The sequence below is a fragment of the Clostridium sp. UBA5988 genome (assembly GCF_002435615.1).
Lineage (GTDB): Bacteria > Bacillota > Clostridia > Clostridiales > Clostridiaceae > Clostridium_J > Clostridium_J sulfidigenes.
The window spans coordinates 1-57,671 of record NZ_DJBA01000057.1 but is presented as its reverse complement, the minus strand read 5'-3'; the positions used below and the strand labels follow the sequence as shown (position 1 = coordinate 57,671).

The following is a 57,671-nucleotide window of genomic DNA, read 5'->3' as shown; positions in this document are numbered from 1 at the left end:
TGCCTGTTCCAGTAGATGTCATCTTATCATAGTCTGTTGAATTTTGAAGTTCATTGCAATACTTCTGAAGTATATTAGTAACAGGTGAAATTGGAAGCATAACTCCTTCATAAATACAGTTATTCTTTATTTCTGTTATCTTTTCAAGAATACTATTTTCTGCTGGTACTTTTAAGTTATTAATATAATCAATAAATAACCTAATGTGCCTTATTCTAAACCATAAAGGCTTCTCTTTATCATCTATCTTTATATCCTTTATAATATTAGGATTATAAGTTTTTATATTGTTCCACATATCTCTGTCATATACTTGATCACATAGTTCTGTAAATTCTTCTATTTTTGAGATTACTTCTTTGAAGTAAGCATAAATATTTTTATCTCTTTCTTCTAATATTTCTAGTTTAATACTATTTTTAATCTTTTCTGCTTCTTGAAGTTGTACCTTATAAAATGGAATTTGATTTTCTTCAAGAACTTTAAGATATGGCCCATTAATTACTTTCTTCATGCTTTCTATTTCTTTTTTACAGTCATCATCAAGCCATTTTTTAACTAATGAATACCTACCATTCAATTCATAAGATGATATTCTTCCAATAAACCCATCTTGAGTTCTTATTAATAAATTTAATGAAGTCATAAACAATATCCATTGTTCTATTATTTTCTTTGGTTTAACTTCCTTAACAAGACTAAAGAAGAACTTATCCTCGTACTCATTTACTGCTTTATTACTATTTGCATTAAACTTTAATATTCTGTTTACACAAGGTGGAATATCTATTGTAAATTTATTTTCATCTTCCTTTATAAATAAGCCCGTTTCCTTATATCCTTGACCTTCATTTATTCTTCCTATGGACACATTTCTTAGTGCCATCTTTAATTCTGTATATTCCCCATCTGAAAGTCTATAATCTTTCTTACTTCCAAGTTCCTCAAAATCAAGATCATGTATTAGCATTTTACTAAAAGCATTAGATAAAATTTTAATTTGATCATCTGTATGTTTTTTATAAATAATAGGTCTTAATACCCAGCCTTCACTATCTATTTTTTCAAACCATTCATTTGATCTATTTTTAAAATAATCTCTTACTTTTCTTACTCTTTCTCTTAATGTAGACGTTATAACATTCTTATTTTCTCTAATATCAAGAACATCCTTATCAAGAGATATTGCTTCTAAAACATCCTTTTGAAGTCTTGTTATATTAATAAAAATAAGACATTTTCCTATACCTTCATATTTTTCTCTCACAAATTTTTCTGTATATTCTTGACTTATAATTGAGTCAGAAATAACAATAACAGGATGAACTCCACCTTTCATTAATCTGCTATCAAGAAGCACATCTTTTAATTTACCTTCATCTTTTCCCCAAATTATATCTACTATTTTCTCTCCATGTACATCAAGATAAGGGCCATTTTCCACCTTTGTTCTTACGCAATCAACCCCATTAATAGCATAGAAACTTTCCTCTGGGTAACTTAATTCTAATGCTCTACAAGCACCTGAAAGAACTCTTTTAACTTCTTCTTTTTTATTTTTACTTCTTTCTGTTATTAACTTTTCAATTTCTTTATTTTTTTCTGTATCTGGTACATATCCAAAATTATCTTTTTCAACTCTGTACCTTTTATTAAGTCTACTTAAATAAGCAAAATTTGGCCCTATATATTCGGCATCCTTTACTTCATCCATTTCTAATTTTTCAATTATATATGAATAGATATATCTTGCTGCTTCCTCTACCTCTTCTTTTGGATATAACATTCTTATTTGGTCTAAGAAAGTTTCCTCTTCTTTACCTACTATAAATTCATTTTCATTTACACTTATAGAAAAAGTTTTAAGACTTCTAAGTAAAACTGCAAGATCAAAACTTCCTCCAAAACTATTTATAAAATTATCTCCTATATCATTCTTATAACCTTGCTTAGTTAAATAAACGCCTAAATCTTCTTTCTTTAATTTAACACGATAAAACTCCTTGAATAGTTTTCCGCCCTCTATGTCCTTTGCCTCAAGCATAGCCTTAATTTCGTCTTGAAAATAACTTGCTTTTTTATCAGGTATTTGTTTTAAAAGAGCATGTTTTATTTTTTGTCTGAATTTATCATCACACTGTATATAATCAAAGGCTGGTTTATCAATGAGGCTATCTTTAAATCTGTTACTTGAGTTCAATATATTTTCAAATATAAACCCTGTATCTTTCTTTACAGTTTCATCCTCTATTTTTTGATCAACATTATGCATAATAACATTGAACCAACCAAAGTTTCCTCCTGCAATGGTATATGCTGCTTCTATAATACCTTCTGGATATTCAGGTATCATTCTCTTTTTATTAAGATACTCTGTAAAATCCGATATATCTGCAAAAGAATTTTGAAGCATTTCATACATCTCAGTTCTTCTATCTAATGCTCCTATTCCTTGAATACTTCCTCCAATTACAGTAGAACATAAAAGTAAAAAGGCTGCTTCAGGATATTTCTTTCTTGGATCTTCATGCTTTATAGCATTAGTAATTACCTGAATGGCTTCCCCATCAATTTTACTTTGTAGTTCCTTATCTTTTTCTATTCCATACTTTGCAATTTCACCTGCTGTTTCAAGTTCATCGCAAACTACAAGTATATGTTCTATATTGAACTTTTTAATATAATCAATTCCACTACGAGTTAATTTATCTAATTTATCTCTATCTATAACTAAGTCATCAATATTAACGCTACCTATTTCTAATATGCTACTTAATTTTTCCCTATCAAATCCCATTGGTAGTAGTGCATCCTGAATACATTCCATTATCTTTCCTTGAATACTTCCATCTGACTCCTTGCTTAAATAAGATAATGCAGTATAAGTACCATAGGCAACCCAATGATCTCCTATTAAATCTTCATGGCACATTTGAGAATATCTTATATATAAAGGAAGTACCTTATCTTCAAAATTAGGCTTAAATATTCTAACTTCCTTTTGTTCTCCATCATCATTTATAATCCATCCCTTATCCATGCCTAGAGGTTCTGATATAACTTCAAATCCTATTCTTGATTTACCAATACCCCATTTAGATATAAGTGGAAATATTGTTGCCATTCCAGCAGTTTTCATAGTTCTAGTAAACGATCTAAAAATATTATAAAACTCCTTCTGTCCAACCATTGGTTGGTTTAAAGGAAAATCACTGGTTCCAAAAGGCGACCATATTGACATAATTTTTCCTCCTTGCATTCCTATTATGCACATAACAATTATTAATTGTTATGCCCCCTTAATTAACAACTTCTAACTTTATTAATTGATAGTCTTTTTTCCCAAACAATCCCCTACCATGTCTTGGTTGACCTTGTTCATTATCAATTATCCTTAATCGACCTTCATTAATACAACACATAAAGTAATGATCTATCCATTGTTCGTAACTTTTTTCATCTTCTCTATCTATCTTATCTTTTAACAAAGAACCTACTATTTCTAATGGAAAAAAACCTCTTGCATCTGAATTATTTGCTATAAGTTCTTTTAATAATTCCATATCATCTAATGAAGTATCTAATATTAAACTACTAAAAGTTTCTTCACTTATATCTTCCTTAATCTTATGTTTATCTAAAACATATTTTCCATCTACATCTTCTTTAATCCAATTTAGATATTCAAAAAGCATCATAGGTATCTTCAAGTACGTACTCATAGAACCTAATGATGGCTCTTCTTTATTCACACCTTGGATTTGAATTGTTTCTTCCTCTACTATATTCAACTCTTCTTTCCAGAAAGGGCCTAAAACCTTTGATGGATAAACATTTATTAAATTATTTATATTTATGTCTTCTGGTTTACTACTAAATATATAGTAATTTATATTTTCATAATTAATATAGGCCGATGTAAAATTCTCCATATAGCCTTTTTCAAAGTATAAGTAACCACCATTTAATAGTGCTAAGGCTAGTGTTCTAACTCTTAAAGAATATTTTAAAAGTTGTTCTCCTAAAGTCTTTTCCCAATCATCATTGTCCTTATATTTATTTAAAAGATTAACTGCTCCTTCTGTTAATTCATACCCCTCTGCATTTTCTTTTATAAAATTGCTCCCGACAATAGTTACACTAGTTTTTGATTTTTCTACTCCGAAAAGTCCATATACTTCATCTGCATTTATAATTCTTCCACCTTCATCAACCTTGTAGTACAAATAATCTTTTGCAATATCCTTTTTATTTTTACAAGGTATTTTTTCTGGTAAAGTGCTTAATATATCTGCCCATCTTTCTATATTAGATGCTCTTACCCAAAATCTATCTGTTCCTATTTTTATTATCATAGTGTATTCCTCAACTCTTCTATATAGTCTTTAAGAAGATATTTAAACTTCCTTGATCTATTTTTAATTATTATATCCTTAGAATATATTAAGTCATTAAACTCTTCATTTAATACATATTCACCATCTTTAAAATCAATTTTATGTTCTCCTAATAACTCAAAAACCACTTTGTGTGTTTCTGGTGCTTTATCTGGGAATAAGCATAAATCGTTTTTGCTACAGAATTCATATACAAAATTATTTAAATTTCCTACTTTTATTTCTTTACCCTTTGAATTAAATATATAAAGTTCAAGTTCTTGAATATTATAAGGATTAGTTATATCTGTTGGTCTTATTGATATACCCTCAAATCCTCCAACTTTATACTCTGAAATCACCATAGAAAATATTGTTATAACAGTTTTCCATGGGTAAGATAAAACTTCACCAACTTCCTTTTCTACTGGAAAATCTGAGTATTCATAAGGAATTAAAGTGAATTTATTTTTACCTTTTAAACCTTTTAAATAAACAGAAGATGTTATTCTTCTTCCTTGTACCAAATTTTCATTAGGATTTGCTCCCATAGGTACTATTTCTAAATCATTTACATCCTCTGTTAATTGTATTATTTTTAGTTTGCTTAGTATAGAAGGATATTGAGGATACCCATTAAATACAGATTGATACAATGCTTTTATTTCTTCATTTTCATTTATCGGTTCGCTTTGAACTTTTAATATTGTATCTGCAAATTTGGGTATACTATCAATAAATTCAAATAGTGATTTACTATCGCCACTCCTACCTATAACACATGCTTCTTTATATACTCTTAAAAGTAATGTATTAAATAATGTTGGATAGTAGCAGAGAAGAGAAGAAATAAAATCTTCTCCGCTAACTTTCCCACTGAACTTAATCCACTTTTTTGTAATAACTAATTTATCTTCAATAGATTTAAGAAAATTTAAATTTACTAGATATTTTAAACTTTCATTATTATCTACTTCTCCGTAATCATATAAAAAATTTAAATTTTTAACTAATTCAGTTACATTAAGCAAAAGGTTTCACCTACCTTTTATAAAATTAAAATATTTTAATTAATTTCTTTAATTTTTGACATATCGAAGTTGCCTTCAATTAAATCTTCCACATCTTGTTTTGCTTCTTGAACTAATTTTTTTGACTCTTTTAATGTCTGAATATATCTTTCTATTTTATTTCCTATGGTTGATTGTATGTTATCATTTAAAATAGGTACTAATATATTTCCTACTTCTTCTCTATTTAAGTTTAATTGTACTGCACCATTAGCCTGTCTGGATGATAGCATTCTTCCTAAATTACTATTTGCAACAAACATAAAATAATAATTATTAATATTTTTAAGTCTTAACCGTACTAATGCCTGATTAATATTTGCCTTTTCAATATATTCTGGAACTATAGAAACAACACCGATAGAACCTGCTATGGAATAAACTATATCTCCATCTTTAATTTCAGAACCTTTTAACTTTTGACTTTCTTCATTAGATATATAAACTAAATCATCATTAATAGTATAATCGCTTAAATTTGTTGCTCTTACAAAAGGTATTCCTTGTTTTAAATAGTTTGCTCCTTTAGGTGTCGATCCACTTACTATTATCTCAGCAGTAAAATCATTCACCGTTTTCATCATTACACCATTCTTTACAAAAAACTCATTTATAATTGTATATTTTTTTTGATTATATTCAGCATCCAATCTGCTATTATCAATATTTATTCCTTTTACCCAGTTATGTTTTTGCTCTTCACTTTGATTTAACAATATCATTAATCTTTCTTCATCAGTTTTTTGGGAAAATATCTCTTCAGCCTCTTTTTTTAATCTTTTTGCTTCTGCTCTTAGTTCTTCTGCTTTTCTAACCTTATCTCCTATATATTTTTGGATTTCAGGAGATATCACCGGTATTTCTAATGCTAATATTTCATCTTTAGTTAATCCATTTTGAACTGCTTTTCCTTCTCCTTGTCTAATGAATTGATATTGTCCATATTTACTATTTAGAAAAACTGCTAAAAAATAATTATCTATAACCACTTCTTTTACTCTAACATTACACAATGCTTGATTTAAGTTTGCCTCTTTCACATTAAAAGGTACTACTGCTACTACGCCTATCTGACCTGTTTTAGAAATTATAATATCTCCTGAATACGTCTTGCTATTTTTTAGTTCTTCATGCTTTTCTTTTGTTATAAATATCGGATCATTAAATTCCACTGTTAATTCTGATATATCTTTTGTTCTTAACACAGGTATTCCTTCGGCAACATAGTCATAAGAATGTAACTGAAACCCCATTGGCCCTCCATTATATTCACATATGACATCTCCAAAATTAACAAGTTTATTATTTCTTAATATATTTTCATATTGAATATATTCTGTGGAGTAATATTGACCTCCTATTTTTTCTTCAATTAGTTCAGAATTTATCCATACAATACTAGGTTTACTATTTTGTATAACTAACTTAGCCAATATCTCCACCCCTATTCTATATCTTCTGGTATACCTTTTTTATAAGCCTCAACTATCTTCAATAAATCATTACAATCATCACCTAGTTGTATCTCTACATTTTGTTTTACTGTAAATCCTACTTCATCTGCTACTGCCATAAATACTGGACCTTGTTTTTCACCTGGATGTTCTTTCTTCTTTAAGTATAATAATGAAGTTTTGGCTCCTGCTCCCGATAATGAAAAAGTTTCTTGTGGTAAACTTATAACCGCTTTAAGTATTGCTTTTCCACCTTCAAATTCTCCTGTTACAGCATTTTTCTTACCCATAATATATTCACGTACATATTTATCACCTGAGTTTGAAAGTATTCCATCTGGAATAACTATCATTAAAAGCCCACCTTTTTTAAGTAATTGAAGGTTTCTATCTATAAATAATACTGCTGGATCTATAGAATTTACTTGCTTCCATTTTCCTTTGCTATCTGGTTTTGAACCAAGTGATAATTTATCTGTGTTCATTTTATTTTGACCATCATCATCTATATCTTCGGAATACTTTTCAATTATTTCTACACCTTCTGGATTGTCTATTGTTGTATCCCCCTTCTTTATTTTTTTTGAAACCCCTGTTTTTGAGAAAGGAGGGTTTGTTATCATTGCATCAAAGGTTTCTGGTTCTAAATTCGTTGTCATTAAAGAGTTTCTTGTTTGAAATATTGGACACTTCACTGCTCCATTCATTGCCATATTAAGTCTCGCCTTCAGTATCATTCCTGGAGAATTATCTGCACCAATAAAGGAATGTTCTTTCATTAGTTGAAATACTTCTTCATAATGTTTTGTGTTACCACCTAATTTAGTGAGCATATGATTTTTTATTTCTTGCAGCATTTTTATCAAAAATCCTGCTGAACCACAACACAAGTCTCCTACCTTGAACGTTGGATAACCAGTCTTAGGATCAATCTCTATTAATTTTCCTGCTCCATTTTTTGTTAAGTCATATACAACCATTTCTGTAGCTGCTTCCGTTACCTGTCTAGGAGTAAGATATATCCCCATTCCACCTTTATTTTCATATTTCTTTCTTAAAAGCACATCAAATACTCGCCCTGCTACATCACCAGTTAAATCAAGAAGCGTACCTGGTCTTTCTACACCTTCAACTTTAATAGGACCTAAGTCTTGTAACGTATTTAATACTGCTGTGTAAATAGTAGGGTTTTCAAGTTTTATATATTCATCAGCACTAAATATTGCTGCTTTACTTCCATCATCTAATGTTGCAACATAATCTTCATGGTTTTTAACAATTTTAAAGGCTTCTCTAATATCTTGAACTGCCTTATTCTTATCCTCTGGTTTTTCTGACTTTTCTATATTATCATATCTGAAAATGTCATCAAAACGTCTACCTTCTAGTTCTCCACCCCTCAATATATAATCTGGATGATTTAGTCTAAATACTTCCATAAATATTAATTTACAGAATTCATCTATAGCATCATTTGAATTATTTACATGATCTTTCATTCCATAAATCATTTCATGAATACCATCAAATTTCTCTTGAAGTTCCTGATAATTATGTATTGACCATATGTCTCTTTCTGTTAATTGTCTTTTACCAAAGTTAAATTTCTCTTCACCCTCTATTACTGATGGAATTTCTGAAATTGCCTTTTCTTCTTCTACAAGTATATAAGAGTTATTTGTTCCATTAGTAATCCAAGCATAAGTTGACATTGGATCTGTTCCCATTGCATCATAGGTTATACTTGTTATTAAATCTGGTTTTAACTGTTCATCCTCTACTTTCTTTACATATACATAAACTTCTTTATGATTTGCTTTAAACGTTGTTTCATCAATTCCCTGTATTGTTTCATAGCCCAGTTTCTTAACTTTATCTTTTAATTCTTGCATCTTAGTTCCTCCTCTAATTACGCTTCTTTAATACTGCTCCATTTGGACTTGTATATCTACCACTCTCAAGTGCAATCTTTAGTATTTCTTCTGCACTTACAACGACATCTACTGATATATTTTCCATTACTTTTTTTATTGGTACCATTGGTTTACCACCAATGGTTTTTTCTATTATATCCAAAATAATATCTTTAGCATCAGTTCCACCAACACTATAAGTATTCCCATTTTCTATTATGTTTTTATCCATATTAAGAAATAATTCAACCTGTTCTTTATTCCATTTTAATCCTATTTCATTTAATCTTTGATGGAGTTCTTCTAGAGTTTTAGGGGTTTTTAGTTGGTCATAAATTTGATCTACCATGATTTCACCTCTAACTTATTATTTTTTAAAGAATAATGGTATTGAGATAACAGTCCATAATACACCTATCAAGGATAAGATCTTATAAATTGGCGACTCAAATACTTCATTAATTAATTGTTTGAATTTATTTGTATTAGTTTTTAATGTTCCATTTACTTGCCTATTTAAAATATTATATAATACATCAACTTTCTTTAATGTTGATAAATGTAACTTAATATATTCACATCTATCAAAGCACTCTGCCTCTTCTTTACCTGTTAAAAAATTCATATTTGAAATGTTGTTTATTTCCATTAACTTTTGAAGTCTTGGATGACTTGCATAATTAGTTCCATAATATTCAATAAGTAATTTATTTAAATCCAAAAGTCTATCTTCATCCAAATTTACAGGCATTCCTCCTAAAACTTTAAATCTATGTTTTAATGCTTCAAATCCATAATTTATATCCCTCATATTCCAATGAACATAATAACAATCCATATGCCCATTCAAAAATTCAAAATATTCATTAAGCATCTTTTTTTCTAATTCATCATATTCTTCACATAATTGTTCCATAGACTTTTTCTCAATTTCAGCAATTTTGCTTATTGAAAAAGAATATGTTTGATCACTTTCATAATTTCTTATGGCTATTGATGATATCCTTGGTGTTCTTTGACTATGTTTAATGAAACTTTCACAAGAATAATGTATTATAAATACTCTTTTCTTATTGTTTTCTATCAATCTAAGTTTTTCTTCTGCCTCTTTCTTAAATTTCCCCAAAATATCTACCCCTTTTATTTTCTATTCAAAAATCAATTTAATTTTATTTGAGATTAATGTTTCATTTTTTTTATTTAACCTTGGTATCTTTATATTTTCAAAATCTTGCCTTTGAACTAATTTATAAATTGTACCCTTTGAAATCATATTTATTTGATTTATTATAATTAATTGTTTAAATAAGAATAGCAAGTAATACTTATCTATATTTTTAGGTATTATGTTAAAGAAAGCATCGCTTGTTACCATTCCATCTAACTCTTTTGTTATTAATGCTGTAGCGTGTGATTTAGTTCCAGTTGCACTTCCACCTTTAGCAGTTACAATTTCCCCTTCTCTAACTACATATCTCATTCTGTTACTTAACTTTCCATACTCTTCTTCATGTGTTTCTTTAATAATCGAGAGTTTTTCATCTACATTAGCCAAGGAAAAATATTTCACTTTATCTTTATCATTAATTTCAGGCTTTGCTGATACCTTTACTTCTACTACTTCGCCAAGATTTTGCCACTTAATATCCTTAGTATCCTTATTAATAATTCTATAAAGTTCAGTGTAAAAATTAGTGTAATATTCAGGATCTAATCTATTACTATCAAGGTACTTCAATGTAAAAAAGCATTTTTTCTTCTCCTCTTCTCCTTGATAATCCAAGAATTTATAAAATATATTTTCTGCCTCTTTATATAATTTGGCTGCTTGTGTTTGTAGTTCTATATTATTATTACAATTTGTTTTATCAAGTTTATAATCTTCAGGTATTAATAATTTTTTTATATCTTCAACCAAAATTTTATTACTCAATCCAGTTTTTATGGTATTAAGCATCATTTGTCCAAGTTCACTCTTAAAAAAACTTACTATAAACTTCCCTTTCTCTTCATCAGATGCTCTTATTCTTATAATATCTGAAGTTATAGCACAGACTTCAAGTTCATCATTTACATAAATTATCTGCCCTGACCTTCCTGCTGCTGTTACCAGAATATCTCCTGAAGCAATTATATCCTTATCTCTTATTACTTCCTTCTTCACATACTTTAGTTCATTTAAATATATTGTGCCATTTCTTATGTCCCCTGGAGCAATAACTGGATATCCCGTCTCCGCATAATATTCTTTCTTTATTCTTAATCCGCTAGTTACGTCTTTTACTATACTACTTAGTTTAACAGTATTATAACCACTTAAAATTTCTTGTAGTTTTTTCTTTTGCGCTACATACTCATAAGAAATTTTGTAACCATCTAATTCATTTGGTTTTATATAAATACATTTCATTTATAGCCTCCATCACATAATTTCCCCCAAATAAAACTCTCTTTATATAATATATGATATTCCTATTTTTTTGAAAAAGCAAGAGTTTTGTATCCAATTTAATACTATTTATTTTTAATCTACTCTTTATCTTTCTTTCGAAGAAAAAAATGCAGATTATTTCCTTAGCATCTCTCTTCTTTGGAAAAATTTCCATTTACATATCTTTGTATATTCTTAAAATACTTAATTGTATCTATAACATGCGTAATATTTATACAAGGAAACCTCCCAATGATTTAACATCATCAGGAGGCTTTTTTTATACAGATTATTGTACTATATAAAATAATCAGTAAATAACATTTTATATTTAAATATTATCAATCCCCGCTTATTTAAAAATATTATTTTTCCTTCTATACACATTATTTTGTTATCCTATACTTCAACCCTTGTTATTTCAAATCCTTTTTCAGTGGCAACTTTAATAAATCTATCAATATTATCTTTTCCCCACTGATTACTTACTACAAATTTAACATTATCTGAAGTGATTAATATTTCATCAGGCTTCATATAAAATCTTCTTGGATCTTTATTTTCAGCATATTCTACAGTTTGCAAAACACCTGAACTTCCTTGAATGTTATCACTAAAGGTACTCTTTAATGCTTCAAATGTTACCTGTGTTGAATTTACATATTCTTTTAATACAGCCCAAACCACCCTACTCTTAGGATATTTATGTCCTTTAAATAAGCATTTACTATAATCCTTACTGGATTTGTTGTATATTGTATTAATCATGGTATCCATGTTTTCTCTTTCTTGTTCATCAATACTTTCATCATCCTTTAATACATTTAACATTGCTAAAAGCAAAGGCTTGTTTCCTTCCCAAAAATCAAGTAATAATTTTCTCTCTCGTTCATTAACTGCCATAATTAATCCTCCATTCTTAATACTATTTTCATCTATTGATGGGTAACTCAAGCACCTTAAATAATTATCAATCAATGAACTTGCTTCTGACGGTAATTGCTGCATTTTACATGGTTCTAATATATAATCAACTATATATTGATAATTAATTTGAATATATTCTTTACACTGACACTGTTGTTCTGTCAAATCATGCAACTCACTATTGGAGATTGGTGAAAGATATAAAAATATCAATTCAGAGTTTTCTTTAAAATTCTTAGTAGCCCATTCATAATATTGAACTGTCTGTTCTGAATGTTCTCTTGAATAAACTTTATTTTCTAATATTATTTTTATATCAGTAATTTCTGACTCTATACCATCAATCTGTAATGATAAATCAATGAATATATCAATTCTTTTATTATTATCAACTACCTTTTCCCTTTCTACTTTTACATCAACAATATCGTAATTACCAGTTATTATATAATCAATAAGATATTCTGGAAACAAATTTGATTGTCCTTTTTCATACTGACAATCAAATAATGAAATAACTATCATCTCTAGAAATTTTCTCATTGGATAATTACTTAACCCATGCTTCTGATCAGGGTTTAGTATCCATGCTAAAAAATTACTATGAACATTCTCATTTCTCATAATACCTAAAATATCGAATATACCTTTAAAATCATAATATAATTTTAACTCATGGTATTCTTTTGAATTAAAAAGTTGAACAATTGCTTTTCTAATATCTAAATTAGTGCTTTCTTGATTTTGCATTATTATTTCTGACATCTAGCCACCTCTTTTTTAGTATTGGTATGATTTTACTTAATCTCTTTCCCTTGCCAATCCCATTTCCCATCATTCTCTGGGTTATACAATCTATATTTCCCTTTATTAATTCTAAAGTACAAGTCTCTCTGACCACTAGGATAGTGCCTTCTTGAAGTATGATTAACACAATCTTGGATAACTTGACACCTTACTGTACTCTGATTAATCTCAGGATATTCCTTAATTAATTCGCTATATACATCTACTGAAGTAAATACTGCTTCCTTTCTTCCTCCTGTTATCTTATTCACAGCATTACTTATTACATCTTTTATTTTTATTGGTTCATTCCATCTAGTATTCAAATTATTATTTCTATTTGTTATAGTATTATTTTTTATTTCATCATAGCCAAGTATTTTTTCTGTACTTATAAAATACTCTCCCTGCTGTGTTTTAAGCACCTCATATTCCAAACAATATATATCCATCTTATATCTACTTCTTAAATGCGTAGCCACTTGCTTAACAATAGGCGATATTTCTTCCGCAACTATATATAGCTTTTGATTTATATTAAACTGCATATTAGTTTCTTCTTCACTATCTGGTAAAAATACATCATGATAAATCTGCAATAAACTCTTTCCACTTAAATCCTTATCTTTACTATAATAATTTTGAGAAATATCGTTTAAATCATCATAATTTAATGCTGCTCCCCATGAAGCATATTCAAGTATCTGAGCAACTACTTCCCTTGGTGTTTTACCTTTTTTCAATTCTACTATTACCAAATCTCCATTAGCATCTATTCCAATCAAATCAGGATACTTACCAACATCACCAACAGTTGCACTAACCTGCCTCCCTATCCATAAAACTGTACTCTCACTATCATCATCTAGCAATACAGCTGGGCTATTTTCTAACCAATTTTCAAAGTCTTTTTCATAATCTATAGAGTCAGTTTTAACCTTTTCTAATATACCTGTTTCTATATTTCCATCTATTTTCTTTAACTTATAAAGTCCCATTACCCCACCCCTAATTACTTTTTATAAAACGCTTTTATCATTTATATTGACCTACTATATTATGACCCTCTAACAATATCATTAATTTTTTCTAGCCCATCAAGTGACATCATATATAACGCTTTCCTAAACTCACTTTTGGGCAACTTATATGGTAATTTTAGTGTAAATTTTTAGACTTTTTATTTTATATTATTGAACACTATCTCTCTGAAACAATATTATATCTTTATTATCTATTCACCTCAGTAATAGCTCATATTATATTAATGTTATTGATTTTATTACAATATTCAACTAAATATGTATATATTATAACACCATCTTTACCTAATAACATAATTATACATAAATGTTTATTTATAATTACAAAAATTAAGTGACTACCTCCAATGGAGGTTAGCCACTTAATTTTTATATATATTTCTTTAGCTCTTCAAGAGATTCCATGTCAAATATTTCTGTACCAATATTCTCTATTGCAGCTTCAGATAAATTCCTAATTTTTTCTTTATATTCATCTGGTAATATTCCAAATTTCTTTATAAGCTGTTTAATTAATAGCTCAGACTTGCCTTTTTCTTTACCTTCATTATATATCATTTTTCCAACTTCAGTCATACCAACAACCTCCTTAAATCTTTTCTTAGACAATTCATCCCCAAATTTATCGAACAGGGCATATAAAAGTGTTAGACATTTGTTTTTATCTGTATATGATTTTATTTCATTAGCAATTTCTATACTCTCTAGAGTAATTTCACTTTTAGATTTTATACTGCTCATAAGAGGGATAAAACTAAGAGTTATTATATCCTGTTCTGTTAATTCTATATTATTCTCAACTTTATATTTTATCCGATGACTACCTGCTCTAATACTCCCATCTTCTTCAAAGTGGGAGTAAAGAGCAGCTACGTCCCTGGATAACGAGTTCTAAGCTTCAAAGAAGCTAAGAACTCTGTTTATATTATTTAATTTACTATCTCCATCTAAGTTTTTCATATAAAAGGCTTCTACATTATATTTTATGCTTCCACAATCTAGGTATGTAGGGGCTTCTTTTATATCTGATGAATATACTACTAGAGTTCTTATGTTTCTTTTACTTTTGTAATACAAAGAAGAATCGTAGTAAAGAAATCTAGATATATCTTCATTTTTCTTAGTGGTTTGAAATTCAAAGTGAAGATAATCTCCGCTTTCTGTGTAAAATAGATAGTCCATAGCGTTAGTTTTAATATCAATATTTTTAATCTCAGTTTCAGCTGGTCTACTAATATTAATATCCAAATTAAAAAACTTTGGGGCACCTTCTTTAAATACTTCCATAGCTTTTTTAAAGACTGCATCCTCAATCTTATTATAATCCATGTTGTTACTCCTTCCAAGTGTGTTATCTTAAATTAATAGCATTAATTTAAGGATTTTATTAAGGCCTTATCTCTGTATCTAAAGTATTGACACTTTCAAAGATAATATGCACATATGTTCGCTAAAATTTATATATCTTGCTCACACCATCTCTTTAATGAGATACATTTTTACGTAGATCCAGAGAACATTTTTCATGGTTAAGTGATAGAAAAACAGTTGGAAAAATAATTCAAATTGTTACTAATAAAAACTAGCCTATATATTAATTTAACTAGTAAATTAATATATAGGCTTCTGTATTTATGGAATATACTTATATCTCACTAATATCTAAAACTTCGTCTACATCTCTACTAAAACTCCTTTTTAAATTCAACACACATAAGATAATTAGTATAACTGAAATGCTTGCAAAGGAGTTACCTATACCAATTAAGTTGTATAGTGGAGTAGCAATTAAAAGTCCTAGGATAGCAACGAGAGTTAGTAGTATTTTGTAGAAGGAGAATACTCTTCCTGTGCTTTGTATCCGAAGACTTTATATTAACTCCTCAATTTTCTCATATAATTCATCTGCAGAATCTGCCAGAATCATTTCGTCATTAACAAGTGCATATGGATTAGTGGCACAGTCTCCACAATATCCTAAGCATGATTCTACGGTTACATCTACGTCAGGATAATTCTCTTGTAATTTCTTCATGGTATCTTCAGTTCCATATGTAAAATTATTTTCACAAAATTTTATTTCTGTCATATTTATTCTCTCCTTTATTTTTTACTTTGTATGTTATTCAATAATTCTGTTACTGAAATTTTAGATAAATCAATAGCTTCTAAGGATATTTCTTTTTCAATGGCTGATTTTAATATTGGTGATCGTTTCGTATCTCCAATTACAATAGCCCCTACTATTTTTCTATCTCTTACAAGCACCTTCATATATTGACCTTCATCATTATCCTCTACAAGAACATTAGTTGCATTGTTTTCATCTACACACCCCATAGAAAATAAGGATAATTTAAAAGCGTTTAAAGTAGTAACAGGAACAATATGCTTATAGGTACTATCTTTTCCTATCATATTATATCCTGCAACTTTACCCTGGCCTATTGATATATTCCACAGTCCTGGAACAAAGTTATCAAGTTCAGCAACGTCACCTGCTGCATATATATCTGCTATATTAGTTTCCATCTTTTCATTTATAACAATTCCTTTTTCACACTTAATAGGCGTATCTTCAAACATTTCTATGTTAGGCTTTATTCCAGCAGAATATATAACCTTGTTACAAGGCATAAATTCATCTGAACTTGTTACAACACCTTCAACCTCATTATTTCCTGCTATTTTATTAACTCTCGTATTTAAGTGTATATTAATACCAAACTTTTCTACTGAATCCTGAAGTATTTTAGATGCCTTTTCATCTAATTGATTTGGCATTAGTCTAGATTGAATCTCAACAATAGAAACATTGATTCCATGCTGATTCAAATTCCAAGCAGTTTCTAATCCCTGTATTCCTCCACCAATGTTTATAACACTTTCACCTTTTTTCATTTTACTTTTAATATCCCATGCATCCTGTAACGTTCTTAAGTTAAAGACACCTGGTTTTTCTATGCCTTCAACTGGAGGTTTATTATTTCTTGCTCCATTTGCTAATAAAAGTTTGTCATACTTAAGTATACTTTTATCACATAAAACTACTTCTTTATTTTCAATATTAATCTTTGTTACTTTTTTGCTTACGTAAATATTAACCTTATTTTCTTCATACCATGATTTCTTTAGAAGAAGAGTATTATCTTCAGAGAGTTCATCAAATAGATTCTTAGACAATTTTATTCTGTTATATGGGTAAAATTTCTCTTCTCCAAATATAAATACTTCTGACTCTTTATCTACTTCTCTTATGGCTTTCACCGCAGTAATTCCTGCTATTCCATTTCCTATTATAATAATCCTATTTATCATATTCTTTCACCACCCTTTTATATTCCTATTGAATATACTGCTGATGGATTTGGAGCTAATACTACAAATAATGACATATCATCATTGCCAGTATTTTTTATACTAAACACCTCTACTCCTTTACAATGAATTACATCTCCTTGTGTTATTTTATTTAAATTTCCATCTACAGTCATTTCACCATCTCCACAAAGTACATGAATAAGTAAATCACTTTGTTCATGATTATGTGGTGGCACTCCTTGCCCTGGTCTAAAATTTAAAACAAAATTCAATATCTTATCTTCTTTATAAATTATTTTCTTAGTTAAGGATTCATCATTGTACATTATTTTATCAGATATTTTTTCTATTTTCATAATCTAGTTCTCCTTCATCTTCGTGTTAGTATTATATAATATAATTCTTATGCTATTAGTATTGTGTAATTTTCATATTATTATTAACTATATTTTTAAAATATACTATTGTATCATATATTATTTTGTTTATTAGCTACATACATGTATATGATCTACTATTCTTAGTAAACAGTAGAAAAAAATAACTATTTACATTATAATAATATTGTGTAAAAACTTGTAGAAACATAACAACATTAATTATTGACTTACTTATATAGGAGATTTTAAGATGACTTCATTAAATTGTTATAATAATAAAATAACTTCAAGGGAACTTGAAATAGTAATTACTAACCATGGAATTATTACTGATATTACTACTAATTGTTATGATATTTTAGGTTATACTAATGATGAAATGATAAATACAAATATTTCAAAACTCTTTAAAATTAACATTAAAAACTTAATTTCTAATAAAGATTTAAATGTTGAATTTACAAGAAAAGATGGATTAACTCAATATTTTAGCGTACAAGCTACACCATTTACAACTGATAATAAAGTTGAAGCATTTTACCTATCAATTATTGATATAAGCAAATATAAAGAATTAGAAAAACGAGATAATCTGATACTAAGGATGCTTGAACATGCAAAAGATATAATTTGTAGGTGGGAACTTTTACCCGAGCCAAGATTTACATATTTGAATTCATCTGTGGAAGATTTTTTTGGTTATCCTATAGAAGATTACATTAAAAATCCTATGTTGCCATTTGAAATAGCACATCCAGATGATAAAGAAATTCAATTTTCTAAAATAAAGTCTGATACAGATTTTTCAAAATTATTTCAAGTAAGATTAAAGCATAAAGATGGATATTACATATGGGTAGAAGATTATATTATACCTTATTTCAATGAATACAATCAGCTTGTTGCTGTTGAATCAATCACAAGAAATATTCAAGTGAAAAAGGAGTTAGAACAAAGACTTGAAAAGATAGGATATAATGATACATTAACTGAATTATATAATAAAAATTATTTTTTAAAGGAAGTGGATTTATTAAATAATGTTATTAGTATTCCAGTTGGCATATTTGTATGCGATTTAGATAGTTTAAAATATACTAATGACTCTTTTGGGCATTCAAGTGGTGATATTCTTATTAGAAATACTGCAAAGGTACTAAAATCAGTATTTACTGATGAACATGTAATTTCAAGAACTGGCGGAGATGAATTTGTTATTATTGTAAAAAATAAATCTTATTCTGAAGTTAAAAAGCTTTATGCTGACTTACAAATAGCCATTAAAGTTTTTAATGAAAAAAATAAAAATATCCCAATTAAAATTTCAATTGGAATAGCTTATTCAGAAAATTCAATTTCAAAAATGCAATCTACATTGGATACTGCTGATAGCAATATGTATAACAATAAAAAACATAAGAAGTTATAAAAAAGACTAGACATTTTTATTTTAAAATGTCTAGTCTTTTTGCTTTATTAAACTTTAATTCGATTTTATTACAAATAATCAATATTTATCTTAAAATTAAATATTTTTACATCACACTTCTACTATTCTACAGTAACTGATTTTGCAAGATTTCTTGGCTTATCTACATCGCAACCTTTTTCCATGGACATGTAGTAAGAGAATAGTTGCATTGGAATTATAGCTATAACTGGAGCTAATAAGTCCATTACTTTTGGAATATAGATTGCTGATTCTACAGATTTTTCTATATCTGTGTGACCTTCTTGAGCCACTGCAAACACTCTAGCTCCTCTTGCAATAACTTCTTTCATATTACTTACAGTCTTATCAAATAAGTCTTCTTGAGTTGCCATAGTCACTACTACTGTTCCTTCTTCAATTAAAGCTATTGGACCATGTTTTAATTCTCCTGAAGCATAAGCTTCTGAATGAATATAAGATATCTCTTTTAATTTTAAAGATCCTTCCATTGCTATAGCATGGTCAAGGCCTCTTCCTAGGAAGAACATGTTATTTTCACAGCAAGTTTTAGCTGCTAGAGCCTTAACTGCATCATCACACTTAAGTGCTGCTTCTGCTTTTTCTGGAAGAGCTAACATTTCTGTTTTAATAGCTTCTATCTTATCTTGAGGTACTGTACCTTTTTGCTCTGCAAAGAATAGAGCAATTGTGTACATAGCTATTAATTGAGTTACATAAGCCTTTGTTGATGCAACTGCTATTTCTGGACCTGCCCAAGTGTATAGTATATCATCGGCTTCTCTTGAAGCTGTGCTTCCAACTACATTAGTAACAGCTATTACTCTAGCACCCTTTTTCTTAGCAAGTCTTAAAGCTGACATAGTGTCTGCTGTTTCTCCAGATTGGCTAATAACTATCATAAGAGTGTTTTCGTCTATTATTGGATCTCTATATTTAAACTCAGATGCTATATCTACTTCAACTTGTATTCTAGCAAGTTTTTCAATAATGTTTTTCCCTACTAATCCAGCATGGTATGCAGTTCCACATGCTACTATATATACCTTGTTTAATTTTTCTATTTGTTCTTTTGTAATAGTTATATCATCGATTCTTATTGGTTGACCAGGAATAATTCTTGAAGCCATAGTATCTCTTATAGCCTTTGGTTGCTCATGGATTTCCTTCATCATGAAGTGATCATATCCACCTTTTTCAGCAGCATCAGCATCCCAAGTTACATTAAATACTTCTTTCTTAACTTCTTTTTCATTTTGGTCATATATTTTTATTCCATCTTTAGTCATAAGAACAAATTCTTTATCTTCTAAAAGATAAACTTTTCTTGTTTGATTTAATACAGCTGGTATGTCTGAAGCAATGAAGTTTTCATCTTCTCCAAGACCAACTATTAATGGGCTTTCATTTCTTACAGCTACTAGTTTATCAGGCTCATTAGCGGCTATAACTCCTATAGCATAGCTTCCTTCTAGCTTTTTAGTAACTTCCATTACTGCCTTTAGCAAGTCCCCTTTATAGTAGAAATCTACAAGGTTTGGAATTACCTCAGTATCTGTTTCTGACTTAAACTCATAGCCTTTTTTCATAAGCCATTCTCTAAGTTCCATATAGTTTTCTATAATACCATTGTGAACTACAGATATAGTTCCATCCCCATTAGTATGAGGGTGTGAATTTAAATCTGATGGCTTACCATGAGTAGCCCATCTAGTGTGTCCTATACCTATATGTCCTTTTATTGGATCTTCTTCTAACTTTTCTTCTAAATTTGCAAGTCTACCTTTGCATTTTGTAAGATCAATACCCTTCTCATTTAGTATAGATACTCCAGCTGAGTCATATCCTCTATACTCCAGTTTACTTAATCCTTCAATAAGCAGTGGTGCTGCTTCTCTCTTTCCAAAATAACCTACTATTCCGCACATAAAAAAATCTTCCTCCTAAATGTCTTCTATTTCAAATTAGATTTAACTCTATATGAATAAGAAAAACCTTTGATTTAGTATGATTTTTTAAAATACTTATCAACTTATCCACATTTAGTTAAGGTTTTACACCGGATTGCTTTGTAACAGGAATCACTTCCTGTCTTTATCAATCGTTAACGGTAGTGCGATACCGTGGGGCACCCGCCGAAGATTCGATACTCCCCATCCTCGTCAACTTAAGTGACACTCCAAATCTATGATTTGGCTAGTGGAACTTACTCATTTGAATGCAATGAAAAGGAGCTTCCTTTTCACTTAAGTCCTGGCGCTTAGTTACGTGGTTAGACTATTTCCTCCTTTCCAACACTTGGTTTTCAAAGTGTATTTTAAAAGAGTTAGGATGTCCACATTTTATATACTCTCCTATACTCATACTCCACATATACGATATAAAGAATAATAAAGTTTGTGAACTTTATATTAAAATTAATTTTTAAAACCAAATTTTAATATTTATTTATCCAAAATCTAAAACCAATTAACCTCATTATATTATATTCATTTAATACCTTTGGGTCAATGGTATTTATTAATAGTGTCTATTAAATGAAATTCATCTATATATATACATATCCTAATTATAATATTATTCAATTAAATATTATTTTATTTCAAATTAATTCCACAATTATTAATATTTATTTAATTTCAATGTGAATTATACAAATATTTATATATAAACATAGCTAAAATTTTTTATATATAAATATTTAACTATTAAACTATAAATCTATTTACCTATAAAACTATATAACTATATAACTATATAACTAGTTAACTAGTTGTTCTCCCCATGGGGCCTTCCAGGTTTTTCACATTTAAAATATAAAATAAATAGTATAAAAATGTATAGTAAGCTTGACACGAAATGTAAAGCGTACTATACTTAAATTGTAAAGCATACTATACATTTAAATTTTAATATTTATTACAAATAATATTAATAGAACAGGATGTGATAAGTTGAAAAATAAAATCCAAGAACTTCGAAAAGAAAAACGTGTTACGCAAAGTGAACTTGCTGATGCTGTAGATGTTACTAGACAAACAATTATCTCTTTAGAAAACGGGAAGTATAAAGCTTCATTGGTGTTAGCCCATAAAATTGCTCAATATTTTGAAATGAATATTGAAGATATCTTTATTTTTGATTTAGAGGAGGAAAATTTATGTTATTAGAAGCCATTATATCTAATGCAACAACGGATAAGGACTACAAAAAAGTACTAAAGAAAAGAATTTCTTTACTTTCCATTGTGATTATTCTAGGAGTAGCCACTCTAGCTATTAGCTTTATATTCTCTGTTGGAAAATATAATTATCTACCTGATTTTTTAAGTGGATTTTATACAGGAATCGGCGCTTCACTAATTACAATAGGTTTAATATTTATCATTAAAATAAAAAAACTTTTAAAAGATGAAAAGAAATTAAAAGAAAAAAGATTAGAGGAACAAGATGAAAGAAATCAATTGATCACACAAAAATCTTTGTGCTCTGCTTCTATTATAATAAATATTCTTGCATATATCGGTTTGATGATATCTGGAATTTTTAACCTTGCTGTATTCTGGACTCTATGGACTGTCCTTATTATATTTATGGTTATATTTGTTATCCTACAAGTATACTATAGTAAAAAACTCTAATTGAATTTTATAAATATTAGAACCCGTGAATTTTCACGGGTTCTAATATTTATCTATTTGCTTTTTCTTCTATTTTTTTAGCTAGGTCATGAGCCATTTTGTCTATCTCTTCTTGATTTTCACCTTCTAGCATTACTCTTACTAGTGGTTCTGTACCTGAAGGTCTTATTAACACTCTACCGCAACCTGCCATTTTATCTTCCATTGCTTTTATATCTGCCATGATTTCTTCATCTTTTTCATGGATGTCCTTCATGTTGTTTGGCACCTTAGCATTTACCAACACTTGTGGTAATTCCTTCATTGTTGCTGCAAGTTCACTTAATGGTTTTCCAGTACTCTTTACTGTTGCTGCAAGTTGAAGACCTGAAACTAAACCATCTCCTGTGGTATTGAAATCTAAGAATATAACGTGACCTGATTGCTCTCCTCCAATAGAATAGCCCTCTTTAGCCATCTCTTCTAATACATATCTATCCCCAACTTTAGTACTAACAGTTTTAATTCCCGCTTCTTTTAAAGCTATGTGAAGTCCAAGGTTACTCATAACAGTTACAACAACTGTATCACGGTTTAATTTACCTATAGACTTAAGGTGTTTAGCTGCTATTACCATCATGAAATCTCCATTTACAAGATTTCCTTTTTCATCTACTGCTAAGCATCTATCTGCATCTCCATCAAAAGCTAATCCTAAGTTACATCTATTTTTAACAACAAATTTCATTAGATCCTCAGGATGAGTTGATCCACAATCCTTATTTATATTGATTCCATCTGGATCACTATTAATGATAAAAACTTCTGCTCCTAGTTCTTTTAAGGCTTTTACTGATGTTTTATAAGCTGCACCATTGGCACAGTCAACGGCAATTTTCATACCACTTAAATCACCATCAATAGTAGATTTAGCAAATTCTACATAGTCATTTATAGCATCTTCTCCTATGTATTTTCTACCTAACATTCCTCCTGTAGGAATATTGATTCCTTCAAAATCACTTTCTATTAACTTCTGAATTTTATCTTCTAATTCATCACTTAATTTAAATCCATCTTTATTAAAAAACTTAATACCATTATATTCAACAGGATTATGTGATGCAGATATTACAACCCCTGCTTCTGCCTTATACTTCTTTGTTAAATATGCAACGGCTGGAGTTGGAACTACTCCTAAACAAAGAGCTTCTGCTCCTACTGATAAAATCCCTGCAACTAAAGCTGATTCAAGCATATCTCCGGATATTCTTGTATCCATCCCTACGATTATTCTAGGTTTGCTAGTGCACTGAGTTAAAACTAATGCTCCCGCTTTTCCAAGTTTATATGCAAGGTCTACAGTTAATTCCTTATTAGCAATTCCTCTTACTCCATCAGTTCCAAACATTCTACCCATATATAAATCTTCTCCTCTTAGTATGATTTTTTATCTTCAATAATCTTATTTTTTCTATTAAGTCTACATTACTATGTGAAATTCTCATTACAATATACAGATTAATTATAATACAAATTATGTATTATAACAATAACAGCTTACCATTCTACATTCTATATGAACAAAAGCAACACAAAAACTGTGTTGCTTTTATTATATCATTCTTATCTCATATTAACTTTCTAATACAATACCATTTGTTTTCTCTATAAGCTCTTCTACAGTACCATCACTGCTTTCATACTCCATTAATTCTTTACTTCCTTTAACAAAAACCAAAGCTATAGTGAATATAAATGATATTCCTAGAAGAAATAATACTGCTACTCTTATAGGTAAAAATTCACCTAAGACTCCACCAACTAAAGCTCCTATTGGCTGTAACCCTCCACTTATGGTATTCATTAATGCTCCAATCTTGCCTCTCTTGTCTGATGGTACTACAAGCATCATTGCAGAATTAAATATAGTATTAAAGACTACATTACATAAAAAGGATATAAACGCTATAGGTATCATTACATAAAAATTTTCCACTATAAATACAAAAGGTAATGTTCCAAGACATATCAATGCACCAAATTTATAAATTTTAAATTTCTGATTCTTTTTTATATTAATTATTGATAAAAGTCCACTACCTATTAACATTCCCATAGGAATCACTGCCATAAAAAATCCGTACCTTTCTTCACCTAGGAAGGGCATAGTTTTAAAATATGGGAGTATTAATATAAATGCAGCATTAGCAAATAGATTTAGTAATGATGCAAGTAAGAATAAGTTTCTTAATGCCTTAAAGTTCCAAAGGAATCTAAATCCTTCTTTAAAATCATCTACAAAAGTAATTTTTTCATCTTTTTTCTCTCTTTTAGGTTCAGTTATAAACATTTCTGTAAAAGCTGAAATTAAATAAGATATACCATTAGCTAAAAACATGTATGGAGCACCTATAGCAATATATATAATTCCACCAACAGCACTCCCTATCATATCCATACCAGATGTTGCAAGACTTGTAACTGAATTAGCTTTTACAAATTTAGACTCATGAACTAATTCTGGTTTTATAGAACTTACTGCTGGACCAAAGAAAGCAGAACATAAGCCACTAATTATCCCAACTCCAAACACCATCCATACCTGTATAAATCCAAATATACCTGCAATACCTACGAAAGTAACAACTACACCTCTTATGAAATCTGTTATAACTATAATATTTCTTCTATTCCACTTATCTACAAAAACTCCTGCAAAAGGTCCTAAAACTATTCTTGGTAGCATTGTAAGCGCACTTAGTAGCCCCATGAGTCCAGTAGATCCAGTAATATCTAGTATCCAAAAGTTTAATGCCATAATATATAATATGTCCCCCAACATAGATACTAGTTGTCCTTGCCAAAGCAAGAAAAAATTCTTATTCCATAACCTTATATTTTCTCCATGATTTTTTAATTTATCCTCCATGATTTCCCCCTCATTGTAAAGTATATTTACTGTTAATACTTATATCCTTATAGATTCTTTAACTATTCCATTATCTTCTATGATAAGTTCCCCTGAATATTCAACTTTGTTAATTATTGAACCTTTTCCTATGGTAACATTTTTCCCTCTTACTATATCTACCTTAGAATTTTTAAGTAGTATGTCATCTCCTTCTATACATTCACATTGAAGGCTTCCTTTATTTTTAAATGAATTTGAAAATAGTGAACCTATTATTCCATTCCTTGATATATTTTCTGTTACTGCTACAAATCTTCCACCTATTTCTTTAATATGATGATTTCCTGACATGGTAATGTATATCTCATCACCATTTATTAGTCCATTACTGTTTATATCCCCACTTATAGTTATTTTTTCTCCTTCTATGCCATCCTTTACAGTTACATCTCCAGATATGACTATATCTCCCCCAGTAATTTTACCTCCACATTCTATATCTCCTGAAGCTTCTATCTTATCTGCTTTCAAGTTTCCTCCCATATCCGCATCTCCACTTAAATGAAATAGACCACTGCAATTCAGATTACTTTTTACATCGATATCCCCACTTATTTTAAGAGTTCCACAATCCACTCTTCCATCTACATTTACATCTCCACTTACCTTTAATTCGTCTTTTACAGATAAGTTTTCATGAATATCTGCATCACCACTAACCCTAAAAATTCCACATTGCAGGCTACTTTTTATGTCCACATCTCCACTTACCTTAAACAAGTCTTCACAGTATACATTTCCTTTTAATTCTGCATCTCCACTAACATTGATAGTTCTACAATTAACATCCCCTTTTATAGTTCCATCTCCGCTTATTTTTATATCTCTATAGTTTCCACCTTCTGATATCCAGTCATCATTTATTTTTAAATCATTACAATTGTCGTAATTCATTTTTACACCCCATTTTTATACTATTAATTATTAACTATAGCGTTAATCTCATTTTAAGATTTTCTATAATATTTTTAATGTTTATTTCCCCTATGATTTTGCTACCATCATCCACAATTATTTTTTCTCTGTATGCTACTACACAAATCCCGATTCCTAATCTTCTTATGATATATAATGTTCCATCCTTTTCTTCTATACTTTTATATTCCTTATTAATAAGCTTTAGTATAATTTCTATTTCACTAATGGTTAATTTTCCTAAGTCAAATTCCCTTTGAAGAATATCCATGAGTAACACATCTTTAAAATTATATTCTTCCTTTTCTCTAAATATATCCTTATATATAGGAAGGGTTTCTTCTCTTATAATTTCCTTTTCTATAAGATACTCTTCACTTACATCGTCTACCTTAGGTTTGTTAGTAAACATAACTGCTAAATCATCTAAAGGCATATCATCCTTAAGATCTATAATTTTATTTATTCTATTTATTATCTTTTCCCTAGGGAAAAATGTTTCTTGACCTGTATAACTTGATTTTTTTATAAACCACTCCTCTGGAATAAGTTCTTTTCTCTTCCATCTATACAGTTGTCCGTAAGATATTCCCGTCATATCTAATATTTCTTTTTTAGAAATTAACTCTTCTTCCACTTTATTTCCTCCTCTTTTTTAGTTTAGTTTTTAGCTTTAATTAAACTTTTTATCTTTAGTAATTTAAATATTATAAAATCTATAGTTTCATTTCCTCTTCAATAACAGATTCTGAATTTAGTTTTTCAAGACTCTCACTGTATTCTATTCTTTTAATCTTACACCCCTCTCCTATGGTAATTTTTCCTCCACGAACCACATCTGCTATGGTGTTTTCCAAATAAATTTCATCAGCTTCAATAGTTCTAATAGTTAAATATCCAAAGTTCTTACTAAATAATTTACAAATAAATCTTCCTATAGCATTCATAGTAGAGTATTCCTTTAAAACTCTTACCTTAGTTGCTCCAATTTCTTCAACCTCACAACCACCATTTAACTCTATATTTACTTCATCCCCATTTACCATTCCTAGAGTTTTTAGTACACCTTTAATATTTATAATCTCTCCCTCAATACCATGACCTACTCTAATTGAACCTAAAAGCTTAACATTAGTTGCATTTATTCTTCCTTCAATTCTTCCTGCTCCTGCCACAGTGAGCTCTTCACCTTTAAAATTACCACCTATTTTACCACTTCCACTGATGTTAAATTTCTTTGCATGAATAGAACCAAGAACAGAACCACTTCCGCTGATACTACCAGTAACGCAGTTTAAGTCTCCAGTTACCTTTCCACATCCACTAATACTAAAACCATTACTTATAACAGCACCTTCAACTTTTCCACTACCACTAATACTAAATTTTTCACAGTTTACATCTCCAACAATTTTTCCACTTCCACTGATAGATGCAATCCTATATCTTCCTCCTGCCGCACTCCCTGAACCTGATATTTTTAAATCTCCAAACTGTTCATTATTCACCATAATTTATACCTCCATTTTATTTCAACGTAATAATGTTACATCAACTAAGTACACATAGCTCTTTAATATAGTAAATAGCCATATATTTAACCATCTTTTATCATAATATTATAGTAACATAACATTGTTTCGCTTGTAAATAGTTTTTTCAATTTTTATACAACTTTTATCATAAATAAAAAAGTGGCTTTCGCAAAATACATTTTGCGAAAGCCACTTTTAGCTAATAAACTTATTTTACTACGTATGATGCTCCAATTTCTAGAGCTTTTCTATTGATTTCAAAGAATTTTTCTTTTCCGTGATCTTTTAGAGATTGAAGTAAAGTTTCCATAGAAACTATTTGTGTTTTTGCAACTAATGCTCCTAGAAGCACCATGTTTGCAATTTGCTTACTTCCAAGGCTATCAGCTTCTGTTTGAGCTGGTATTTTTATAACTTCAATATCGTCTCTTTCAACTGGTCTTTCAACTAAGTCGCTATCTAATATTAATAGTCCACCTGGTAAAATTTCTTTTTCAAACTTATCAAGAGAAGGTCTATTCATAACAACTAGTGATGTAGGGTTAGTTACTATTGGAGAACCAACAGCTTCGTCTGAAACAATAACAGAACAGTTTGCAGTACCTCCACGCATTTCTGGTCCATAAGAAGGTAACCATGAAACATTCATATTAACATCCATTCCAGCATAAGCTAAGAATTTACCCATTGATAATATTCCTTGTCCACCAAATCCAGCAAATATTATTTCTTGTGATGCCATATTATTTCCCCTCCTCAGTTGTTGTATCTTTTTTAACACCTAGAGTGTAGAATGGCATCATGTTATCTCTTAACCATCCAAGTGACTCTTCAGTTGATAATCCCCAGTTAGTTGGGCATATTGATAGAACCTCAACCATTGAGAAACCTTTTCCATCAATGGCATTTTGGAAAGCTTTCTTAATAGCAGCTTTAGCTTTATTTACATGTGGTACATTATCTACTGATACTCTTTCTACATAGCAAGCTCCATCTAATGTAGATATCATTTCAGAAACTCTTATTGGATGACCTTGAAGCTTAACATCTCTTCCATATGGAGAAGTTTCTGTAACTTGTCCTGGTAATGTTGTTGGAGCCATTTGTCCTCCTGTCATACCATAAATACAGTTATTTACGAAGATTGTAACTATGTTCTCTCCTCTTGTAGCTGCATGTACAATTTCTGCTGTTCCTATAGCTGCTAAGTCTCCATCTCCTTGATATGTGAATACAACTTTATCAGGATTAGATCTTTTTATTCCTGTAGCTACTGCTGGTGCTCTTCCGTGTGCAGCTTCAAACATATCACATGCAAAGTAGTCATATGCCAAAACTGAACATCCAACTGGAGCTACACCAATTGTTTTATCTATAACATTTAATTCTTCAAGTACTTCCCCTACTAGTCTGTGGATTATTCCATGAGTACATCCTGGGCAGTAATGGGTAGGCACGTCTAATAATGCTTTTGTTGGTTGAAATACTATTGCCATTATTTAGCACCTCCTATGAATTTTTTAACATTTTCAAGGACTTCATTAGGGCTTGGAACCATTCCACCTGATCTTCCAAAGAAGAATACTGGTTTTCTTCCTTCAACAGAAAGTCTAACATCTTCTACCATTTGACCACAGCTAAGCTCTATTGATGCATAACCATGCTTAGTTTTGTCCACAGTTTTTTCAAAAGCTTCTACTGGGAAAGGCCATAATGTTATTGGTCTTATTAAACCTAATTTTATTCCTTCTTTTTCAGCTAATTTTATAACAGTTTTGCATATTCTTGAAGTTGTTCCGTATGCAACCATTATTAAATCTACTTCATTTTCACAATTATATAATTCATACTTAGTTTCATTTTCTTTTATAGCTTTATATTTTGCTTGTAATTTCAAGTTATGAGTTTCAAGACCTTCAGGTTTTAAGTATAAGGAGTTTATTACATTATGATTAGCTCTTCCGTTTAATCCATTAGCAGCCCAAGTTTTTTCTGGAAGGTTTTTTTCACTTCTTTCTTTAAACTCTACGGGCTCCATCATTTGTCCAAGCATTCCATCTCCCATAACCATAACTGGAGTTCTGTACATATCAGCTACATCGAAAGCATCTTGTACTAAATCTACCATTTCTTGAATTGAACATGGTGCATATACTGGCATATTGAAATCTCCATGAGAACCACCTTTAGTTGCTTGGAAGTAGTCTGATTGAGCTGGTTGAATTCCACCAAGACCTGGACCACCTCTAACTATATTAATGATAACACAAGGAAGTTCTGCACCTGCTATATAAGATATTCCTTCTGCTTTTAAGCTTATTCCAGGTGAACTTGAAGATGTCATACATCTTACTCCAGTTCCTGCTGCTCCATATACCATATTTATTGCAGCAATTTCACTTTCAGCTTGTAGGAAAACTCTACCTATTTTAGGCATTTTTCTTGAAAGATATGCTGATATTTCTGTTTGTGGTGTTATAGGGTATCCGAAGAAACATTGACAACCAGCTTGGATAGCTGCTTCACCTATGGCTTCATTACCCTTCATTAAAACTTTTTCTGACATGAATCTTTCCCCCCTATTATTTCTCCACTGTAATTACAAGATCTGGACACATTTTTCCACATGATGCACAACCAATGCACTTAGGCATATTTTCTTCTGTAACTGTAGCTGGATGATATCCTTTTACATTTAGTTCCTCAGAATAAGTTATGATTTGTTTTGGACATGCAATTATACATTGTCCACATCCCTTACATCTTTCTTCCCTAAAAGTTACCTTTGCCATAATACTTACCTCCTTATATAGAAAGTTTAGAATGTTTTATTTACTATATATTGTTTAAGACCTATATTTAAGCTGTAATACGTTTACATTTTATTATCCTATATCCCTAGGGACAGTAAAATAAATACGTTTACATATATATAATCTATCACTTTTTAGTACAAGATGTCAACTTAGCACTTGATAATTAGTGCTAAATTGAATCTTTTTTCCATGGTGGCAACATATATATGTGAATCGGGAATATCTTTCCTGAAACTTTACCTTCCACTTCATCTACAAGCTCTTCTGAACACACAGTATAGGCATGAGGAATATCTAACTCTTTAGAAATCTCTGCTATTTCCATATCCCCTTTAATTATATGTTCCTTTGTAGTTTCATATGATAAGTTTGTATTAGATATTAGATGAGTCACTTTTAATCTTGAAGCTCTTTCTATATCTCTAAGAAACTCTATAGTATCTTTGTCATTAGATGTAAATGGTCTATTACCATTTATCACAAAATACATATCATAAGGTTCTTCTTTAAAATGTTTGTTATATTGACCAAGAGCTATTGCTCCTGAATCATCTCCCCCAATATCAAAAATCACCTCATAACTTTTATCATTAAATACACTTCTAACTTCTGCTGGTACTACCATAAGTTCAGCATTAACATACTCAGGATTTGAAGATATAACCTTTATATTATATTTTTCCTTAAGTTCCTGTGTAAGATCTCTAATACAAAAATATGGATTTACTATATCTAAATCTACAAGGGCTACTTTTTTCCCTTCTTTAGCTAACTTAATTGCATAATTTATTGCTATTTCTGTCTTTCCACTTCCAAAGTGACCTGTAAAAACCCTTATTCTACTCATAGCTTCACCCTATTTATATTCCTTAGCAGCTTCTTGACCTGTTAATACTCTAAGTCCACCTTCTGCTAAGGCAAGTAATTCATCTTCACCTGGATAAACAACTACTTGTGATATAAATTCTACTCTTTCTTTAATGTATTCTACTATATATTTTCCGTATGCTATTCCACCAGTTAGTAATATTGCATCAACTTTTCCTTGTAATACTGTAGCACATCTTCCTATTTCTTTAGCTACTTGATATGCCATAGCATCAAATATTAATTTAGCTTCCTTATCTCCTTCTGCTACTCTGTCTCCCACAAGTTTAGCATCATTAGTTTGTAAATAACCTACTATTCCACCTTTACCATTTATCTTTTTCTTTATTTCATCCATGGTGTATTTTCCACTAAAACAAAGTTTAACTAAATCTCCTACTGGAAGTCCTCCACTTCTTTCAGGTGAAAATGGACCTTCTCCATCTAGTGCATTGTTTACATCTACAACTCTTCCTTGTTTATGAGCTCCTACTGATATTCCTCCACCCATATGAGCTACTATAAGGTTTAGCTCCTCGTAAGAAGTATTTGTTTCTTTAGCATATCTCTTTGCTACAGCCTTTTGATTTAAAGCATGGAATATACTCTTTCTATCAATTTCTGGCATACCAGATATTCTAGCCACATCTTCTAACTCATCAACTACAACTGGATCTACTATAAAGGATGGTACATTTATTTCTGTAGCTATTTCATGAGCTATTATTCCACCTAGATTAGAGGCATGTTGTCCTAAAACTCCTTGTTTTAAATCCTTAATCATAGCATCATTTACACTATAAGTTCCACCTTCGATAGGTTTTAAAAGTCCACCTCTACCTACTACTCCTGATAATTCTTTTATATCGAAGCCTTTTTCTTTTAGTACTTGTAATATTACTTCTTTTCTAAATTCTAATTGGTCATATATTTCTTTGTATTTACCTATTTCTTCTGCTGAATGTCTTAAAGTTTCAACTAATATAGGATTTTCATCATCATATACACCTATCTTTGTTGATGTTGAACCTGGATTTATTATCAATTGTTTATGTCCCATTTTCTTCCTCCTTATTATCTTCCTGCTACTAATGATGCAAGGGCAATAGAATTCATTTTTGTCTCTGGTGAATCTGCTCTTGATGTTACTATAACTGGTGCTGCTGCTCCCATTAATAATCCACCATTCTTAGATTCTGTAGTATATGTTAAGCATTTATAGACAGCATTTCCTGCTTCTATATTTGCCATTAATAATATATCAGCCTCTCCCGCTACTGGACCTGATATTTTTTTATGTGCTGCAGCTTCTTTTGAAAGTGCATTGTCAAGAGCCAATGGTCCATCAATTATACAACCCTTAATTTGACCTCTCTCATTCATTTTGGAAAGGTTTGCAGCATCAAGTGTAGCTGGCATACTAGGGTTTACAACCTCAACTGCACAAATTGGTGCTACCTTTGGCATGCTATTTTCAAGAGCATGAGCTACTTGAACTGCATTTTTTATAATATCTATCTTTTCTTTAAGTTCTGGATACATATTAAAAGCTGCATCTGTTACAAATAATAATCTATCATAGCCAGGAACTTCGAATATTGCAATGTGTGACATCTGTTTTCCTGTTCTAAGTCCTACTTCTTTATTAAGTACTGCTCTTAAGAAAGTAGCTGTATCAACTAAGCCCTTCATCATCATATCTGCTTTACCTGAAGATACAAGTTTAACAGTTTCTATAGATGCCTTGTTTACATCTTTCTCATCTATAATTTCATACTCATCTATGTTCATTCCAATTGTTTCAGCAATTTTTATTATTTCATCCTTATCTCCAACTAAGATAGCATCAGCAATGCCATTTTTTTTAGCATCTCTTATAGCTTCAAGTACTGGTTCATCTTGTGCTACTGCTACTGCTACTTTCTTCATTGATTGAGATTTAACCTTAGAAATTACCTCATCAAATGTTTTAATCATTATGATTCCCCCCAAATGTTAATCAAATTTTACTTCATCATCATATATCTTTGGTGTTTCTTCACCATTTAATACTCTTAATGCTCCTTCTGCAAGGGCTAACATTTCATTTTCACCTGGTACAATTTCTACAGGTGCAATAAATTTTACATCTTCAGTAATCCAGTTAGTAACTCTTTTATTATAAGCTATTCCACCAGTTAAAATTATAGCATCAATGTTACCACATAGTGCAGTAGCCATTCCACCTATTTCTTTACTAAGTTGATATGCCATAGCTCTTAATATCAATTCTGCTTTTTTATCGCCTTCATCGATACGTCTATCAACTTCTCTTCCGTCATTAGTTCCAAGATAAGCTACTAATCCACCTTCTCTTGTAATTTTGTTTTTTAATTCTTGCATTGTATACTTATTGCTAAAGGCAAGCTTCACTAAATCTCCTACTGGAAGACCTCCTGTTCTTTCTGGTGAAAAAGGTCCATCTTCATTTGCATTGTTGCAATCAATTATTCTGCCACCTCTTACTGGTGATACAGTTATTCCTCCACCTATATGTGCTACTACGAAATTACTTTTCTCAAAATCTAAGTTTTTATCAGCACAAACTTTTCTTACTACAGCTTTAATGTTTAAAGCATGCACAAGAGAACGCCTAGATATATCTTCCATGCCTGATATTCTTGTTACTTCGTCAACTTCATCAACAGCAACAGGATCTACTATATAAGATGGTATTCCTGCTTTCTCTGCAATTTCATAGGCAATAACTCCACCTAAATTTGAAGCATGCTGTCCTTGAAACCCAACAATAAGGTCGTCTAACATCTTGTAAGTTATCTTATAAGTCCCTCCTGGCATAGGTCTTAAAAGTCCCCCTCTACCTACCACAGCATGAAACTTTTCAAGTGAATAATCGTTTTCATTAAGCCAATTATATATGACTTCCGTTCTCATGTCCTTTTGTTGACATATATGAGAATATTTTTTCACTTCCTCTGCACTGTGAGATAAACTAGCTGAGGCTATACATTCCTCCCCCAAAAATACAGCTATTTTCGTAGATGTCGATCCTGGATTAATCACTAATACTTGCTTATCTTCCCTCATCACTATACCTCCACATAAATATTTATATTAGCTTTTATATTTTTGCATTTGATTTAGAAGTATATAAAATTTATATATTTCTAAATCTTAACAAAATTTATCCTAAAGGATAACAATCTCTAATGAGCAAAAGCTCTAAGAAATCTGTTTATCCTAAATCCTATCTTCACTTCTTGCTGCAAACGCATATCCCCGTTAAAGAAAAGAAGAATGGATAAAATAATCTTCTTAAATATTATATTATCAATGGATAATATAAATATCAAGTTTCTCTTTGTTTTATTTTGGTGAATATTCTGTGATAATCTGTTCTGCCACTCTAAGTCCATCTACTGCTGCTGATACAATTCCACCTGCATATCCTGCACCTTCACCCGTTGGATACAATCCTCTAACATTAACACTTTCATAATTTTCATTTCTATTTATTTTTACAGGGGCAGAAGTCCTTGTTTCCATACCTGTTAATATTGCATCTTCTCCTGCATATCCTGGTATTTTCCTATCAAATACAGGTAATGCTTCTTTTATAGCATCTACAACAAAATTTGGTGCACAGCTTTTTAAATCTACAAATTCAGTTCCTGGAGTATATGTTGGTTTCACCCTTCCAAAATTCTTTGATACTTTATCATTTAAAAAATCTTTTACAAGCTGAACAGGGGCGTTATAATTTCTTCCTCCAACTTCATAAGCTAAAGCTTCATAACGTCTTTGAAAAGCAATTCCACCTAATGGGGTATTTCCTTCAAAATCACTAGGGTCTACTGATACTACTAAAGCAGAATTAGCATTTATCCCATCTCGCTTATAATTGCTCATACCATTTACTACTACAGTATTTTCTTCTGATGCTGAAGCCACTACCTGACCACCTGGACACATACAAAAACTGTATACAGATCTAGATAGTTTATTACTAGTATAGGTTAGTTTATAATCTGCAGCCCTTAGTTTTGGATGAGTTGCATATTTACCATATTGATTTTCATCTATCATATGCTGTAAATGTTCAACTCTAAAACCGACGGCAAAGGGTTTTGGTGATATAGAAACCCCTTTTGAAAATAGCATTTCATAAGTATCTCTAGCACTATGACCTGTAGCAAGTATAAGATTATCACAAGGTATATGTTCACCTTCTACTACTATCTCAGAAATTTTACCGTTTTTTATTGATATATCTTCAAGCTTAGATGAAAATCTTACTTCTCCACCATATTCCTTAATTTTTTCTCTTATATTTTTCACTACATTTTTTAATATATCCGTTCCGATATGAGGCTTTCCCATATATGTAATTTCTTCTGGTGCACCTGCTAAAACAAGTTTTTCTAGAACATATCCACATCTATGATCTTTAATTCTAGTTGTTAGCTTTCCATCTGAAAAAGTACCAGCTCCACCTTCTCCAAATTGAACATTACTTTCTGTATTAAGTATCCTATTATTCCAAAAACCATCTATAGTTCTAGTTCTACTGTCTACATCTTCACCTCTCTCAATTATAAGAGGGTCATATCCCTTTTCAGCTAAAAGAAGTCCTGCAAATAGCCCTGCTGGTCCCATTCCTACTACTATAGGTCTATTCTCTAGCTTCTTTGTTCCAATTTCAAAATCAGCTTTATAATTATCTCCACCTAATTTAACATCATTACTATTTACTCTAGCTATTACTTTAGCTTCATTATCACATTCTATTTCTACAGCATAATTTATTTTTATTTCTGATTTTTTTCTAGCATCTATAGATTCCTTAGTAATTTTAAAGGATTTAAAATCACTTTCTTTTATTCTAAGTTTATTAGCCACCTTTGATTTTAAGGTGGCTAAACTATCTTCATTTATTCCTAAAACTAAATTATTTATCTTAACCGTCATTATTACCTGTCTCCTCTGTTTTGGCTTTTATGGTTATAGTTATATTTTCAGGTGTTTGGCTCTTAACTTGTATTGTATTTGGTACTCCTGCTAATTGTATCTTAACTTCATGGGAGCCTTCTGTTAAACTTTTCAAATCTACTGTAGCCTTAAGTTTATCTTCACTGATTTTACTTAGTTCACTGTCTTCTCCTGTAATAACTAACTTTAATGTTGGAGTTGAGTTTTCTAGTGTAAGTTTTTCTCCCAAATTAGTATAGCTTATTGGTATACTTAAAGTCTTTTCACTAATTTTCTTAACTGTAATTTTAACTTTTACAGTTTTCTCATTATTTACACTGTGTACACCTTCCGGCATTATTAGATTTGCATCTACCGTGGTGCTTTCAGTTATATTACTAATGTTTATGGGTTCTGTATTAATGCTTTTTATGTTATCTATTATTTCACTCACACCAGCTACCTCTATACTCTTTGGTGCGGCTTCCGTACTTACTATAGTTACTCCTGGTACTGCTGTTCCAGTAGTCTGTACATTTATCCCCAAATATTTTCCTTTTTTCACCTGGATTTTCACCTGTACATATTCTGGATATATAGATAGTCCAGTAACTTCTCTTTCGTCTGAATCTACTAAAGTAACCTTACAGTTTTTATCTATATCAGTGCTTGCATTAGTTATATCTACTTGGGCTACTGCTCCTACCACTTGATCTAAATATCTTTGCGGTCCTGAAATTTTTACAGAATTAGGTGATATTACAGAATCATCATTATAATATCCTTTCGCTACTTCACCTACAATTCCAGATGTTACATTTACATATTTGTCTGCTAAAGTATCCACATCTACTTTCATTAGAAGGCCATCAGAGTTTACAACAGAAACTCCAGGAATTGCTTCTTTCACTTTAACTTGAACTTTATTTTCTCCCGGGGTTAGTGCATACCCTTGAAGGTCTGCTACAAGAGTGAACTCTTTTTTATCTAAATCTTTAATTGTAGATGCCGGAGCCTTTACTGTTAAATTTATATAAAAATCTTGATTTGGTATTAGCACTAAATCTCTATCTGCAAGAGTATCTTCATTTAGTATCTTTACCGGCACATATTTTATTACACTAGTAGTGACAGGGTCTTCGCTACTACGAATATACATCCACAATACTAGTGCTGCTATTACACAACAAATTCTTATTATGATGTCTTGTCTTTTTTGCTTATCCATAGCTTTACCCTCTCTTTAAATGATTCTTTTCTATTTTGTCTACTCTTCATTATTTTAAGTAGTACATTTCTTAACTTATCTTTATCGTAATTTCTAAGTAATCTTCCATTTATAGCTAAAGAAATTACTCCCGTTTCTTCTGAAACTATAATAGTTATACAGTCTGCTACCTCTGTAACTCCTATTCCAGCCCTGTGCCTTGTGCCTAACTGTTTATTTAACTTATCATCATTGGTAAGGGGTAAAAAGCAACCTGATGCTACAACCTTATCATTCCTTATGATAGTGGCACCATCGTGTAGTGGAGTATTTACAACAAAAATATTTTGAAGAAGTGCTGAAGATACATCACCATTTATTTTAGTTCCCGTGTTTATAATATCTCCAAGACCAGTCTTTTGTTCTATTATTATAAGTGCTCCAACTCTATCCTCAGCCAATACTTCCACAGCATCTACTATTTCATTAACCACACTCTTCATAACTTCTTCATCTTCATAAATTATTTTATCTACAAAAGAAGTTCTTCCAATATGTTCTAAAGCCTTTCTAATTTCAGGCTGAAATATAATTATAATAGAAATAACACTAATTGTTAAAGTATTCTCTAATATCCAATTTAGGGTTGTTAAGTTTAAAACATCACTTACTGGTATTAATAAAAATATAAGTATAATTCCTTTTAATAATTGTTCTGCTCTTGTCTCTTTTATTAATGTATAACCTTTATAAAATATAAAAGAAACTACAATAATGTCAATTAGAGAAAATATAGTCATTCCCTTAAAAATATTTATGAGTGCATTAAAGCTTTCCATATAGTCACCACCTAACGATAATACTATTTTAATTATACACCAATACTTCTATTTGTAATATAAATTTTAATTTTTAGAACAAAAATATTTTAATTAAATAAATGTTGATAACCACGAATATTTTAGTTTTAACTTTAATATAAAGAATTATAATATATTTTTTACAAATACAAAGGGGGATGCTGTAAGTGAGTGAAAAAAAATTAATAATAGACAACATAGTAATGAAATATTTATGCTTTTTTATTATAGGTATAATTTTGTTTTTTATGAGTTATGGTTTTTTCAGTAAGTTTTCTTTTAATAAAGAAGAAAGATATATTTCTAACACTATGAAATCTATATGGAAGGTTAATAATAGCTGTAAAATGCTAATAGATAATAATATAGATGTTGAAAAAGTTCTTAGTGTTTTATCCCAAATGAAAGCTGACTTGATAGATATATCTATAGATTTAAATTCAAACCCTTCTGCTAAAGAAGTAATTTCACCAGAAAACTATGAAAATTTATCTAAGGGTCTAAATGAAAATATTCTCATTATAGAGCAACTTGAAGCAATGCTGAAAAATCCTAACGGAAGTGATATTCAGCTAGCAGCTAATAATTTAAAGACCTTCAGAGATGCTACAGAAAACTATTATGACTTAATCAAGCTAAAAAAAGATTATAATTATGATTTAGGTGTTCCTATGTATTCAGTAATTGATTCAACTATAGACTATTGTATATCTTCTAATAATTTAAAGAAAATATCTGATTTAAAATCAGCAGATATTACTAAATTTATTCACACTTTAAGAGAATTAGTTATATCTCTAGATAGCTTAAAATATAACTTCTATGAAGATGTCTTAAAATGTCGTAGTGGCAATATGACCTATGAACTTTTAATTTCTAATATAGATGATACTTCTAAAAAATTAGCTTCAGTACAAAATGTTTTATCCCAAATGTCCATACCTGATGATTTTTCATCACTATATAAGGATTTTACGGAAATTATATCCTCATATAATGACTACTTATATGAAATCAAATATGCTATTTTAACTGAAAAAGTTCGTAGAGATAGTAAGGATGTAAGAGAAGATTTTATGGACTCACTTTATGTTTCAAGTAATGAAGCCTATGATAAAATTGAAAAAATGTATAAAAATTTTACTAAGGAGTATAATAACCTAAATAGCAATTACTGAAAAAGGAGATGAATTATATGAAAAAATTCATTTTGATTCTTTTACTTTTCTGTAACATCATTATTATATCTCCATATCACATAGATACCCTTAATAGAGTTAATCCTACTAGAATAGAAGTCTAATAACTTTAAAATAAAATTAGAGAGAATGGAGCTATAAAGTAGTCCATTCTCTCTATTTATGGTGGAACTATAAGTAGGTTCTATTTTAATATAGCCTTTACTCTACTATTGTTATATTCTGATTTACTAAATTTATTAGTAAGAATTTCAGCATATTTTTTTGACTTTTCTTTATCTATTCCCTCATTATTTATTGCTAGAGAGTAAAGACATTGTTCTATATATGAACCATTCTTTTCATACTTGTCTACATATATCTCATAATACTTATTTGCATTTTCTATATCTTCTAAACCTTCATAGGAACTGGCCATCATAAATAGTATATGTTCATTTAGATACATACCCTCACTATATTTATAAACTAAGGTGAAGTTCTTTATTGCATTATCATACTTCTTATCTGCAATATAACTAACTCCCTTTTCATATAATGACAATACTCCTTTTTCCTTTATTAAAGTTACTGCATTTTGAACTATGTTCCTATCATTTATACTTAAACCTTCTATATCATATTTTTCTATGTATTTAATAATGTTTTCATAGTCTTTCGCCTTTACGTAGGATTTTAATGTACTTACATTAAAACTTTCATTTTCAATATTAGAACTCTCATTTTTTTCTATTTCTTTTTTAGTTTCATCACTTTCTGATTCCTTATGAGAATTCCCCTCTATTTTTTCACTATTTCCTTGGAAATTGTCTAAATTTGTTTTATCCTTATTAATTGCTTCATTCTTTTTTTCTTGTTTGATTTGTAACCATTGATGAGTTTTGTTGTATCCTTTAAATATTCCAATGCCTATTAATAATACAATACACACTGCAACTATACTTATTCCTAATAACACCATAAACTTCTTAAATTTTACCCTAGTCTCTTTGGGTATAAAATTTAATTCTATTAACTGCTTTTTTAAGCTTAAAGCTTCTGGATTATGTTTATCAATAGTTAAAATATCTTCTATATATTTAACAGCTTTATTATGCTGCCCTAATTGCATATGGCACTTAGCTATGTATTTCCAAAGATTTATACTGTTAAAATGGGAACTTTCACACTTTAGAAAACACCTTAAAGCATCTTTTACCTTAAATTCATTAAATAGATGTACACCTTGACTAAATATGTATATATCCCCTTCGTCATGTCTAGAATCATCTAAATACTTTTTAGATACCATATCTCCATTTAATTTATAGCTTAGCTTCCAAAGAGTCTTTGCTTCTTCTAATTGTCCACGAATATAATATATTAGTCCCTTTAAATTCAATGTAGGAGAATGACTTCTATCTTTGTTTAATACCTTATCACAATAATTTAATGCTTTATCTAATCTTCCATCACAATAAAAATCCATTGCCTTTTTATAAGTCTTATTTATATTAACCATCACTTCACCACTTATATTTTATTTTATAACTTATTATAAATTTTATAGTACCTATTACTATATATCTTTTTACAACTAATTTTATCATGTTACTAGTTTTGTTATCAACAACTATGTATAAGAAAAAATGTATTGCAACCTTTAGTTGCAATACACTATCTTATTCTACTTCTATTACATCTCCAAGAATATAATTATCAAAAGTTTTAGATTTATCTTCTTTATCATTCATCATGTCATCTAAATAAAGAACATATTTTAATATTAAGCTATCATCTTTTCTTGTTATAGATACAAATCGCTCTTTATCCTTAGCCGTAGCTATAAGCATTTGTTCACCTGTGGTTACATCTAAGATTATAATACGTTCACCATTAACTAATGTTCCATATCCTAAACCATGAACTATCATAAGATGAGTGTCATCATACCAACTTATTGATAGTGGTGATTGCTGACTTTCTTTCTCTGTTGCAGTATACTCATACATCTTATTTGTGGATGTATCTTTTACATAAAGTATACCTATCCCCTCTTCTATAGCCTTCTCTCCTTTACCTTCTATACTAGCTTCATATTTACCGTCTTCTGTAGCTATAAATGGTGTATTAAAAGTTAACTCCTTAGACATAGTCACTTCCGCTTTACTATATAAGTCAACAATATTCACATTTGCTGATCTCTTTATATCATCACTAGTCTTTTCTTCATTTGATGATGTATCTGGAACACTTTCTATAGGTTCGTTACTGTTGTTTTCTTCTGCCATTTCAGATTTAACTATATTTTCTTGCTTAGTAGAACTCTCTTCCTTTCCTGATGAGGCTGCTGAAAATATTTCTTTACCATCCATTAATTTCATAGCTACAGGAGTAACTATAACCCCTAATAAAAATGCAGCTGCAATAGCAAATGCTCCTTTGTATTTTCTTTTCATTCCTCTTCTCCCCCTTGTATATTTATTTTTATCTATACTCTCCATTATTTTTTCTGTAGAGTTTTTAAAGTTAATATTTTCATAAGAAAAGGCTTCTTTAAAAGTTTTATATTCTAAAACTTCTTTGTCATAATCCTCTTTACAACTTTGGCAGGTTAAAAGGTGACTCCTCATTTCTTCATCTGCTTCAGCTGACAAATTTCCTTCAATATATTCTGTTAACTTATCTTTGAACTGACTACATTTCATTGTGACTCCTCCTAACCTTACTTGCAAAAGACTTTGAATCCATCTCTTACTTTATAGTATCTCCTTTTCACAGTAGTTTCTGTAATATCTAGAATTTCACCTATATCTCTAAAAGTTAAACTCTGAGAATACCTTAAATTTAATATTTGCTTATCAACTTCATCTAGAGTTTTTATATATTTATTTACATTTTCTTTTACTTCTAAATATTCTAAAGATTCTTCCGGTCCCATTTCAGAAGATGATATATTATAGGCTTCATCAATATCACTTTCATAAACCTTTCTATATTTTCTCATATAATCTATGGTTTTATTTTTTGCAATCTGCAAAATCCAATTTATAAAACTATACTTATTATTATACATATCTAATTTATTATATACAGTTATAAATACCTCTTGAGTAATATCCTCACTTGCTTCCTTCTGTTTTATCATTCCATAAATAAATCTAAGTATATTAAGCTGATATTTCTCAACTATAACTTGAAAACTCTCTACGTCTCCCTTTAATACATTGCTTACAAGAATGGCATCTTCTACAGGAGCTCTTCCTTGCGATTCTTTCATCTTCTTCCCTCTCTTTATATAAATAATACGATATTAATTTAATAAAGTTTACTTTATTAATTAATTGACTAAAAATTTTATTATAATATTAGGACAGACAAATTAATATAATAAATAACATACTTATTATTATAATTCCTGCTATTAATGTGGTATTATAGGCATACTTGCCTCCATTATATTCTCTTTTTCATACATTCTTAAAAGGATCTTTTAACTTAGACATTGAAAAACCTCCTAAGTAAATAATTTACTCTCTCCTTATATGTTATCATAGTAGGACTGTAAATAAAATCTTTATTCCCCATTTAATTTAACACAAAAAAATAACGCCTATCTAAGAATAAAATATCTTAGACAGGTGTTATTTTATTTATAATGTTTTTCTAACTACATCTATAACAGTTCCATCCCTATATTCTACAACTGCAACTATATCCTTAGATAATTCTATTGCTTTAGGAGTACCTGTTATTTTTTCAGCTATTTCCTTTAATTCCTCTATAGTTACCACATTAAGGTTTGCTTCTTCTAATTTTTCAATTAAATCCACCCTCTTAGGGTTAACAGATATTCCTCTTTCAGTTACTATTACATCAATAGTTTCACCTGGAGTAGTTATAGTAGTCAACTTATCCTTTATTATTGGTAATCTTGCCTTAGTTAGTTTTGTTACTATTATAGTAAGTTTAGAGCCTGCTGCAGTGTCTGCATGACCACCAGACCCCCCCATTATAGTTCCATCTGAAGCAGTAGTAACATTCACATTAAAGTTTGTATCTATTTCTGTTGCTCCAAGTATTACTATATCTAAATTATTTACTACAGCTCCTTTGTTATGAGCATTTCCATACATAGAAGCTGACATAGTTATATGTTTTTCATTTTTAGCACAGGACTCTACTGCCTTTAAATCAAAACATTGTACATCTAGTAAACTTTGGAATAATCCTTCTTCAAACATATCTACAATATAACCAGTTATTCCACCAGATGCAAAGCTACCTTTGATTTCATTCTTCTTCATATATTCTCTAAGCTCTGCAGCTACAGCTAGGGATATCCCGCCAGCTCCTGTTTGAAATGACATACCTTCTTTAACTAGCCCTGAAGCTATCATAGTATCTAAAGCATTCTTTGCAATTTTAAGGCCAATAGGATCCTTGGTAATTTGTGTAGTTCCTGATACTATTCCTGCTGGATTTCCTATGGAATCTACCTTAACTACATAATCTACATAAACTTGGTTTATTTCCATTGGGAAGTTTGGATATGGCACTAAGTTGTCTGTAATAGCTATTACAGTGTCTGCATATTCTGCATCAGAAACTGCATATCCTAAAGCGCCACAAGCAGATTTGCCAGTAAGTCCATTTATATTACCATACATATCACTAGAAGGTGCTGCTAAAAAGGCTATATCGATATGTAAATCTCCACTTTCAATAGCTCTTGATCTTCCACCATGGGTATGCATTATAGCTGGATATTTTAATTTACCCTGTGATATAGCATCTGCTACAGGTCCTGATATATAATTTGCATATATTTTAGATACAGTACCATCTTCAATATAAGCAACTAGCGGCTTATGAGTTGGAAATATAGAACTTGCTGCCACAGTTAAATTCTTTATTCCTCTTTTTGCCATGGATTCTACAACCATGTTAAGAATATAATCCCCATTTCTTAAGTGATGGTGAAAAGATATACACATTCCATCCCTAATTTCCACTTTATCTAAAACTTCTTCTAACGAATTTACTAACTTTGCATCTCCAGGAACTACAGGTTTAATCTTTGCTGACACCTTTTTTAAAGGATTCATATTATTAAAAGCACCTTCAAAAATCTTTACATCTCCGTATCCATCTATATACTCCGGAATTTCTCTTCCTAATACATTCTTCATATTATTATCACCTCAATCCCCTCATTAAATAAGGCCTAGTTTTTTACTTAATTCCACAGTGGTTTTTGCTCTATTTATAACTGGTGCATCTACCATTTTACCATCTAGAGAAAATACTCCCTTACCTTCTCTTTCAGCTTCTTCCATAGCATCTAATACCCTTTGAGCATGGATTATCTCCGCTTTAGTTGGAGCATATACTTGGTGTATCGTATCAATTTGTCTTGGATTAATTGATGCTTTGCCAGTCATTCCAAGGGATTTTGCAAGTAGAGTATCCTTTTCTAATCCTTCAAAGTCATTAGTATCTGTAAATGGAGTATCAATAGCCCCTACTCTCATAGCCTTGCAAGCTACAGCTACCCTGTTTCTAGCATAAAATATCTCACTGCCTTCTTTAGTTCTCTTAATTCCCATATCAGAAGTTAAATCTTCTCCACCTAAAAGAACTGCTACTATTCTGTCTGATGATTTTATAATTGTATATACATTTTCAACACCATAAGCACTTTCCACTATTGGTATTAACTTTATAGCTTTGTCTTCAAAGCCTTCTTCTTTTTCTATTTTTTCAAGTCTACTACTAATCTCTATAAGTTCATCTTCCGTTGCCTTTGGAACCATTAGTGCATCTGGCTTAACTCTTCCAATAACTTCTATATCCTCACTTGAAAATTCTGTAGTAAGTGGATTTATTCTAACTACCACCTCTACTCCACTATAATCAACATTTTTAATTGCTTCTCTAACAAGAATTCTAGCACTATCTTTTTCTGTAAGACTTACTGCGTCCTCTAAATCAAGAATTATAGAATCTGAACCTAAGATTGCAGCATCTTGTAACATTCCTGGATTATTTCCAGGCATAAAAAGCATAGTTCTTCTTAATTTCATATTTATACCCCCTACTGCGCTCTTTTTACTGCAGTTTCAATTCTAGCTCTTATTGTATAATCAAGAGCCCCTTTATCTTGAGCTTTAACAATGGCATTTTTTACTTGTAAAGTATCTAAAGTTTCTCTAATAGCTCTTTCTATTTCTGCTCCAAATTGTTTCATAACCATACTCTCAAGTTCTATAGCTATTCCGCCCTCTTCGTTAGGCATGATTATAACGTATATATCATTGGATTCTAGGGTTCCAGCCTTTGATATTTTATTAATTTCCATCTAAATCACCTCTACCTATAAAACTTATTTTTTACTACTTAAGTAAGCTTCTCTACCTACTTCATATAAATTATTTCCTTCTGAATCTATTACTACAACTATAGGTAAATCCTCTACTTCAAGTCTTCTTATAGCTTCAGCTCCTAAATCTTCATAAGTCACTATTTCTGCTTTCTTTACGCATTTACCAATAAGGGCTGCAGCTCCACCTATAGCTCCAAAGTATACAGCTTTATTCTTTTTCATAGATTCTATTACTTCAGCATTTCTTAATCCTTTACCAATCATTCCTCTTAAACCATGGTCTAAAAGTGCTGGTGTATATGCATCCATTCTATAACTAGTAGTTGGTCCTGCTGAACCTATGGCCATTCCTTCCTTTGCTGGAGTTGGCCCTACATAATATATAACAGCATCCTTTACATCTATAGGAAGTTCTTCTCCTTTTTCTAAAAGTTCTGCAAGCCTCTTATGAGCAGCATCCCTACCTGTGTATATAACTCCACTTAATAAAACACTGTCTCCAGCTTTTAAATCTTTTACCTTTTCTTCTGTTAGTGGTGTAGTTATTCTCTTTTCCATAAACCTTACCCCCTAATTATAGCTCTATTTCTGCATGTCTTGTAGCATGACAATTAATATTTACAGCTACTGGAAGGCCTGCAATATGAGTTGGATATGTTTCTATATTTACAGCTAATGCTGTTGTTTTCCCGCCAAATCCTTGAGGCCCTATACCTAGCTCATTTATCATAGTTACTAGTTCCTCTTCTAACTCTGCGTAGAATGGATTTTCATTTCTTACATCTATGGATCTAATAAGTGCTTTTTTAGCAATTGTTGCAGCCTTATCAAAGGTTCCTCCAATTCCTACTCCAACAATAATTGGTGGACATGGATTTGGACCTGCTTCCTTAACTACTTTTATTATAAAATCTTTAACACCTTGAAGCCCATCAGAAGGTTTTAACATTTTTATTTGACTCATATTTTCAGAACCAAATCCTTTAGGTGCTACAGTGATTTTTAACTTATCTCCTGGAACTATATTATAGTAGATCATAGCTGGAGTATTATCCTTTGTATTTACTCTATCTAAAGGATCCTTAACTACAGATTTTCTTAGGTAGCCATCCTTATATCCTTGTCTAACACCTTCATTTATTGCATCTTCTAGGGCTCCTCCAACTACCTGAACCTCTTGACCTATTTCTATAAATACACACGCCACACCAGTATCTTGACACATAGGCATATCTTCATTTTTAGCTATATTAGCATTGATTAATATTTTATTTAATATTCCCTTTGCAATATCCCAATCTTCTTCCTCATGAGATTTTATAAGTCTGTTTTTAATATCACTACCTAGATAGTAATTTGCATCTATACATAATTTTCTTATAGCTTCTGTTATCTGTGAAACTTTAATTTCTCTCATATATAATCCTCCTAAACTCATTGATTAAATATATTATTTCAATATTAATTCACTAATACAGTTTAATTTAAATCCCATGAATAATATATCTCATTTTTATAATTATTATAAGTAAAAAGGCAGTTTTTAATTAAACCGCCTTTTTACTATATACCTAATGTATTATTTATTTCTTCTATTTACTAAGGCAACAACCCTATTCATTTCATTATTCACTATCATGTAACCTTCATCAACACCCATACCTGGCTTAGCTAAGCATTGGTCTGCTCCACAAGCCATAGCAATGTTAGTGCAAACTTCTGCTGATCTATTTGTTTCGTTACATGTTCCTCCACAGTAAGCTCCGACCTTTTTCTTCTTACAATACAATATAGCTTCTATTGTATTATTTACTCCTCCAAGATCTGGAGTTTTTATTTGAAGCATATGTCCTGAGTTGTTATCTGCAAAGAATGCTACGTCTTCATAAGTATTACACCATTCATCTGCAACTAATTCTACATTGATATTTCTATTATCAAGTTCATCTGTTAACTCTTTTAATGCTTCCATTTGTCTTTCTCTATGCTCTACATCCATTGGTCCTTCTATTCTTAATTTAAATGGTTTAGCAGCCTCTTCTAATGTTGCTATGTAGTCTGCCATTGCTTTTGTATCACAATCAAATGCAACTCCTATAGTTCCATAAACATCTATATGGAATATTGGGTTATAGTCTTCACTAGTTCTTAATTTTAAAACTCTATCACTTAACCATTTAACATATTCAAGAAGTTTTTCGCCCTTTAAGCCTAATTTCTCTTCTACATTGTTTATTAAAGCATGAGGTAAAACATCTGCTCCCTTTATAATCATCTTATCAGCGTTGTTGTATCTGTCATCTCCTGATTGAGTAAATATAGGAATTCTATTAATTTCTACTCCAGTATTATATTCATCTCTTACAACTTCAGCCATAGTAACTTTTTTAGCTTTTGCTACACCATCAAGGATAGCTTGAGTTACTCCATATCTTATAGCTGTATGAAGTCTTTTTCCATTTACTAACATTTTATCAAACTCTTCAGCTAAACATTTAAAATTAGTTAATTCTCTGCCTATAAGTTTTGGTGCTATTTCCTTTTCTATAACTGGTATGAAATCTTTAGCTAAGAATAATGGATCACGTCCACCTGCTCCTGAATATTGAACAGCTGCACAATCACCGTGTGCTACTTGACCATCTTCAAGTATTAACATTACAGATATAGATTCTCCCGCTTGTCTTATAGATGTAAATCCTTCAGTTACTGGCTCTCCAATATAAGTAAATCCATCATGACCAGCTCCAGCTTTTATTGCTCTTTGGTCATCAAAATAAAATCCAGTTCTTCCTGCAGAACATACTACATCAACAATTTTCATTTAAATACACCTTGCTTTCTATAATTTAAGAATTTTATATTAGTTTATTGTTAGCTTATAAATTATAAATGTTATTTTTCTGGTCTTCCAACAAGCTTTCCTTTTCCTACAGCAAATATATCATCTATTGTCATTTGGAATCCAACTGGACGATTTTCGTATTTTCCTCTTTCGTCTAGCTTCTTCATATTGAAAGCTTTAAGCTCTGCTGTAAATGGAACATTTCCAAATTTAAGATATCTTACTGCTCCATTATTATCTCTTGCAGGCATCATTTTACCAGCGTTATATTTACTTGGTGCAAATGGAATATCTATAACTCCCATATCAAAGCCTTTAACAGCACCTTTCGCTAAGTCACCATTTCCTACTTCGTATAACTTATCTACCATGCATCTTGTTTCAGCTTTAATTATAGCAATTTCAGTTCTAAGTTCATCAGATAAGTGCATTTGTTGACCTTTTAATAAGTTTAAAGTCATTTTAGTTGCTCTTATACCTTGAGCATTTGCTTCTTTAGTTGGTATGCCTATAGCTTCATGTGGAGTTTTAACTATAACTTTTGTAGCTCCTGCTAATGCTGCAGCTGCTGCTCCAGTAGATATAACACCAAAAGCCTTAGCTTCATCAGCTGGGAAGCCTCCCATCCATTGATGGAATACTGTTGTTAGGTAAACATCACCATAACCATAAGCTCTTAAGTAATCGCTACATTGCTCTTCAAGCGCTCTAATTGCTGCTACGTCTTGTATTAAGTTACCACACTGACCATATCCAACTGTAATATTCTTAACACCTTGTTCTGCTGCAAGTAGTGCTTCTACTATTGCAACTGCATTAGATGTACTTGGTGGTACTAAAGTTCCTGTTAATGGACCAAATGGCTCTCTATTAATAGATATACCTTGCTCTTCATAGAAACCTACTAATCTATCACAATATTGCCAATCAAGAATAGTTTTTTCTAGAGTAACACTTTTAGCATATGGTATATTATATGATATACCGCCACCTTCATTTGATGTCCAACCTGATGCATGAGTAATTTCTGCAAGTAATCTACCATCTGGAGTACCGTGTCTTGATTCTAATGGTAAGTTAACAGATTCAAATACTTGTCTACATCCTTTAACCCCGTGGTTAACCCCTGGAAATCCATTTAAAAGTGATCTTCTAGCTTTTATACTTTCTTGTATCCCAACTTCACATTCTTCATATCTATTTTGTCTTGTGTAACTATCTATTGTTGATGGTAGAAGATCCGCTCCACCTTCTTTGTCTAAGTAGTTTAGTAATTCTATGTGGCTATCTAATAAAGCTACACCGGCCCTAGGTTGAGCTAATGTTATGCCCGCTTCCTTTGCTTCCATTAATTTTTTAGCAAAGTTCTTGTGTGCTGGAATTTTTTTGTTGTAGTCTATAGCCTCCTGTAAATCTACTTCTTTACCTGTTGGCCATTGTGCTAAAACCTCTTCTCTTGTCTTAAAAAACTCTTCCTCGGTCCACTTTTTGTTTTTTAGTTCCACTTTAATTTACCTCCTAGTAATTTACACTTCCACTAAATATTTTTTCATTATTCTTATTGCTTTGTCAGGATAATCCTGAGCTAACAGACCCATTGATGATAATATATAAGTTTTATCTACTAAAGTTTTTGGATTTCTAGGTCTTAAAGAAGTAGCATTTTCTTTATTAAAGGTTCCTGATTTCAATATTTCACCTGGATGTTTACTATGAACTAAAACGCCACCTGTACCAATCATATATTTTACATCCATAAGATCTTTTCCTAATTGATTATATACAGCTCCCATTGGAGTATATATGCATTCAACAGTGCCGCAGTGTCTTTCCATAGAAAGTTCTGTAGCTGCCTTTGCCATAGCTTCATCAAATTTTATATCTTCATCTGTTTCAGGTACCATTTTAATATTGCTATTCCTATATTTACATCTTTCTTCAATTTGTACTTTTCTATCTTTATCATTTAAATATGCTCTAAGCTTTCTACTACCTGCAGCTTCCCAAAGAGACACAGCTGAATATCTCATACCTAAGTCACCTTCTACAGTTCTTTTTGCAAAAGGTTCCTCTAACCCCTTCATATTTACTCCACCCTTTGTTGGCTCTCCATATCCTATAGAGTGTACATCAGTAGTAGCTCCTCCTATATCAACAATGATTAAGTCTCCAATACCTTCTTCTTCATCAGTACCTTCTCCTAACACTCTAGCTGCTTTAAGTACAGCTGCTGGTGTAGGCATTAGTATACCATTTATATAATTTTCTGCGTTGGATAGTCCTTTTGCATCAGTTATCCTATCCATAAATACTTTTCTTATTTCTTCTCTTGCTGGTTCCACATTTAAAGCATTTAATTGAGGCATAACATTTTCTGTTATGCTGAAATAGAACCCAGCTTTTTGAAATATTTCTTTTATCTCATCATTAGCACTTTTATTTCCAGCAACAACTATAGGAAGATTGACATCTAAATCTACTAGCATATTTGCGTTATGTAGAATACATTGTTTATTTCCTCCATTAGTACCACCGGCTAAAAGAATTATATCTACATCAGAATTTTTTATCTCTAATACTTCGTCCTTAGTTAATTCATAACTATATACTTTTATAACTCGAGCTCCTGCTCCTAAAGCAGCTCTCTTAGCAGCTTCTGCTGTAAGATCTGGCACAAGCCCAATTGCAACCATCTTTAAGCCTCCAGCTGCAGATGAACAAGCAAGTTTTTCAACAAAATTTACTTCTTTACCTTCTAGCTTATTCATTAGCTTATCATAAGCTTTATTAAATCCTATCATTATATCATCTTCGATAGTTGTTATGTCCTTTGCTGTAGCTAATATTTCTTCATTATCTATATCTACTGCAGTCAATTTGGTATAAGTACTACCAAAGTCTAAAAGTAAATATGCATTCATTTAAATCACTCCAGCTCTCTATTAAAACTCCAAGTAAAATCTACTTTAGTTAGTTAGTTTATGTGCTTCTGTCTATTCTATTCCTAAATCTTCTTTTAAGTCATGTATAGTAGTGTCTATACTTGTTCCTGGTGGATAAACTCTATTAAAGCCCATTGCTTTAAATCTTGAATAAACATCATCCCAATCTTGTTTACCTACAACTATGTTACCACCAACATAGATAAGGATATCTTTTAATCCTGATTCATCACACTTTTCTCTTAAGCCTCTACAGTCAATCTCTCCATGTCCATAAAGAGAAGAAACAATTATTGCATCAGCATTTGTTTCCACTGCAGCATTTATAAAGTCTTCTTGTGGTGATAGCACCCCAATATTGATGACTTCAAACCCTGCTTCTGTTAATGCATAATCCATGATTTTGTTACCTACAGCATGACAATCTGCTCCAATAACACCAAGAACTAATGTCTTCTTTTCCATTTTTAATTCCTCCTGAATTAATTTTTTTGATACTTTAATTCTACAATTTTTGACTTAAGTGCCTTCACTGATGTAGGGTCTAAGTTATAAGAAAATTCTATAAGCTCTTTATTTTCATGATTGAGCTTACAAACATCCTTATATCTACCTGGAGTTACTATTAGTACCTCCGATTTATCAATTATGTGTTTTAATTTAGCTTCTTCAGTTATACTAAAATACTCAACTGATAAATCTGAAAGACCTGCATTATCAAGTGCCGACTTAATTTTAAATATAAACTCTTCAGATAAACAAATAAAAGTAAACTTTGTTCCTGAAGGATGTCTAGCGATTCTTACAATGGATTCTAGATTAGGGTTTACTGCTACTCCTAGTATTTCCTTGTTCATGCCTTTTAAAAATCCATCTACATCATTTACATGGTTAAATGGTGATATAATTACTTCACAAGTCGAAAGCTTGTCCTTTGTGTCGTCACTCATTTTTTCTAAGTCTGTTAAAGTAAATGGTATCGTATTCATACTTGTTATTGATGTTATTTCTTTACTAAACATTCTCGCTTGCTCAATATTACATTCTACAAATGCTGAAGTAACTTTATTCATAACATCCTTTTTCTCACTAACCCTATTTGTTACTATGTCCAAAAAATCATCTGGATCTATACCGCATTCTAAAGCTTCTTCTAGAGCTAAATCCACAAATTTATTAATTTTCCTTCTACTATCATAACTTTGCCATGATACTACTTCTTCTGCTACGAAAGTTCCTTTTCCTCGAATAGATTTTAATACGCCCTTAGCTTCTAGTTCATTATAGGCAGCACTAATGGTATTTCTACTAACTACTAACTCTTGAGACAATTCTCTTTCTGTAGGCATCTTACTTCCAACTCTCAAAGTTCCATCTTTTATAAGATGCATTATTTGTTTTTTTACTTGGATATAGAGAGGTATCCCATTTTTTTTATCAATTGTAATGTTCAAAATCTCATCTCCTGACCCTTTGGACCAATGGCTTAATCCAATCCTTAATCCAATCCTTAATCATAATATCATATGGACTAATCATTTGCAATTTCACATTGTTGTATATTCTATAAAGAGCCCACCTTTTATAGAAAAAGTAGGCTCTTATCTTTAATTTGCTCCTTCTTTCAAGTAAATGCTTATAGATTCAGCTAACACATCTGCAATTTTTTTTTGATATTCTTCATCCTTTAACTTTTCATATTCTTCAGGATTACTTAGAAATCCGCACTCTACAATAACTCCTGCCATATTATCATTTCCTCTCAGTACTTTATATTGAGTGCCTGCAGCCTTTGCTTTTCTCTTATTGGACTGGTCCAATTTATCTTTTAATGTACCTTGCATGATATTTGCTAACCTTTCGCTTCCTTCATAATTTGAGTACCATACTTGAGCACCCTTACAATATGATTCTGGAAATGTATTTAGATGTATACTAACAAATATGTCACACTTTGTTTCTTCCTTCAAACTTACTCTTTTATTTAAGTCCTCATATTTTTTCTCTTTTACTGATTTTCCTTCAGTATAAAGTCCTATATCCTCTGTTCTTGTAAATTCAACCTTATATCCTTGACTTTTTAAATTTGCCCCTAATAGAAGTCCAATGTTTAGGTTTATATCCTTTTCTGTAGTTCCATCTTTAGATGAAGCACCTCCATCTATTCCTCCGTGTCCTGGATCAATTAGTATTATTTTATTTTTTTCTTGTTCTGATTCAGCATTTTTATAAGTTGTAACCACATTGTTTACATTAATTACAGACATGCATATGAATCCTAAAATAATTACTGTAAGTATTGATATTAATTTAGTATTCTTAATGGTTCCTCCCACCTTTTTTTATTACTCTGTAATTATACTTATTCGTAAATTCATACTATTATTCTTTTACCTATATAATAAAAACCTTTTGGATTCACATTATCCAAAAGGTTTTTAACATAAAAGCTATAAAAAACTATTAATTTTAATTTTCATATATTATTTCAGCTATATTTACTGAATGATCCCCTATTCTCTCTAAATTGCTTATTAAATCTAAGAAAATTGTTCCCACTACAGCATTACATACACCAGTGTTTAATCTCTTTATGTGTGACGCCCTTAGTTCTTTTTCTAACGAGTCTATTCTTTCTTCTATTCCTCTTATACCCGCTGCTTTTTCTCTATTATAACTTTTAAAACATTCTATACTCATTTCTACTGCGCTTACAGTATAGTCAAACATACCTTTTATTTCATTCATAGCATCTGTAGAAAAATTTAATCTTTTAGTGATTCTCTCACTAGCAAGATCTGCAATATTCTCTGCATGATCTCCTATACGCTCAATATCATTTACCACATGGAAATATGCAGCTAGTTCTGCTCTCTGTTCGTCACCTAAATCTGAGTTAGATAACTTAACTAGATATCTTGTTATATCATGTTCTAGTAGATTAATTATCTTTTCATTATTATATGCTACCTTTATTAGCTCTTCATCGCCTTGTAAAAAAGAATTCATAGCTACTTTTAAATTTTCCTTTGCCTTCTCACCCATTCTTACTATTTCATTAGTTGTTTGACCAAAAGCTATTGCTGGAGTCTCTAGCAATCTTTCGTCTATATATTTTACACCTGGTACATCTTTTTCATCTTCACCAGGAATTATCTTATTAACAAATGCAACAAGATATTTAATTAAAGGAAGTAATAGTAATGTATTTACCACGTTAAATATAGTGTGAGCATTTGCTATTTGTCTTGGTATAGCTTCTACTCCTGAATTAGGACTTATTGCCAAAACTATATTTGCTAAGAATGAAACTGGTATAATTAAGAATATAACAGCTCCTATAAGGTTAAATAACAAGTGAATTACCGCTGCTTTTTTTGCCGTTATTGAAGTTCCTATGCTAGATATTAATGCTGTTACACATGTACCAATGTTATTACCTAATAATATTGGTATTGCTACTGTTAATGGTAAGCTTCCTGTAGATGCTAATGCTACCAGTATACCAGTAGAAGCTGATGAACTTTGAAGAACAGCTGTCATCATCATTCCTATTAAAAGCCCTAATATAGTATGTCCTTCTAATTTTAGTATTAAATTTGTAAAGAATACTGAGTCCTTAAGCGGTGACATTGCACTTGACATAAGTTTTAACCCTAAAAATAATATACCAAATCCAAGAATAATTTGACCCACTTCTTTTACTTTTCTTTTGTTGCAAAAAAGTATCATAACTGCACCAATAGCTAAAAATACAGGTGCAAAAGCATCAAATTTAAATGTTATTAATTGGGCTGTTATTGTAGTACCAATATTAGCTCCCATTATAACAGATGTTGCTTGATATAAATTCATAAGTCCTGCATTAACAAATCCAACAACCATTACTGTAGTAGCACTACTACTTTGAATAATAGCAGTGACAATGGTACCTGTTAGCACACCCTTCACCGGATTAGATGTTATCCTGTCAAAAATACCCTTCAGTTTATCTCCTGCTGCATTTTCAAGACCATCCCCCATAAGCTTCATCCCATATAGAAAAAGTCCTAATCCTCCTAAAAGGTTAATAATCAAAAATATGATATTATACATCAATTTACCTCCTACAATAAATCTCATTCAACAATATGTACTTTTTCTTTGTCCATTAAAATTCCATACTAATAATACACTATAATCAAAAACATGTTAATACTTATTTACATATTTAACATGAATTTAACATAGCTTTTTATAAATATATTAAGTAACGTTATAATTTAAACTTCACTAATAATTATATATAAAATGAGTTTACCTAAAAAATTTACACAAAATAAAAATAAGGAGTATATATGTAAATATATACTCCTTATTTTTATATAACATACAGTTGTATGTACAAATACTATCTTTTTGAGAATTGAGAAGCTCTTCTTGCTTTTTTAAGACCGTATTTCTTTCTTTCTTTCATTCTTGGGTCTCTTGTTAAGAATCCAGCTTTCTTAAGTTCTGGTCTTAAGCTCTCATCAGCTTTTAATAAAGCTCTTGATATTCCGTGTCTGATAGCTCCAGCTTGACCTGTGTATCCACCACCATGTACATTAACTAAAACGTCAAATTTGTCTTTAGTTCCTGTTAATACTAATGGTTGGTTAACTATGAATTTTAATGTATCTAATCCAAAGTAGTTATCCATATCTCTTTTATTTATTACAACTTTACCTTCACCAGGTACAAGTCTTACTCTAGCAACTGATTTCTTTCTTCTACCTGTTCCAAAATGTTGAACTTTTGCCATTATTTATTCCTCCTTACAATACTATATTAGTATTTTAATTCTAATACTTCTGGTTTTTGAGCATGATTTTTGTGCTCTGGTCCTCTGTAAACTGTTAGCTTCTTAGCCATTTGTCTTCCAAGAACTCCTTTTGGAAGCATTCTTCTTACAGCTTCTTCAAATACGAATTCTGGTTTCTTAGCTAATGCTTCTCTGTAAGGGATCTCTTTTAATCCGCCTGGGTATAATGAGTGATGTCTTAACATTTTTTGATCTAATTTCTTTCCTGTTAAAACAATTTTCTCTGCATTTACAACTATTACGTGATCTCCAGTATCTACATTTGGAGTAAATTCTGGTTTATTTTTACCTCTTAATATAGAAGCTATTTGACTTGCAGCTCTACCTAAAGTCATTCCTTCAACGTCTACTACATACCATTTTCTTTGTATTTCACTTGGTTTAGCTAAGTATGATTTCATCTTACTACCTCCCTGATTTTTAACAATTATAATTCTATGGATAAAGATCCGGGGCTAATGGATCTTACACACAAATATTTATTATACGAACAAAATTCATTATAATACAATTTCCCGGGTGTGTCAATGATTTTTACTATTATTCAGAGCTTTAGCATGAAAATT

Annotated in this window: 53 protein-coding genes (1 of these 53 running past the window's edge); 4 read left to right on the top strand and 49 right to left on the bottom strand. The window is 30.5% G+C overall.

What is annotated here, in order from left to right; all coding sequences use genetic code 11:
- From B3J31_RS12690 to B3J31_RS12620, 15 genes are all read right to left on the bottom strand, one after another.
- Positions 1 to 3,241: the 5' portion of a hypothetical protein gene (locus B3J31_RS12690; protein WP_346874051.1), read on the bottom strand. Its footprint begins 818 nt before the window's first position; 3,241 of the gene's 4,059 nt are visible here — the first part of the coding sequence; its start codon is at positions 3,239 to 3,241; the stop codon falls past the left edge of the window.
- 58 nt (positions 3,242 to 3,299) lie between these two features.
- Positions 3,300 to 4,355 carry a hypothetical protein gene (locus B3J31_RS12685; protein WP_346874050.1) on the bottom strand — a complete coding sequence of 352 codons (1,056 nt, stop codon included), beginning with the start codon at positions 4,353 to 4,355 and terminating at the stop codon, positions 3,300 to 3,302.
- A complete protein-coding gene (locus tag B3J31_RS12680) occupies positions 4,352 to 5,407 on the bottom strand; it encodes a hypothetical protein (RefSeq protein ID WP_346874049.1) in 1,056 nt (351 codons plus the stop codon). The genes B3J31_RS12685 and B3J31_RS12680 overlap by 4 nt, the downstream gene beginning before the upstream one ends.
- Before the next feature lie 35 nt (positions 5,408 to 5,442).
- The gene (locus tag B3J31_RS12675; protein WP_346874048.1) at positions 5,443 to 6,879 is read right to left on the bottom strand and encodes a restriction endonuclease subunit S; all 1,437 of its coding nucleotides are present in this window, start codon (positions 6,877 to 6,879) and stop codon (positions 5,443 to 5,445) included.
- Between the two features lie 11 nt (positions 6,880 to 6,890).
- Positions 6,891 to 8,792 carry an HsdM family class I SAM-dependent methyltransferase gene (locus B3J31_RS12670; protein ID WP_346874047.1) on the bottom strand — a complete coding sequence of 634 codons (1,902 nt, stop codon included), beginning with the start codon at positions 8,790 to 8,792 and terminating at the stop codon, positions 6,891 to 6,893.
- A 13-nt stretch (positions 8,793 to 8,805) separates the two neighbouring features.
- The gene (locus B3J31_RS12665; RefSeq protein WP_346874046.1) at positions 8,806 to 9,162 is read right to left on the bottom strand and encodes a hypothetical protein; all 357 of its coding nucleotides are present in this window, start codon (positions 9,160 to 9,162) and stop codon (positions 8,806 to 8,808) included.
- A gap of 18 nt (positions 9,163 to 9,180) precedes the next feature.
- On the bottom strand, positions 9,181 to 9,939 hold the full coding sequence (locus tag B3J31_RS12660) for a hypothetical protein (protein ID WP_346874045.1): 759 nt from the start codon (positions 9,937 to 9,939) through the stop codon (positions 9,181 to 9,183).
- Positions 9,940 to 9,960: 21 nt separating this feature from the next.
- Positions 9,961 to 11,223 carry a restriction endonuclease subunit S gene (locus tag B3J31_RS12655; protein WP_346874044.1) on the bottom strand — a complete coding sequence of 421 codons (1,263 nt, stop codon included), beginning with the start codon at positions 11,221 to 11,223 and terminating at the stop codon, positions 9,961 to 9,963.
- 420 nt (positions 11,224 to 11,643) lie between these two features.
- Positions 11,644 to 12,936 (bottom strand): PD-(D/E)XK nuclease family protein, encoded by a 1,293-nt coding sequence (locus tag B3J31_RS12650; protein ID WP_346874043.1) that lies wholly within the window; start codon positions 12,934 to 12,936, stop codon positions 11,644 to 11,646.
- Between the two features lie 32 nt (positions 12,937 to 12,968).
- Positions 12,969 to 13,955: a DUF7669 domain-containing protein gene (locus B3J31_RS12645; RefSeq protein ID WP_346874042.1), complete on the bottom strand. Its 987-nt coding sequence runs from the start codon at positions 13,953 to 13,955 to the stop codon at positions 12,969 to 12,971.
- 414 nt (positions 13,956 to 14,369) lie between these two features.
- Positions 14,370 to 14,741 (bottom strand): DUF4351 domain-containing protein, encoded by a 372-nt coding sequence (locus tag B3J31_RS12640; RefSeq protein WP_346874041.1) that lies wholly within the window; start codon positions 14,739 to 14,741, stop codon positions 14,370 to 14,372.
- A gap of 150 nt (positions 14,742 to 14,891) precedes the next feature.
- Positions 14,892 to 15,329 (bottom strand): hypothetical protein, encoded by a 438-nt coding sequence (locus B3J31_RS12635; RefSeq protein ID WP_346874040.1) that lies wholly within the window; start codon positions 15,327 to 15,329, stop codon positions 14,892 to 14,894.
- A 541-nt stretch (positions 15,330 to 15,870) separates the two neighbouring features.
- The gene (locus tag B3J31_RS12630; protein ID WP_150845930.1) at positions 15,871 to 16,089 is read right to left on the bottom strand and encodes a DUF1450 domain-containing protein; all 219 of its coding nucleotides are present in this window, start codon (positions 16,087 to 16,089) and stop codon (positions 15,871 to 15,873) included.
- 14 nt (positions 16,090 to 16,103) lie between these two features.
- The gene (locus B3J31_RS12625; protein ID WP_346874039.1) at positions 16,104 to 17,318 is read right to left on the bottom strand and encodes an NAD(P)/FAD-dependent oxidoreductase; all 1,215 of its coding nucleotides are present in this window, start codon (positions 17,316 to 17,318) and stop codon (positions 16,104 to 16,106) included.
- Positions 17,319 to 17,335: 17 nt separating this feature from the next.
- Complete coding sequence (locus B3J31_RS12620) at positions 17,336 to 17,677, bottom strand: cupin domain-containing protein (RefSeq protein ID WP_035133425.1); 342 nt, start codon at positions 17,675 to 17,677, stop codon at positions 17,336 to 17,338.
- A 274-nt stretch (positions 17,678 to 17,951) separates the two neighbouring features.
- Here B3J31_RS12620 and B3J31_RS12615 point away from each other — a divergent pair, with 274 nt between their 5' ends.
- A complete protein-coding gene (locus B3J31_RS12615) occupies positions 17,952 to 19,130 on the top strand; it encodes a diguanylate cyclase domain-containing protein (protein WP_346874038.1) in 1,179 nt (392 codons plus the stop codon).
- Positions 19,131 to 19,252: 122 nt separating this feature from the next.
- On the opposite strand, the gene glmS (B3J31_RS12610) is transcribed toward B3J31_RS12615, so the two are convergent.
- Positions 19,253 to 21,079, bottom strand: a complete 1,827-nt coding sequence (glmS, locus tag B3J31_RS12610) for a glutamine--fructose-6-phosphate transaminase (isomerizing) (protein ID WP_346874037.1) — start codon at positions 21,077 to 21,079, stop codon at positions 19,253 to 19,255.
- Between the two features lie 1,026 nt (positions 21,080 to 22,105).
- Between glmS (B3J31_RS12610) and B3J31_RS12605 the strand changes: the two genes are divergently transcribed.
- Together B3J31_RS12605 and B3J31_RS12600 are read left to right on the top strand one after the other, a co-directional pair.
- On the top strand, positions 22,106 to 22,321 hold the full coding sequence (locus B3J31_RS12605) for a helix-turn-helix transcriptional regulator (RefSeq protein WP_035133418.1): 216 nt from the start codon (positions 22,106 to 22,108) through the stop codon (positions 22,319 to 22,321).
- The gene (locus B3J31_RS12600) at positions 22,312 to 22,791 is read left to right on the top strand and encodes a hypothetical protein (RefSeq protein WP_346874036.1); all 480 of its coding nucleotides are present in this window, start codon (positions 22,312 to 22,314) and stop codon (positions 22,789 to 22,791) included. Before B3J31_RS12605 ends, B3J31_RS12600 begins: the two co-directional genes overlap by 10 nt.
- A 49-nt stretch (positions 22,792 to 22,840) precedes the next feature.
- On the opposite strand, the gene glmM is transcribed toward B3J31_RS12600, so the two are convergent.
- From glmM to cdaA, 16 genes are all read right to left on the bottom strand, one after another.
- On the bottom strand, positions 22,841 to 24,190 hold the full coding sequence (glmM, locus tag B3J31_RS12595) for a phosphoglucosamine mutase (RefSeq protein ID WP_346874035.1): 1,350 nt from the start codon (positions 24,188 to 24,190) through the stop codon (positions 22,841 to 22,843).
- A gap of 216 nt (positions 24,191 to 24,406) precedes the next feature.
- Complete coding sequence (locus B3J31_RS12590) at positions 24,407 to 25,702, bottom strand: MFS transporter (RefSeq protein WP_346874034.1); 1,296 nt, start codon at positions 25,700 to 25,702, stop codon at positions 24,407 to 24,409.
- A gap of 39 nt (positions 25,703 to 25,741) precedes the next feature.
- Positions 25,742 to 26,638 (bottom strand): hypothetical protein, encoded by an 897-nt coding sequence (locus B3J31_RS12585; protein ID WP_346874033.1) that lies wholly within the window; start codon positions 26,636 to 26,638, stop codon positions 25,742 to 25,744.
- A gap of 34 nt (positions 26,639 to 26,672) precedes the next feature.
- On the bottom strand, positions 26,673 to 27,296 hold the full coding sequence (locus B3J31_RS12580; protein ID WP_346874032.1) for a DUF4004 family protein: 624 nt from the start codon (positions 27,294 to 27,296) through the stop codon (positions 26,673 to 26,675).
- A gap of 79 nt (positions 27,297 to 27,375) precedes the next feature.
- Positions 27,376 to 28,170 (bottom strand): polymer-forming cytoskeletal protein, encoded by a 795-nt coding sequence (locus B3J31_RS12575; RefSeq protein ID WP_346874031.1) that lies wholly within the window; start codon positions 28,168 to 28,170, stop codon positions 27,376 to 27,378.
- A 232-nt stretch (positions 28,171 to 28,402) separates the two neighbouring features.
- On the bottom strand, positions 28,403 to 28,936 hold the full coding sequence (locus B3J31_RS12570) for a 2-oxoacid:acceptor oxidoreductase family protein (protein ID WP_346874030.1): 534 nt from the start codon (positions 28,934 to 28,936) through the stop codon (positions 28,403 to 28,405).
- A 1-nt stretch (position 28,937) separates the two neighbouring features.
- Positions 28,938 to 29,690 carry a thiamine pyrophosphate-dependent enzyme gene (locus B3J31_RS12565; RefSeq protein ID WP_346874029.1) on the bottom strand — a complete coding sequence of 251 codons (753 nt, stop codon included), beginning with the start codon at positions 29,688 to 29,690 and terminating at the stop codon, positions 28,938 to 28,940.
- Positions 29,690 to 30,760: a 3-methyl-2-oxobutanoate dehydrogenase subunit VorB gene (locus tag B3J31_RS12560; protein WP_346874028.1), complete on the bottom strand. Its 1,071-nt coding sequence runs from the start codon at positions 30,758 to 30,760 to the stop codon at positions 29,690 to 29,692. The genes B3J31_RS12565 and B3J31_RS12560 overlap by 1 nt, the downstream gene beginning before the upstream one ends.
- A 16-nt stretch (positions 30,761 to 30,776) precedes the next feature.
- Positions 30,777 to 30,986, bottom strand: a complete 210-nt coding sequence (locus tag B3J31_RS12555; RefSeq protein ID WP_035133400.1) for a 4Fe-4S binding protein — start codon at positions 30,984 to 30,986, stop codon at positions 30,777 to 30,779.
- A gap of 193 nt (positions 30,987 to 31,179) precedes the next feature.
- Positions 31,180 to 31,857: an ATP-binding protein gene (locus tag B3J31_RS12550; protein WP_150845907.1), complete on the bottom strand. Its 678-nt coding sequence runs from the start codon at positions 31,855 to 31,857 to the stop codon at positions 31,180 to 31,182.
- Positions 31,858 to 31,866: 9 nt separating this feature from the next.
- On the bottom strand, positions 31,867 to 32,937 hold the full coding sequence (gene buk / locus B3J31_RS12545) for a butyrate kinase (RefSeq protein WP_346867645.1): 1,071 nt from the start codon (positions 32,935 to 32,937) through the stop codon (positions 31,867 to 31,869).
- Positions 32,938 to 32,951: 14 nt separating this feature from the next.
- Complete coding sequence (ptb, locus tag B3J31_RS12540) at positions 32,952 to 33,854, bottom strand: phosphate butyryltransferase (RefSeq protein ID WP_150845905.1); 903 nt, start codon at positions 33,852 to 33,854, stop codon at positions 32,952 to 32,954.
- A gap of 18 nt (positions 33,855 to 33,872) precedes the next feature.
- Positions 33,873 to 34,964, bottom strand: a complete 1,092-nt coding sequence (gene buk, locus B3J31_RS12535) for a butyrate kinase (protein ID WP_346874027.1) — start codon at positions 34,962 to 34,964, stop codon at positions 33,873 to 33,875.
- A 279-nt stretch (positions 34,965 to 35,243) separates the two neighbouring features.
- Positions 35,244 to 36,845 (bottom strand): NAD(P)/FAD-dependent oxidoreductase, encoded by a 1,602-nt coding sequence (locus B3J31_RS12530; RefSeq protein ID WP_346867647.1) that lies wholly within the window; start codon positions 36,843 to 36,845, stop codon positions 35,244 to 35,246.
- Positions 36,835 to 38,073 (bottom strand): CdaR family protein, encoded by a 1,239-nt coding sequence (locus B3J31_RS12525; protein WP_150845902.1) that lies wholly within the window; start codon positions 38,071 to 38,073, stop codon positions 36,835 to 36,837. Before B3J31_RS12525 ends, B3J31_RS12530 begins: the two co-directional genes overlap by 11 nt.
- Positions 38,043 to 38,891 carry a diadenylate cyclase CdaA gene (gene cdaA / locus B3J31_RS12520; RefSeq protein WP_150845901.1) on the bottom strand — a complete coding sequence of 283 codons (849 nt, stop codon included), beginning with the start codon at positions 38,889 to 38,891 and terminating at the stop codon, positions 38,043 to 38,045. The genes B3J31_RS12525 and cdaA overlap by 31 nt, the downstream gene beginning before the upstream one ends.
- A gap of 188 nt (positions 38,892 to 39,079) precedes the next feature.
- On the opposite strand from cdaA, the gene B3J31_RS12515 reads away from it, so the two are divergent.
- Positions 39,080 to 40,090, top strand: coding sequence for a hypothetical protein (locus tag B3J31_RS12515; protein WP_346874026.1), 1,011 nt, complete (start codon positions 39,080 to 39,082; stop codon positions 40,088 to 40,090).
- Positions 40,091 to 40,295: 205 nt separating this feature from the next.
- On the opposite strand, the gene B3J31_RS12510 is transcribed toward B3J31_RS12515, so the two are convergent.
- From B3J31_RS12510 to rplM, 17 genes are all read right to left on the bottom strand, one after another.
- Entirely contained in the window at positions 40,296 to 41,612 is a 1,317-nt protein-coding gene (locus B3J31_RS12510) for a tetratricopeptide repeat protein (protein WP_346874025.1), read from the bottom strand.
- Between the two features lie 160 nt (positions 41,613 to 41,772).
- On the bottom strand, positions 41,773 to 42,798 hold the full coding sequence (locus B3J31_RS12505) for a DUF4652 domain-containing protein (RefSeq protein ID WP_346874024.1): 1,026 nt from the start codon (positions 42,796 to 42,798) through the stop codon (positions 41,773 to 41,775).
- 17 nt (positions 42,799 to 42,815) lie between these two features.
- On the bottom strand, positions 42,816 to 43,370 hold the full coding sequence (locus B3J31_RS12500) for a sigma-70 family RNA polymerase sigma factor (RefSeq protein ID WP_150845898.1): 555 nt from the start codon (positions 43,368 to 43,370) through the stop codon (positions 42,816 to 42,818).
- A gap of 373 nt (positions 43,371 to 43,743) precedes the next feature.
- Positions 43,744 to 45,282 carry a citrate lyase subunit alpha gene (gene citF, locus B3J31_RS12495; RefSeq protein ID WP_346874023.1) on the bottom strand — a complete coding sequence of 513 codons (1,539 nt, stop codon included), beginning with the start codon at positions 45,280 to 45,282 and terminating at the stop codon, positions 43,744 to 43,746.
- Between the two features lie 24 nt (positions 45,283 to 45,306).
- Positions 45,307 to 46,176 (bottom strand): aldolase/citrate lyase family protein, encoded by an 870-nt coding sequence (locus B3J31_RS12490; protein WP_150845896.1) that lies wholly within the window; start codon positions 46,174 to 46,176, stop codon positions 45,307 to 45,309.
- A gap of 11 nt (positions 46,177 to 46,187) precedes the next feature.
- Complete coding sequence (gene citD, locus B3J31_RS12485; protein ID WP_150845895.1) at positions 46,188 to 46,451, bottom strand: citrate lyase acyl carrier protein; 264 nt, start codon at positions 46,449 to 46,451, stop codon at positions 46,188 to 46,190.
- A gap of 24 nt (positions 46,452 to 46,475) precedes the next feature.
- Complete coding sequence (locus B3J31_RS12480) at positions 46,476 to 47,033, bottom strand: Fe-S-containing hydro-lyase (RefSeq protein WP_150845894.1); 558 nt, start codon at positions 47,031 to 47,033, stop codon at positions 46,476 to 46,478.
- Between the two features lie 16 nt (positions 47,034 to 47,049).
- Positions 47,050 to 47,892, bottom strand: coding sequence for a fumarate hydratase (locus B3J31_RS12475; protein WP_346874022.1), 843 nt, complete (start codon positions 47,890 to 47,892; stop codon positions 47,050 to 47,052).
- 162 nt (positions 47,893 to 48,054) lie between these two features.
- Complete coding sequence (locus tag B3J31_RS12470; protein ID WP_035133370.1) at positions 48,055 to 49,299, bottom strand: methylaspartate ammonia-lyase; 1,245 nt, start codon at positions 49,297 to 49,299, stop codon at positions 48,055 to 48,057.
- Between the two features lie 71 nt (positions 49,300 to 49,370).
- Positions 49,371 to 50,825 (bottom strand): methylaspartate mutase subunit E, encoded by a 1,455-nt coding sequence (locus tag B3J31_RS12465; protein WP_035133368.1) that lies wholly within the window; start codon positions 50,823 to 50,825, stop codon positions 49,371 to 49,373.
- Positions 50,826 to 50,846: 21 nt separating this feature from the next.
- Positions 50,847 to 52,241, bottom strand: coding sequence for a methylaspartate mutase accessory protein GlmL (glmL, locus tag B3J31_RS12460; protein ID WP_346867652.1), 1,395 nt, complete (start codon positions 52,239 to 52,241; stop codon positions 50,847 to 50,849).
- Positions 52,242 to 52,313: 72 nt separating this feature from the next.
- Positions 52,314 to 52,727 carry a methylaspartate mutase subunit S gene (gene glmS / locus B3J31_RS12455; RefSeq protein WP_150845891.1) on the bottom strand — a complete coding sequence of 138 codons (414 nt, stop codon included), beginning with the start codon at positions 52,725 to 52,727 and terminating at the stop codon, positions 52,314 to 52,316.
- Between the two features lie 17 nt (positions 52,728 to 52,744).
- Positions 52,745 to 53,716, bottom strand: coding sequence for a GntR family transcriptional regulator (locus B3J31_RS12450; RefSeq protein WP_150845890.1), 972 nt, complete (start codon positions 53,714 to 53,716; stop codon positions 52,745 to 52,747).
- A gap of 153 nt (positions 53,717 to 53,869) precedes the next feature.
- Positions 53,870 to 54,529, bottom strand: a complete 660-nt coding sequence (gene cwlD / locus B3J31_RS12445) for an N-acetylmuramoyl-L-alanine amidase CwlD (RefSeq protein WP_150845889.1) — start codon at positions 54,527 to 54,529, stop codon at positions 53,870 to 53,872.
- Between the two features lie 202 nt (positions 54,530 to 54,731).
- Positions 54,732 to 56,357, bottom strand: a complete 1,626-nt coding sequence (locus B3J31_RS12440; RefSeq protein WP_150845888.1) for a Na/Pi symporter — start codon at positions 56,355 to 56,357, stop codon at positions 54,732 to 54,734.
- Positions 56,358 to 56,652: 295 nt separating this feature from the next.
- Positions 56,653 to 57,045: a 30S ribosomal protein S9 gene (gene rpsI / locus B3J31_RS12435; RefSeq protein ID WP_035133359.1), complete on the bottom strand. Its 393-nt coding sequence runs from the start codon at positions 57,043 to 57,045 to the stop codon at positions 56,653 to 56,655.
- Between the two features lie 26 nt (positions 57,046 to 57,071).
- On the bottom strand, positions 57,072 to 57,506 hold the full coding sequence (gene rplM, locus B3J31_RS12430; protein WP_035133357.1) for a 50S ribosomal protein L13: 435 nt from the start codon (positions 57,504 to 57,506) through the stop codon (positions 57,072 to 57,074).
- Positions 57,507 to 57,671: the final 165 nt, after the last annotated feature.

Excerpts from the sequence above, each read along its gene's own strand:
- glmM (WP_346874035.1), bottom strand. The coding sequence starts at position 24,190 with ATGGGTAGAATGTTTGGAACTGATGGAGTAAGAGGAATTGCTAATAAG.
- citD (WP_150845895.1), bottom strand. The coding sequence starts at position 46,451 with ATGGAAATTAATAAAATATCAAAGGCTGGAACCCTAGAATCCAATGAT.
- B3J31_RS12575 (WP_346874031.1), bottom strand. The coding sequence starts at position 28,170 with ATGGTGAATAATGAACAGTTTGGAGATTTAAAAATATCAGGTTCAGGG.
- B3J31_RS12560 (WP_346874028.1), bottom strand. The coding sequence starts at position 30,760 with ATGTCAGAAAAAGTTTTAATGAAGGGTAATGAAGCCATAGGTGAAGCA.
- rplM (WP_035133357.1), bottom strand. The coding sequence starts at position 57,506 with ATGAAATCATACTTAGCTAAACCAAGTGAAATACAAAGAAAATGGTAT.
- B3J31_RS12440 (WP_150845888.1), bottom strand. The coding sequence starts at position 56,357 with ATGTATAATATCATATTTTTGATTATTAACCTTTTAGGAGGATTAGGA.
- B3J31_RS12625 (WP_346874039.1), bottom strand. The coding sequence starts at position 17,318 with ATGATAAATAGGATTATTATAATAGGAAATGGAATAGCAGGAATTACT.
- citF (WP_346874023.1), bottom strand. The coding sequence starts at position 45,282 with ATGAAGAATGTATTAGGAAGAGAAATTCCGGAGTATATAGATGGATAC.
- B3J31_RS12505 (WP_346874024.1), bottom strand. The coding sequence starts at position 42,798 with ATGAAATGTAGTCAGTTCAAAGATAAGTTAACAGAATATATTGAAGGA.
- B3J31_RS12525 (WP_150845902.1), bottom strand. The coding sequence starts at position 38,073 with ATGGATAAGCAAAAAAGACAAGACATCATAATAAGAATTTGTTGTGTA.
- B3J31_RS12550 (WP_150845907.1), bottom strand. The coding sequence starts at position 31,857 with ATGAGTAGAATAAGGGTTTTTACAGGTCACTTTGGAAGTGGAAAGACA.
- B3J31_RS12655 (WP_346874044.1), bottom strand. The coding sequence starts at position 11,223 with ATGAAATGTATTTATATAAAACCAAATGAATTAGATGGTTACAAAATT.
- cwlD (WP_150845889.1), bottom strand. The coding sequence starts at position 54,529 with ATGTCTGTAATTAATGTAAACAATGTGGTTACAACTTATAAAAATGCT.
- buk (WP_346867645.1), bottom strand. The coding sequence starts at position 32,937 with ATGGGACATAAACAATTGATAATAAATCCAGGTTCAACATCAACAAAG.
- glmS (WP_346874037.1), bottom strand. The coding sequence starts at position 21,079 with ATGTGCGGAATAGTAGGTTATTTTGGAAAGAGAGAAGCAGCACCACTG.
- B3J31_RS12555 (WP_035133400.1), bottom strand. The coding sequence starts at position 30,986 with ATGGCAAAGGTAACTTTTAGGGAAGAAAGATGTAAGGGATGTGGACAA.
- B3J31_RS12500 (WP_150845898.1), bottom strand. The coding sequence starts at position 43,370 with ATGAAAGAATCGCAAGGAAGAGCTCCTGTAGAAGATGCCATTCTTGTA.
- B3J31_RS12480 (WP_150845894.1), bottom strand. The coding sequence starts at position 47,033 with ATGGAAAAGAGAATAACTACACCACTAACAGAAGAAAAGGTAAAAGAT.
- B3J31_RS12645 (WP_346874042.1), bottom strand. The coding sequence starts at position 13,955 with ATGGGACTTTATAAGTTAAAGAAAATAGATGGAAATATAGAAACAGGT.
- B3J31_RS12530 (WP_346867647.1), bottom strand. The coding sequence starts at position 36,845 with ATGACGGTTAAGATAAATAATTTAGTTTTAGGAATAAATGAAGATAGT.
- B3J31_RS12565 (WP_346874029.1), bottom strand. The coding sequence starts at position 29,690 with ATGGCAATAGTATTTCAACCAACAAAAGCATTATTAGACGTGCCTACC.
- B3J31_RS12670 (WP_346874047.1), bottom strand. The coding sequence starts at position 8,792 with ATGCAAGAATTAAAAGATAAAGTTAAGAAACTGGGCTATGAAACAATA.
- B3J31_RS12585 (WP_346874033.1), bottom strand. The coding sequence starts at position 26,638 with ATGAATTACGACAATTGTAATGATTTAAAAATAAATGATGACTGGATA.
- B3J31_RS12685 (WP_346874050.1), bottom strand. The coding sequence starts at position 4,355 with ATGATAATAAAAATAGGAACAGATAGATTTTGGGTAAGAGCATCTAAT.
- B3J31_RS12510 (WP_346874025.1), bottom strand. The coding sequence starts at position 41,612 with ATGGTTAATATAAATAAGACTTATAAAAAGGCAATGGATTTTTATTGT.
- B3J31_RS12590 (WP_346874034.1), bottom strand. The coding sequence starts at position 25,702 with ATGGAGGATAAATTAAAAAATCATGGAGAAAATATAAGGTTATGGAAT.
- B3J31_RS12635 (WP_346874040.1), bottom strand. The coding sequence starts at position 15,329 with ATGGATTATAATAAGATTGAGGATGCAGTCTTTAAAAAAGCTATGGAA.
- B3J31_RS12475 (WP_346874022.1), bottom strand. The coding sequence starts at position 47,892 with ATGAGAGAAATTAAAGTTTCACAGATAACAGAAGCTATAAGAAAATTA.
- B3J31_RS12640 (WP_346874041.1), bottom strand. The coding sequence starts at position 14,741 with ATGAGCAGTATAAAATCTAAAAGTGAAATTACTCTAGAGAGTATAGAA.
- B3J31_RS12650 (WP_346874043.1), bottom strand. The coding sequence starts at position 12,936 with ATGTCAGAAATAATAATGCAAAATCAAGAAAGCACTAATTTAGATATT.
- B3J31_RS12630 (WP_150845930.1), bottom strand. The coding sequence starts at position 16,089 with ATGACAGAAATAAAATTTTGTGAAAATAATTTTACATATGGAACTGAA.
- B3J31_RS12615 (WP_346874038.1), top strand. The coding sequence starts at position 17,952 with ATGACTTCATTAAATTGTTATAATAATAAAATAACTTCAAGGGAACTT.
- glmS (WP_150845891.1), bottom strand. The coding sequence starts at position 52,727 with ATGGAAAAGAAGACATTAGTTCTTGGTGTTATTGGAGCAGATTGTCAT.
- B3J31_RS12470 (WP_035133370.1), bottom strand. The coding sequence starts at position 49,299 with ATGAAAATTGTTGATGTAGTATGTTCTGCAGGAAGAACTGGATTTTAT.
- B3J31_RS12665 (WP_346874046.1), bottom strand. The coding sequence starts at position 9,162 with ATGGTAGATCAAATTTATGACCAACTAAAAACCCCTAAAACTCTAGAA.
- ptb (WP_150845905.1), bottom strand. The coding sequence starts at position 33,854 with ATGATTAAAACATTTGATGAGGTAATTTCTAAGGTTAAATCTCAATCA.
- B3J31_RS12620 (WP_035133425.1), bottom strand. The coding sequence starts at position 17,677 with ATGAAAATAGAAAAAATATCTGATAAAATAATGTACAATGATGAATCC.
- glmL (WP_346867652.1), bottom strand. The coding sequence starts at position 52,241 with ATGAATGCATATTTACTTTTAGACTTTGGTAGTACTTATACCAAATTG.
- buk (WP_346874027.1), bottom strand. The coding sequence starts at position 34,964 with ATGAGGGAAGATAAGCAAGTATTAGTGATTAATCCAGGATCGACATCT.
- B3J31_RS12570 (WP_346874030.1), bottom strand. The coding sequence starts at position 28,936 with ATGGCATCACAAGAAATAATATTTGCTGGATTTGGTGGACAAGGAATA.
- rpsI (WP_035133359.1), bottom strand. The coding sequence starts at position 57,045 with ATGGCAAAAGTTCAACATTTTGGAACAGGTAGAAGAAAGAAATCAGTT.
- cdaA (WP_150845901.1), bottom strand. The coding sequence starts at position 38,891 with ATGGAAAGCTTTAATGCACTCATAAATATTTTTAAGGGAATGACTATA.
- B3J31_RS12490 (WP_150845896.1), bottom strand. The coding sequence starts at position 46,176 with ATGAAATTAAGAAGAACTATGCTTTTTATGCCTGGAAATAATCCAGGA.
- B3J31_RS12600 (WP_346874036.1), top strand. The coding sequence starts at position 22,312 with ATGTTATTAGAAGCCATTATATCTAATGCAACAACGGATAAGGACTAC.